The following is a 57,671-nucleotide window of genomic DNA, read 5'->3' on the forward strand; positions in this document are numbered from 1 at the left end:
CTTGGCCAAAAGGGTCAAAGTCGCGTGGCTTTTCCACCCCGTTTCAATCCGTTGCTTATTCTCTTGTAATGGATTCAGTGGCGGCACTCAGGATACCTTCATGCCTTTGCTTTTCTTCGGTTTTTCCTGCTGTTGTTTCTGGGCGTCGTCCTTCGGGGCGGTCTGTCCCTGCGTGAGCGGCTCCTTCAGGTGCTTGGTCGCCTCGTTGGTCTTGCCCTCGTTGTTCACGGCGAGTTGCGTGCGGCTCTCGTTCGACGGGGCAACGGTCTGTGCCAGGTCAGGGTTTTCCGAATAGGTCAGCGGTCTGCCTTTCTCACGGTCGAACTTCAGGTATTTTGTGCAGGGCTGTCCCTGGTCGTCCTTTGCGTTGGCAAGTACCACGACCTTGCCCGCCACATAGTCCGCCTTCTGCTGTTCCGTAAATTTGTCGTCCTTCCATTTGCCTATCGGACATATGCTTCCGTCCTCGTTCGTCCACGAGCGGTTACGCCTTTGTCCGTTCTCCTGATTACCGTCTTCCTTCTGCTGCTGTCCGGTAGCATCCGGGGCTTCCGGGCTCTTCTGTTTCTTCTCCTGTCCGTTTCCGCTTCGCTGCGACTGTCCCTGCCACAGATGCTCCGGCACAAACTCCACATCACGCTTCTCCGCACTCACTTGCAACACGGCTTCAAACTTGCGCCCGTTCTTCAGTGTCACCTCCTTGGGCAGTGCCAGTCCTGCACGCAGGATTTCCTGTTCCGCCTTCGACAGTTCCGTCAGTCCGATCCGGTTCGGGATGCGCACCTTGTTCGTCGGTACGTCCACTATCTCATTCGTCAGTCGGTCGATGCTGACATACGCCAGGCGCATCTCTCCGGTCTTCGTATCGGCAACGTTCACCAGCTTGCCCAGGTTACCCGTCTGTTTCAGTGCCTGCTTGTCCTCATCCGTGAATGTATAGCCGTTGTATGGCACGTCGAGTCTCGGCTCATGGCGTACGAAGTGGGGGGTAAGTTTCAGCTTTCCGTCCTCCGCTTTCTGCAACGAGAGTCGGGCTTGCAGCTCGTAGCGTTCTCCGCCCAGCACCGGTTCCACCGTCACCAGCCTTGTCTTCCCGTAGTTCATCAGGGCTTTCATGTCCTTTTCAGACAGGTTTTCCCTTTTCACACCGAACTGTTCCAGTTCCTTCCAGTCCACATCGCTGTCCGCAATCAGGTTCGGTTTCTCCGGTTTTGCCTGCGCTTGTCCCTCCTGTGCGGGCTGCTGTCCCTGTGCCGTCTGCGTTTCCGCCGCCTGCGGCTGCTGTTCCTGATTTTTCTGTTTCATTTCTTCCATTTTCTCGTCTGTTTTCTGTTCCACATTGTTTTCTTCCGTATTTTCTCTTTTCGCCTCCTCCGCAGCCTGCTGTTCCTCAGCCTCCGTTTCGGCATTTTCTCTTTTCACCTCCTCCGCAGCCTGCTGTTCCTCAGTCTCCGTTTCGGCATTTTCTCTTTTCACCTCTTCCGCGACCTGCTGTTCCTCAGTCTCCGTTTCGGCATTTTCTCTTTTCACCTCTTCCGTAGTCTGCTGTTCCTCAGTCTCCGTTTCGGCATTTTCTTTTTTCGCCTCCTCCGTAGTCTGCTGTTCCTCAGTCTCCGTTTCAGTATTTTCTTTTTTCACCTCTTCCGTAGTCTGCTGTTCCTCAGTCTCCGTTTCGGCATTTTCTTTTTTCACCTCTTCCGTAGTCTGCTGTTCCTCAGTCTGCTGGTACGCCGATGTATCCACTTTGTGCGGTGCGAGCAGGTCAGCGTTCGCCACAGGGTCTTTCAGCAGGTCCTTGATAACCGGAAGCAGAGCTTCCACCGTGTCCGCTGCCACCCTGTAGAAACCGAATCGTGTCGGCTCCTTACACTGGCGGTAGAAATTTCTCATGAAATTGTCTATCGCATCCCCGTGGCGGTCAAAGCGCAAAAACTCCTGCGAGTGTTCCGCCTTTGCCTGTGCCCTCTTGGGATAGCCCCTGGCATCCAGTCCGGCAACCACACTGATTTCGCCCGTCTTCTCGTCGCGGACGACCAGTACATCCTCTTGCTTTTTCTTTTTCTGTTCCATTGATTGATTTTTTTATTGTTTGATGATAGTCCCGCCGGTATTCCCGTGCAGGTCTGTTTATCTTTTCGTTCCGGTTTCCCGTTCACCTTTCAGTCCCGGTTTGCATCAGGCTCGCCCTCAGCTTTCCGTTTACATCCGGTCACCATTCATTACTGATTTTTCTTTTCGCCTACGTTTCACGTGCGTTTGTCAGTCCCGGTATTCCTTCTGCCTCCTTTTTTCCCTTTCGCCGTTTTGCCCGGAGCTTTCTTTCCCGTTCCTTCCTTCACTTTCAGCACCTTTTTGCCGTCCAGCGTCACCTCTTCCATGTTCCGGCTGATAAACTCCAGTACGTCCGATTCCTTGTAGTAGGTCTTGCGGCTGATTTTCTGGTAGCGCAGTCCGTATTCGCTGCGGAACCGCTGTAGCGACCGTTTGCTCGTTCTCAGCATCTCGCACAGGTCCTGATTGTCATACAGCCGTTCTCCGTCCATGTACTTCACGCCCGCCGCTTCCTTGTTTATCAGTACCGATATGATGCTGTCCAGCCGGTCAATCCGTTCCATGAGGCGCTGCATCCATTCCTCGAACATTTCCTTACCAATCCCTTCCATCATCCGCCTCCTTTCTTGTCATCAGGTAGTTATGCTTGAACTCCTCCAGCGTCTTGGGATTGCAGTGTACGATTTTCCGTCTCACGCATTCCTCCAGATCCGTCAGTCTGTACCGGCACTTGCTTCTCACCATCATGTAGGGAATAGTCTTGTCCTTTCGCATCCGTTGCAGTGTCCTCGTGCTGATTTTCAGCAGGTCCGCCGCCTCCTCGCTCGTCAGCAGGATTTCCGCTTCCTCCTTCGGCACGTTGTCTTTCTTGAAAACATAGTCCGCTATGCGGTCTATCTTCTCCATCATCGTCTTCACGACCTCATTGTCCATCGTTATTATTTCCATATCCTTCCGTATTGGTTACGCTGCAAAGGTGCGCAACTCCACGCAGGCACAATCCATAGTATTTCCATAGTAGGGAATGATTTTCCTTATTTTTCTTCCATAATCCCCGTTTTCCCCGCATACGGGCACAAAAAAAGCGGCTCCATCCGGCACTAAAGCACGGATGAAGCCGCCTTATCATTATGGCGTATTTTAGAATATACTCATAATGCGAAATAAATTATACACTAATTATTATAGGACTGATCTTATGAGGTTAGACAAATTATAAACTACTTTTTAAGTTCATAGACACGAGGAAACAGATTGCTTTCTTGAACAATAAATACACGTGAATAATTTGTCTGAAAATCACGAGGTAATTCTAAACCGGCAATTGAAAACAGATGTTCTTCCTCTTGAATATATATGCACAGCCAACATTCATCAAAAACAGGAGACATATTATTTATATATTTATTATATTTTTCTTCCTTCATTTCAATAGCCTCTGTCACATAATTAATCGGTACAGGAATACGCATACCTCCTAATGTAAAATAGATTATCGGTGAGTATCTCCCTGTATTTGGATCAATCATTTTTTTATCATTTTTCCAATTGGCATTCTTATAATAAGTAATATCAATTGTATTAAACAGTTCACCATTATATTCTATTGATTTTATACCAGAATATGTCAGGTCATTTGTCTTAGCTAAATAAACAGGGTCTTTAAGGACTAGATTTATCGCTTCATTAATTTCATAAATCAATTTAGGTCTAATCTTTTTAATATTTTGAGGACAAAAGTACATGTCATAATTTAATATTATTCTGAATGCCACATCATACAAATCATTCTCAACCAACAAATCATAAATCAGCTTCCTTATTTCTTTTTCAATTACAGATTTTGCTGTCCCGGATATATTCTTATAAGGACGAATACTGACAAATTCAACACCTATATTCTTCCCGTTAAAACAAAACTCACAATCCGGTTCTTCTCGTTCTACATTGAACTGTTCAAATGGTATAGACAAATATTCGCTTAACATATATGCAATATTAGTCTCTTCCTTTTTTTGAGTTTCATTGTGTCCCATTATATAATCATATTAATATAGTATATACAAATATATATTCCGTATTGCATTTGAAAATGCCACATATAGAAATATTTGCCGATAGATAGTAAATTTCATACCGTCTTCCCCAGAAACACCCCGATAACCGACAATGCCCCCAGTTGTTTCATCTTTCGTTGCAGTTGCCTGAAGCTCTCCCCAGTCGTGAGTACATCATCCAGCAGGACAACATTCTTTCCTCTGATATACCGCCGTGTGAATTGCAGGTTCCGCAGTATGTCCTTATCTTTTCCCTTTCCTTTCAGTTGCTCGCGGTCTTCCTCTATCCAGATGGCCTTGAAACCGTCCGCAATGCCTAACCATTCCGACAGGTAGTAGCATACCACCGGAAAGCGTTTCCGCTGTCTTTCCCTTGTCGATGCAGGTATAGGTATCAGTACCGTATCTTCCTTCGTTCCGTTGAATCCCGCATGTTTCAGACACAGTGCCAGTATCCGTGCGACCAGTTCGCCGCAGTGTCCTCCTTCCTTAAAACGGAATATCAGGTTGCTTACCCGTTTTTGGTGTGTATCCGTCTTTTCAATCTTCGTTGGGTAATAGTCATGCAGGTAGTGACACCTGCATCCGTCTATAAGAACTTCTCCCTTGAACATCGTTTCGTACGGGTAGAAGTCCATTTTCTTCTCCCTTTCAAACGTAAAGTTCAGCACATCCCTCATCATGGCATTCCATTCCTTCGACCTGCCCAGCGAATACCATCCCGCATGTTTCCCGGCTTCCATCAGGCACATGCCGATTTCCATCGCCTCGCTGAACCGCTGGTGCGAGACGATGTACCACCCGTGTTTCCGGCACAGGCCGGCAAACTCCTTTATGTCCGCAGTCAGGAAGTACATCATGCCTTCCTCTCTGATGACTACCGTCAGTTCCGACTTCGGTTTCTCCCTGCAGAACAGGCTCTCGCTGTATTTCACTCCGTGCCATACCGACTCCGTGCATTCCTCATCGCAGAACTGCACTTCCACCTCTTCAAGCAGGTCAAATTCTTCCACCATACCGTTTCTGTCTTTAATTACAGGATTAAGAGGGACTTAAGTTACACATTATTATCGGTTTACGGATAATTACGTTTGCGGTTTTGTATTTTTTAACGTATGTAAAACACGTGTCGGGACAGCCTCCCGAACAGGGGAGACTATCCCGACACGTATATCCGCCATATCCTGCGGCTTTCAGTTCCAGTTGTTTCTCTTTTCGCCGCTCATGCAGAGAATCACCGTACTTTTCTTCTTTTCAAATGATTCTGCCAGCCGTCTTGCAGCCCACTTCCTGAATGCCTCGCATTTCAGTCCCTTCATGCGGAATCCCAGTGCGACGATAGTCTTCAACCCGTAAAGGTCGGTGCTGCAATTCTTTCCGTTATAGACAAAATGTTCCACCCGTACATCCGTGTATTCGTCAAAATCCCCGGTTTTTGCAAGGGATTTCAGTCCTGCGTTTACCGACTGTACAAACACGCCATACGCCCGTGCGATGTCGCATTTCGGCAACCATACCTCGCCCTTGTCGTCCGTTTCTATCCTTACGCTCACCTTATCAGGTGCATTGCGGTTATATTCCACTTCAAAATTGCCAAATTTCACCATAATAGTTGCTTTTATACATTATTATATATGGAATTTCAGTATGGAGGTCATAACATGGCATCCAGTTTTCCCGCAAGGACCTCCATATCCTTTCTTATCTTCTCATTGGTTATGCGGGCATAGATTTGCGTCGTTTCAATGTTCGTATGCCCCAGCATTTTCGACACCGTTTCAATCGGCACGCCTTTAGCCAGAGTGGTGGTCGTAGCAAACGTGTGACGTGCCAGGTGGAAGGTAATATTTTTATTTATACCGCACAAATCCGCAATCTCTTTTAAGTAAGAATTAAGTTTTTGATTGCTCAGCACAGGCAGCAACTGACCTTTGGGGAGCTGACCTTCATATTTCTGGAGTATCGCCTGCGGTATCTTCAGCAGCGGTACGTTTACCGGAGTATCTGTCTTATGACGGTGCGTCATGATCCACGGCTTCCCATCAAACGAGATTCTGATGTCGCTTGCCTTCAGTTCCTTCACGTCCACATATGACAATCCCGTGTAACAGGAGAACAGGAACACGTCCCGTACCTGTTCCAGTCTTTTAGTCGGAAACTTCTTCTTCATTATCTTTTGCAGTTCCGCATCCGTCAGATAACCTCTGTCCACACGTTTCAGTCTGATTTTATAATTTGAAAACGGGTCAGTATAAATCCAACCGTTGTTTTTGGCGATGATTACAATCATCTTGAACGTCTGCATGAATTTTGCCGTAGTATTCTCATTGCATTTGCTTTCCGTTCTCAGATAGTTCTCGAAGTCCGTAATGAACATGTGGCCGATTTCCTTCAGTGATATATCCGAAATATTGTATTTCACTTTCATAAATTCCTCCAGCCTTCGGTAGCAGCGGTCATACTTCGCGAGGGTGACAGGCGTCTTGCTGATGCCGACCAGTTTTCTTGCATCCTCATTGTGTTTCTTGAAAAGTTCCAGCAGTGTTCTTTGTTTCGCCGTTATTCCCAAAAACGCATTGCGTATTTTTTCTACCGTTACGAATGACTCATGCACTTCAATATCCCGGTAGTGGTTTTTCAGCGAAGCACGGATGTCCTCCAATGTTTCATTCAACTGGCGGGCTTTCTGTGTATTTCCTTTCGCCTTGCCCAAAACTGTATCCCAGGCATCCGGCTTCACGCTCAGTTTAGAACTGAACTGTGAGATTTCACCATTAAGTGACAGACGAATCATAATACAAACTGTTCCGTCCTTGTTTACCTGATTTTTTCTTAGATAGAACAAAATCTTAAATGTACTCTTACTCATATCCTTTTTTAATTTATCTCCGTTACAGTGGGTGTAATGACTTCCCTCTGCAAAGGAATAATTAATAATTGGGTTACAAGCAGACATTTGAACGTCAATGAGCTACAAATCAATAACTTACATCGAAAATCGTTACTATTTTTATAGGCTATTTTTTAGTAACGATTTAGTAACGGAACTTTGTCTGAAGTGGGCATTTGAATGTCTTTCGGTTGTCCACCGGATAAATAGAAAAAGTCCCGTAAAACGTTGATTTTACGGGACTTGTCTTAATTTGACTACCTAATGTCTTAGGTTTCAGCGGAGAGAGAGGCTCTCGAACTTATACTTTCACAGAATATCATAAAACCGCAAACAACTGATAATCAAGTGTAAATTACAACATAGAGTAAAACTAAATGTTTCTAAATGTCTTTTGCTATCTCAATAATTGGGTGTATATTTGGGTGTAGAATTTCAAACGCACCCAATTATGAATATCAAGCGCAACATCATTTTTGCATTGGAGAGCCGGAAAAAGAACGGTGTGCCAATCGTAGAGAACGTACCCATCCGTATGCGTGTCATCTTTGCCAGCCAACGCATCGAGTTTACAACGGGCTACCGGATTGACGTAGCCAAATGGGATGCAGGCAAGCAGCGGGTAAAGAACGGATGTACCAACAAGCTAAAGCAGAGTGCAGCCGAAATCAATACGGACTTGCTGAAATACTATGCAGAAATCCAGAATATTTTCAAGGAATTTGAGGTGCAGGAGGTCATGCCAACGACCCAACAGTTGAAGGAAGCTTTCAACATGAGAATGAAAGACACCAGCGAAGAACAGCCGGAAGAAGCCCCTGTCAGCTTTTGGGAGATATTCGATGAGTTTGTAAAAGAGTGCGGTAACCAGAATAACTGGACGGCATCCACCTATGAGAAATTTGCAGCAGTGAGGAACCACCTCAAAGAGTTCAAGGAGGATGCAACGTTCAACTATTTCGACGAGTTTGGATTGAACGAATACGTCAACTTCCTGCGTGATACCAAGGATATGAGAAACAGCACCATCGGCAAGCAAATGGGATTCCTCAAATGGTTCCTGCGCTGGAGTTTCAAGAAAGGACATCATCAGAACATTGCATACGATACATTCAAACCGAAACTGAAAACCACCTCGAAAAAAGTAATCTTCCTGACTTGGGATGAACTGAACAAGCTGAAAGACTACCAGATACCCAAGGATAAGCAATACCTGGAACGTGTGCGTGATGTTTTCCTGTTCTGCTGCTTTACGAGTTTGCGGTATTCGGATGTTCGCAATCTGAAAAGAAGCGATGTGAAGTCTGACCACATCGAAATAACCACAGTCAAGACTGCCGACAGTCTAACGATTGAACTGAACAAATACAGCAAAGCCATACTGGACAAATACAAGGACATCCATTTCGAGAATTACATGGCTCTGCCCGTCATCAGCAACCAGAAGATGAACGATTACCTGAAAGAGCTGGGCGAACTGGCAGAAATCAACGAGCCTGTACGGGAAACCTACTACAAGGGAAATGAACGTATTGATGAAGTCACACCCAAGTACGCATTATTAAGCACCCATGCCGGAAGAAGGACTTTCATCTGCAATGCGCTGGCTCTCGGAATCCCTGCACAGGTGGTTATGAAATGGACGGGACACAGCGACTACAAGGCTATGAAACCCTACATTGACATAGCGGATGATATTAAGGCAAACGCCATGAACAAATTTAATCAACTATAAAAGTATCAAACAGTTTCATAGATAGTTGCCAATGACTATATTTGTAGAAATTATCATCACAATATGAGCAACAAGGAATCCAACATAGAAAAAACGAATTTTGATGCATTCATTCAAGCGGTCGGTTCAGAAATAGAACAGGCACAAGTAAGGCTGATTGTTGCAGCCAATGCACAAATGCTGTTCCATTACTGGAAGGTAGGCAATTACATCCTTTATCACCAGCAGCTGCACGGATGGGGAAGCAAAATCATCAAGCAGTTGGCAAAGGCTATCCGACTGCATTACCCTGAAAAGAAAGGCTATTCGGAACGTAACCTTACCTATATGTGTCAGTTTGCAAAAGCATATCCTTTAAGAGCGTTGCAAAGTTTCATAGAAACGGATGCAAGACTGTCTGTCCCGACCATACAGAGTGTGACCAATGAAGTATTGAAACTGAATGACAAGCAATTTACGCAGGAACTTACTGCGCAAATACAATCTATTGATTGTCAGATATTAACAATTACACAGGAGGTTCCTGCGCAAATTGAAGATGTGGGAAAAACCGTTTCTGCCATTTACAGGATGGGAATCAGGGAAATAGAAGAAGTTTTCTTGACCTCTCCTATAGCCAAAATAAACTGGACAAGCCAAATGACTATACTTGATAGTTCGCTACCTTTAGGTCTAAGCTACTGGTACATGAAGCAGTCCATAGAAATGGGATGGAGCAGCAATGTATTGAAATTACAGATTGACAGTGATTTGTATAGCCGACAAATCAGCAACAACAAGGTTAACAATTTCACGACCACACTTCCGGCTCCACAAAGCGACCTTGCCAATTATCTACTCAAAGACCCGTACATCTTTGATTTGGCAGGAGCCAAAGAAAAAGCAGACGAAAGGGATATTGAAGAACAGCTGGTGAAACACGTTACCCGCTACCTGTTGGAAATGGGCAACGGTTTTGCCTTCGTTGCCCGGCAGAAGCACTTCCAAGTAGGAAACAGCGATTTCTTTGCCGACTTGATTCTATATTCCATTCCGTTGCACGCATATATTGTCATAGAATTGAAAGCCACTCCTTTCAAGCCGGAATATGCCGGACAACTCAACTTTTACATCAACGTGGTGGATGATAAGTTGAGAGGGGAACACGACAACAAGACCATCGGTCTTTTGTTGTGCAGAGGGAAGGACGAAGTGGTTGCCCAGTATGCTCTTTCCGGCTATGACCAGCCCATCGGCATCAGCGATTACCAATTGAGCAAGGCGATTCCCGAGAAATTGAAATCAGCGTTGCCCAGCGTGGAAGAAGTGGAAGAAGAACTGGCTTCTTTCCTTGACAAAGCCCCCCAATAATAAGAGTATGCCATGCAGAAAACGATAACAACCCTCATTCCTCAATACGGGGAGCTGAACAGAATCTGCAAAGACTGGATTGTAAGCCATACTTTCTCTTTTGAAAAGCAGAAATTCACCGTTGATTTCTACTCGGAATGGAACGACATAACAGCTTTTGAACAAGCTATCCTTGAACTGGTACTTCATACACCGCCAGAGCCATGTACCCTACTGCTGAAAAGCCTGAAAAAGGAAGTCAGAGAATACACACGGCTTTATGAAGCTTACAGCCTTCCCCATGATGAGGTGATTATGCGTGTATGCAACCAATACGCAGACAGCTACAAGGAAGCCATCAGGGAAAAGATGGAAGTGGTGAACAGGCTGCGCAAACCGATGAACGAAGCCAACAACCGCTATGATTCCATCGGCTACCGAGAGCATACACCCGAAGAGGAAAAGCTGGCGGAAAGAGAATATGAGCGTTGCAAGGCTGAATATGAAAAGGAGAAAGCCCAGCTGGACCATCTTTATGAGCAGCAAACCCTTCTCCGGAAAGAAGCCCGGCAATACATGAAAAACCATTGCGATGACATCTACCTGCTTAGCGTACACTTCATGGGCATCCTGACCAAATATGTACCGGATGAAGAAAGCAAGCCGAACGAAGCAGACGAGCAGAACCGTACAGACAGCCAGCCGGAAACTGATACGGCAACCGCATCGGCTACGGCTACGACTGCCAGATTGCCTGAATATTTCAGCATGAAATTACTTTCGCTCATTCATGAAGTATGTGTGGGAGAACAGTTCGAAGAAATTTCCGCACCGGATTTCTATGCCAACATGAACCTGCAACCCTGCAACTGCAAACTGAAAACCAAACCGAGAGAAAAGATACGTGTATGTTATCTGATATTCCTCATGAGCGAAAAGCTCCCCAAACAGGACAGGGACAAATGGAAAGCCGGAATACTGGAATTGCTGGATATTGATGACAGCTACTACAAGTCAAAGTACAAGGAGCCAGTTTCTGGTTTCCCCAGTGACAGCAACCAGAATTTCGCCAAGGAAATGGAACATATATTCAGATAATCCGTGATATATCCTGATTCTTTACGAAAGTTCCACTTTTACCACTCAAATTAATTTTTGAGTGGTATTTTTATTTTCTGATATTCAATAAGATACAACGAAATTCGGATTATATCATCCCCATCCTTACCACCCGTATCCATATCTAATTTTGCATTGTTCGAGAACAGAAATAACAGCCAGTGCGCAGGGCTGATTGTTTAACGACTAATTAGATTGGACAATGACAAATATCCAAGAATTATTATCCAAACCCGTCTGGCAGATGACAGGCGAAGAGTTCATCATGTTAAGCAAGCACGCATCCGGTCAGCCGGAAGCGCAGCCGCAGCCCGTAACGGACACAAGCAGGAAGTATGTGTACGGAATACTCGGTATCGCCAAGCTGTTCGGGTGCAGCCTGCCTACCGCCAACCGTATAAAGAAAAGCGGGAAGATAGACAAGGCCATCACCCAGATAGGGCGCAAGATTATCGTGGACGCGGAACTTGCCCTTGAACTGGCAGGGAAGAAAACAGGCGGACGCAAGTAAGGGGAGGAATCGCTATGGACTATATGAAAGACATCCGGGAAATATCGGACGAACAGGCGGTAATCCTCTGGCAAGCCTCACGGCTGAGCCTGTCGGGAAAATACGAGAAAGCCCCCGAAATCCTCAGTGTGAAAGGTTCCGTAATAGGTACATTGGGAAATTTCAGCGCATCCATCGGCAAGGCCAAAAGCAAGAAGACATTCAATGTGTCGGCTATCGTGGCGGCGGCATTGAAAAACGGTACGGTGCTCAGGTATGCGGCTGAACTTCCCGAAGCCAAACGGAAAGTACTTTATGTCGATACGGAGCAAAGTCCCCACCACTGCCTGAATGTGATGGAACGCATCATGCGCATGGCAGGGCTGCCCGATGACAGGGACAACGAAAACCTTGAATTCCTTGCCCTGCGGAAGTACACGCCGGAGCAGCGTATCAGGATTGTCGAACAGGCAATCTACCATACGCCAAACCTTGGTCTGGTGATAATAGACGGCATCCGTGACATGGTATATGACATCAACAGCCCCGGCGAATCGGCACGCATCATATCGAAGCTGATGCAGTGGACGGATGAAAGGCAGATACATATCCACACGATACTCCACCAGAACAAGGGCGATGAGAACGCGAGGGGATACATCGGCACGGAACTGAACAACAAGGCTGAGACCGTCCTTCTTGTGGAAAAGGACAAGAGCAACGGGGATATAAGCAAGGTTTCCGCCATGCATATCCGTGCGATGGACTTCGAGCCGTTTGCCTTCCGCATCAATGACAGGGCATTGCCTGAACTGATGGAGAACTACCAGACAGAAACCAAAGCACCCGGCAGACCCCAAGGTGAAAGGTTTGATGCCTGCAAGAACATTTCCGAGCAACAGCACCGGATAGCATTGGAAGCCGCATTCTCGTTACAGGACGAATACGGATATAAGGAACTGGGCAAAGCACTGAAAGAGTCGTATGCCTTGGTGGGCATTCCGTTAAGTGACAACAAGCTGGTCAAACTCATCACAGTGTTAAAGAACAAGCGGATGATAGTGCAGGAAAACGGCAGAAAGTACAGGTACGAACCGGATTTCCACTATTAGCCCAATCCTCGCAATCACTTCACTTTATTCTCCGGGTCTATATATTAGGATAAAGCGAAGTGGTTGCAGGAGTGCATCAAACCGCTTCACTTTAAGCCGTATCCTATATATACGACAATAAAGTGAAGTGGTTATACAGCCAGTAACCTATATGAAAAGGTACTGGCGAAAAGAAAAACAAGCAATAAGCGATAAAGACAATCATTTATGGATATACAGACAGCAAAACAAATCAGGCTGGAAGAGTATCTTCACAGCTTGGGATATAGCCCGGTGAAGCGGCAGGGCATCAATCTTTGGTACAAATCGCCGTTCAGGGAAGAAACCGAAGCATCGTTCAAGGTGAATACCGAGCGGAACCAATGGTATGATTTTGCACTTGGCAAGGGCGGCAACATCATCGCACTGGCTTCGCACCTCTATGCAACGGACAGTGTGCCGTACCTTTTGAAACGCATAGAGGAACAGACACCGCATGTACACCCGGTATCTTTCTCTTTTGGCAAGCAGGACTCTTTCGGTCCGAGCTTCCAACAGCTGGAGATAGTACCGCTATCGTCTCCTGCCCTGCTTTTCTACTTACAAGGTAGAGGAATAGATTTGGAGCTGGCAAAAAGAGAATGTAGTGAAGCCCGTTACACCCACAACGGCAAGCGTTACTTTGCCATTGCCTTCCCTAACGGTTCGGGTGGGTTTGAGGTTCGTAACTCCTATTTCAAGGGCTGCATCGCCCCCAAGGAAATCTCCCACATCAGACAGGCGGGAAAAGCGAGGAATACCTGCTATGTGTTCGAGGGGTTCATGGACTACCTCTCCTTTTTGACATTGAGACAAGAGAGCTGCCCGAATTATCCGGAATTGGACGGGCAGGACTACATCGTATTGAACTCCGTATCGAATGTAAACAAGGCTCTCTATCCGTTGGGCAATTACGAGCGCATTCATTGCTTTTTTGACAATGACCGTGCAGGAATGGAAGCCTTGCGGCAAATCCGCAAGGAATACGACAGCACCCGGCATATACGGGACGCTTCCCAAATCTACTGCGGATGCAAAGACCTGAACGAGTATTTGCAGAAGCGCATGGCTGATGGAAAAGAGCAAATGCAATCCGTCAGAAAGAGGAATGGGGCATTATCCAAGAAACCGAAAGGCTTCCGGTTATAGCCCACTATAACTACACGCTTCGCTTACGTAGTTGTGGGCTCTCCCGAGAGGATTAGGGCTTTGCCCTAATGACCCACTCAGGGCGTTTCATCCCTGAGACCCCCGACCAAAGAGTGACCCTCTCTTTGGAAACTCCGCTTATGGGTTGCACCCCTAAGAACCCCTTGCGGTTATGAGCGGAAAGCAGCAAACAAAATTAGTCAAAAACCGAATCAAAAATTGAAAAGATGGCAACAAAATCAAGCATACATATCAAGCCTTGCAGAATCGCATCGAGCGAGGCGCACAACCGAAGGACTGCCGAGTATATGCGTAATATCGGGGAGTCCAGAATCTATGTCGTTCCCGAACTTTCCACCGATAACGAACAGTGGATAAATCCCGACTTCGGCACTCCCGAACTGCGAACTCATTATGACAATATCAAGCAAATGGTCAAGAACAAAACCGGACGTGCCATGCAGGAAAAGGAAAGGGAACACAAGGGAAAGAATGGAAGGATTATCAAAGTGGCGGGATGTTCACCCATCCGTGAAGGAGTATTGCTTATCAGACCGGACACCACACTGGCTGATGTATGCAAATTCGGTGAAGAGTGCCAAAGACGCTGGGGTATCACTCCACTACAAATTTTCCTGCACAAAGACGAAGGACATTGGCTAAACGGTCAGCCGGAAGCAGAAGACAAAGAGAGTTTTCAAATAGGAAGCAGATGGTTCAAGCCGAACTATCATGCCCATATCGTATTCGACTGGATGAACCACGAAACCGGAAAGAGCCGAAAACTCAATGACGAAGATATGGCAATCATGCAGACCTTGGCTTCCGATATTCTCCTGATGGAACGTGGGCAGGCAAAAGCTGTCACAGGTAAAGAGCATCTGGAACGAAATGATTTCATCATTGAGAAGCAGAAAGCCGAACTGCAACGTATAGAGGAAACCAAGCGACACAAGGAACAACAAGTAAGCCTTGCCGAACAGGAACTCAAACAGGTAAAAGCAGAGATACGCACGGACAAACTAAAGAAAACAGCCACCAATGCTGCTACCGCCATAGCAAGCGGTGTAGGTTCTCTTTTCGGAAGCGGTAAGCTGAAAGAACTGGAACATCACATCGAGCAGCTACATCAGGAAATTACCAAACGGGACAAAGCTACTGATGAATTAAAAATTCAGATACAACAAATACAGGAACAGCATAGCAGACAAATTCGTAATCTTCAAAGAATACATAATCAAGAACTTGAAGCCAAAGACAAGGAAATATCACGATTGAGCACCTTGCTTGAAAAAGCCCACAAATGGTTTCCCATGTTCAAAGAGATGTTGAGAATGGAAAAATTATGCGCTGTTATCGGGTTTACCAAAGACATGATAGAAAACCTCTTGACAAAGAAAGAATCCATACAATGTAGTGGCAAAATTTATTCCGAAGAACACAGGTGGAAATTTGACATCAAGAATGATATTTTTAGGGTTGAGAAACATCCGATGGATAGTGGTAAGCTTATGCTGACCATAAACCGGACAACCCATAGTACAATGGTTTAAGGAACAATGGGAAAAGTTACAGCAGAATCTACGTAACTCGGTGCAGAGAGAGCAAAAATCCAGAGGATTTAGAATATAGAATAGCCTATTATTAATAAAATCAAGTATCTATGCATCCAAACAGATTGTTTTTATTACAGAATCAAAATCCTAAGAATTTATAAAAAATGAAGCCTAAAGAAGTTTTGGAAAAATGGATAGATTGCTTTAACAAAGCAGATGCTTATCATATAGCAGAGCTGTATGCTACTAATGCAGTAAATCATCAAGTCGCAAACGAACCAATAATAGGTAAAGAATCAATCTACAAAATGTTTGTGAATGAATTTGCCACTGCTAAAATGGTTTGTATGGTGGAAAATATTTTTGAAGATGGCGAATGGGCTATCATGGAATGGAAAGACTCTCTTGGACTTCGTGGATGCGGATTTTTTCATGTAAAAGATAACAAAATCGTCTTTCAAAGAGGGTATTGGGATAAACTTTCATTCTTGAAGCAACACAATCTTCCAATTGAATAAGTACTATCAGAATACGGACTGGGAAATTGAAATACCCAGTCCGAGTTATATAATGAATTTTACTTGTTAAACTATTTAAAGTCAGTTGGATAACAAACCATACCTTTCACATTCTCAGTAGCTCCAGGTATTAATTCAGCCACCATGCAATATTCATGAGAGACTTCGAAAGGAAATTCAATTCCTAAATCGATAGCCTTGCGATAGCCAAATCGAGGATAATACTCTTTATGCCCCAATACGACTGCTGTGCCGTAACCCAAAAGTGCTGCCCTCTGATGGGCTTACTGAATCAACATCCCCCCCAATTCCCTTACGCTGGAATTCCGGCAAGACTGCCAATGGAGCTACACTCAGGGATGTGACAGACTGGGTGTCACTGTCTATCTTTACTTCTGTAAGTAAGATATACCAGACAATTTGTTTTTCTGTCATTTTCTTGTTCTTATCTAATTGTTAGGCTCATTGTTGTTATACATTGTTTAATTATAGATAAATCGTGAATATCCTTCTCTCTTAAATCGTAGCCCGAATGGAATACTTGTTGCCCTTTTGCAGAAATGCAAGGGATGCTTCTGCCTTCAAAGACTGCTGTTCCAAAATAGTCCGGTTGAAATTCATACCAGCCTCCATCCAAGTCGGCTTGTTTGGAAGTGCCGTCCGCATTCAAGACAAAAGGATGGATATCAATATAGCCTAATTCTTTGCTATACAGTTCCATACGGGTGGGCAACCAATTTGTTTCAATTTGATATCCTCTCTCCTGCAAAAGATCAAGGAGTTGGTCTGTATAATTGGCATCAAAATCAATGTCAATATCTCTATGCAAGCGGGTTTGCTGTCCGTACAAGACATCCACTCCCCAGCCTCCATCCAACCAAAACTGCATGTCCAGGCTTTCCAACAAGTCCAAAACTTGAAATAACTCTGTAATCGTAGTGTGTTCTTTCTTTGTCATATAATAATTCTTTAATAAATAATACTATGCGTAATTATCCAACTGCTTGATTGAAGAAATAAAATTTGCACCCACTCCAATCAGAAAGATAACCCATCCGCTGATCATAAAGACGGATGTGATACCCCATGCTTCCACCCAATATCCTGAAGCTACGATACCCAGCATTGATGGAAAGGTACTCAAACTAAAGATGAGAGAAAAAGTCCGTCCAAGCATGTCCGAAGCCAAGTTCTGCTGAATAATAGCGATGAAAAGCGCATGGTAAATGGAATAGGCTATGCCTCCTGTAAATGTTAGGCAAACAAAACCTATAAATGCGCTTGATGGTAAATAACTGGCGCTAATCAGATACAATCCCAATATCACATAAGCCGTATGCATCACTAATGTTTGCTTGCTTTTCAAAGCCTTACAGGCAAGTACTAAACCGCCCAACAATGCCCCTGAGCCCCAACCCATTTCCACAACTCCCATTTGCAAAATGTTTCCGTTGAAATGCAGAAGCGTCATAAAAGGAAATAACGTAAAAACAGGCATAAGGACAAAAGTCACCAGCGTAAAGCATACGAATAAAGGCAAAATGCCCATTGTACGCCGCAAGGTATGCCAACATTCCGTCAGTTCTTTTTTGAAATCTGGAAGAACTTTCGTTTTTTGAAGAGAAGGAATCTGGACACAAAGTAAGGTCAGACAAGCAGCAACAGCTCCGATCACATCTATGAGCAGAATATACTGTATGGGAAGCCAAACAACGAGGCTTGCCCCTACAACGGGAGCTATCACCTCACTGAAGGATTGAATGGAATGGTACAAACCTGATACCCTGACAAGATGGTGCTTGGGAACCAGTAGAGGGATGCTTGCCTGTAAAGCAGGTGCATGAAACGTACTGCCTATTGAACGACAAGCAGTCAATAGATAAAAAAAAGAAAGGTCTTTATAACCCTTGGTTATCACAATAAAAAGACATAGGGTACAGAACGCGATGAACAAGTCCGAATAAAACATCGTTTTCTTTCGATTCCATCTGTCAACATAGACCCCGGCAAACAAGCCTAATACAAATTGTGGTAAAAATCCAGCTAAAATAGCCAGAGATAAAGCTGTCGGGGATTTAAATTCGTTGCTAATCCAAAAAATAATGGAGAAGCCAACAATCGTACTTGTTAAAATAGATATGAGTTGGCCTATTCCTATCACGGCCAAAGTTGATTTCCAATGATTCATTGTGCTAATATTTCATGCGTTTATAGATAAGTACTTTCGTACATTAAGCAAAACGAAATTCTATCCACACAAAAAACTTGTATTATAATCCACTCCTGACGTTGGAATACAATAACAAATACTTTCAGGACGATGTAAAGTCCTGAAAAATCAAACTGAATGGATAGATAAATATTAGTCTTTTCTCATCGGATTCTTTTAATATCGCTACTCTTTTATTATGTAGTGGTTGTATTATCTTAAATAAAACAAAAACACCCGACTTTACATTCTTGGGTGTAAAACTGGGTGTTTGTTTTGCAATTTGCTGATTTTCAGCGTTTGTTGCGGAGAGAGAGGGATTCGAACCCCCGGTGCCTCTCAGCACGGCGGTTTTCAAGACCGCTGTAATCGACCACTCTACCATCTCTCCATCGTTATTATAGAACGTGCCTTCTATTTTCTAAAAGCGCTGCAAAGGTACAACTTATTTTTAATTCTGCAAATAAAATATCTATTTTTCCTGAATTAGTCGTATTTTTGCAGCATGATATACCCACAGAATTTCGAACAAAAAATAGGCTTTGACCAAATTAAACTATTAGTGAAAGGAAAATGCCTGAGTTCACTCGGTGAAGAACGAGTGGAAAATATGGCCTTCTCTAACAATTACAAAGAAATAGAAGTATGGTTAGAACAAGTGAATGAATTTGTACACATTTTGCAAGAAAATGATAATTTCCCTTCTCAATACTTTTTCGATTTACGTTCATCACTAAAGCGGATAAAAATAGAAGGAATGTATTTAGATGAACAAGAGTTATTTGATCTACAACGTTCACTTGAAACAATACGCAATATTGTTTATTTCATATTAAAGGAAAACGAAGATGATGAAACAACAGCCTCCCACTATCCTTTTCTCAGGCGTTTAGCTTGCGACATAAATGTATTTCCCAATATTATTGCTCAAATCAATAATATCCTTTCTCCTTATGGTAAAATAAAAGACAATGCATCACCCCAATTGGCACAAATCCGTCGAGAATTAAGTAATATAGTAGGAAATATTTCAAAAACATTGAATTATATCTTGCGAAGTGCACAGTCTGATGGTATAATAGACAAAGATGTAGCTCCGACCATGCGTGATGGCCGTTTGGTCATACCCGTAGCACCAGCATTAAAACGAAAAATAAAGGGCATCGTACATGACGAATCTGCCAGCGGAAAAACCGTATTCATAGAACCTGCAGAAGTAGTAGAAGCCAATAATCGCATACGTGAACTAGAAAATGATGAACGACGCGAAATTATACGCATTCTAACGGATTTCTCAAATCAAATACGCCCTTTTATTTCAGAATTATTGTTGTCATACACTTTTTTAGCTGAAATAGATTTCATAAGGGCAAAAGCTCTGTTTGCTGAAAGTATACAAGCTATAAAACCATCCATCGAAAACAAGCAAATAATGGATTGGTCAACGGCCATACACCCATTATTACAATTATCATTAAATAAACACGGGAGAAAAGTAGTTCCGTTGGACATCGAACTGAACGAAAGACAACGTATCTTAATCATATCAGGCCCCAATGCTGGAGGGAAATCTGTTTGTTTAAAAACCGTCGGACTACTCCAATATATGCTGCAATGTGGAATGCTTATCCCTATACATGAGAGTAGTCATGCTGGAATCTTCGAAAACATATTTATTGATATTGGAGATGAACAATCCATAGAAGACGACCTAAGCACCTATTCTTCACACTTAACCAACATGAAAATAATGATAAAGCATTGCAACGGGCAAAGCCTTATCTTAATTGATGAATTTGGTGGAGGAACGGAGCCCCAAATAGGTGGAGCCATTGCAGAAGCGATTTTAAAACGTTTCAACCAGAAAAAAGCATTTGGAGTTATCACTACTCACTACCAAAACCTAAAGCATTTTGCAGAAAATAATGAAGGAGTAGTTAATGGCGCCATGCTTTACGACCGCCATCTGATGCAAGCGTTGTTTCAATTGCAAATAGGAAATCCCGGTAGTTCTTTTGCAGTAGAAATTGCCAGAAAAATTGGTTTGCCTGAAGATGTAATAGCTGATGCAGCCGAGATTGTGGGTCAAGATTATATCAATGCAGATAAATATTTGCAAGACATTGTTCGAGATAAGCGTTATTGGGAAAATAAGAGACAAGCCATCCGGCAACGGGAGAAACTAATGAACGAAACAATAGAGCATTATCAACGGACAATAGAAGACATGCAAAAATCGCGCAAAGAGATTTTGGGACAAGCTAAAGAAAAAGCAGAACAATTAATACAAGAAAGTAATGCCCGCATAGAAAACACCATACGAACCATTAAAGAATCACAAGCCGAAAAAGAGAAAACAAAGCAAGCCCGCCAAGAATTGAAAGATTTCCGGCAATCTCTTGAAGAACTTGAGCATAAAGAAGAGGAAGAAAAGATTATCCGTAAAATGGAACGCTTGCGCGAACGACAAAGCCGCAAGCAAAGAAAGGAAAGGACGGCTCTTCCGAACACTAACCAAACACCTTCTAATGAGAATACAAAAAACAACCAAGCTGCCAATATTATGCCTGGCAGTTATGTAAAACTAAAGGGACAGGACATTATAGGACAAGTATTGGAGATAAAAGGGAAAAACGCGATAACCGTTTTCGGAAACATAAAAACCACCGTTTCAATAGAACGACTCGTGTTTTCTCCTACACAGCCCAAAGCAGCAGCTCTCTCAACCCCAACGACCTTCATCAGTACACAAACGCAAGACAGTATGCATGAAAAAAGGCTACATTTTAAGCAAGACATTGACGTACGAGGCATGCGTGGTGATGAAGCTCTTCAAGCAGTAACCTATTTTATAGACGATGCCATCCTTGTAGGCATACCCCGTGTACGTATTTTGCACGGAACAGGAACAGGCATTTTACGTACCCTCATACGACAATACCTTCAAACCGTCCCAGAGGTACGAAATTTTGCAGACGAGCATGTACAATTTGGAGGAGCTGGCATTACAGTAGTCGACCTATAAGAAAATCGTACCCACTAGCCAAACATAAAACACATATTCAATGTTTAATCAAAAGAATCAATATACAACCATCACTTTAAACAAAATGTCATGAAATCAATCAAAGAACTCTATCGTATTGGTACCGGGCCCTCTAGCAGCCATACAATGGGTCCGCGCAAGGCTGCACAAATTTTTCTAGGGCGCCACCCCGAGGCAACATCGTTTCGTGTCACTCTCTATGGAAGTTTAGCTGCTACGGGTAAAGGGCACATGACTAATACAGCCATTATTGAAACGTTACAGCCTACAGCTCCCGTAGAAATCATCTGGGAACCTAAGATTTTCCTCTCTTTTCATCCTAACGGAATGAAATTCGAATCACTAAACGCAGATGGTCAATCCACTGACTCATGGACCGTATTCAGCATTGGAGGGGGGGCTTTAGCAGAAGAGAATGATGGCGATTCTTCCATCAATACACCTGAAATATATGAGATGAGCCACATGACAGAAATCTTACAGTGGTGTGAACGTACAGGAAAAAGCTATTGGGAATATGTGAAAGAGTGTGAAGACAGCGATATTTGGGACTATCTGAACGAAGTATGGAAAACAATGCAGAAATCTGTGGAAAGAGGATTGGAAGCAGAAGGAGTTTTACCGGGTCCACTCAATCTTCGACGTAAAGCTTCTATGTATTACATCAAAGCCTGCGGATACAAACAATCATTACAATCAAGAGGACTGGTATTTTCTTACGCATTGGCCGTTAGCGAAGAAAATGCTTCAGGAGGAGTCATCGTTACAGCTCCAACCTGCGGTTCATGCGGTGTAATGCCAGCCGTACTTTATCACCTGGCCAAGAGTCGTGGTTTCAGCGACATACGTATTCTGCGTGCCCTTGCGACTTCCGGTCTCATAGGAAACGTTGTCAAGACCAATGCCTCTATCTCCGGTGCCGAAGCCGGATGTCAAGCAGAAGTTGGTGTAGCCTGTTCAATGGCATCTGCTGCAGCCAACCAGTTATTTGGAGGGACACCTGCACAAATAGAATATGCTGCCGAAATGGGATTGGAACACCATTTAGGAATGACATGTGATCCGGTCTGTGGTTTAGTGCAAATTCCCTGTATTGAACGCAACGCATATGCTGCAGCACGAGCATTAGATGCTAACTTGTATGCCTCATTTACAGACGGGATGCACCGCGTTTCATTCGACCGCGTTATAGAAGTCATGAAGGAAACCGGTAATGACCTTCCTTCACTTTATAAAGAAACCAGCGAAGGAGGATTGGCCAAAGATTATCATCCCATGTAAATATAAATGTCAATTATCTACTTCTATCACTTCTCCTGCAGCGCTAAAAGTTATAGACCAATCATTGTTCAAATCAACCTCCATTTCCCGGTGCTTTCGTTCTATCTTCACAACATAAGCATCGGGAAATGTATTTTTCAAATAACGGGACACATAATCTGGTATCAATTCAACAGGGACCGGTGTATCATTGCAATCCACTTCCAACCAATAGCCTTCATGATCGAAATCTATTTCTGTTCTATCGGTCAACAATACTTCATACTTTACAGTCCGAAACAGTTCGCTTTCTATCTTGATATGCGACACGTGGGTATTGGGAAAATAAGAGCTGATGAACTTTCGTGCTGCTGCCGGCAGTTTTTTGGCATCGTGTGTAATGACATCACCCGCACAAGCCGACTGAGAAACAGCAATCACTAATATGAAAAGGTATAGAAGCTTTCTCATATGTATATATAATTAGGAACAACTATCATTCGACGGCAAAATACGGAATAGAAATTGGAAGAAAACTGGAAATCATTCCTCGGCCGCATTTATTTTATATCCTTTAACCAAACGGAATACGTGCATCCCATTTTGCCATTCATAGCTCAAATCCAATAAAACAGATTGGGCTATGGTGCGGGCAATGGCCAATCCTAGTCCGTTAGAGTCCTTCTTTCCCTTGACTGAATGATAAAACCTGCGGAATAGTTTCTCTCTGTCCAACGGAGTATCCCCTGAGTTCTTTATCAATAAAGAATCTTCCGCCGTGATGATGCACAAATCACCCCCATCCACATTATGCAAAAGAGCATTCTTTACTAAATTGGATAGCATGATTTGGGCCAAAGATGGGTTGCATTGGATGATAAATGGAGAATCGGACTGCTGTCGTAGCAAATGGACGTGTTTATGTTCATAGATGTCCATCAGGTCTGGCAGAATATGGTCGATGATTTCATCCACCGATATGTCTTCCACATCGGAGAACTGTCCATTCTCAATGCGAGAAAGCAAAAGAAGGGATTTGTTCAGCTTCACAGCACGGTTTAAGGTCGTATAAATAGCATCCAGTTCTTTCATCTGTTGCTCTGTCAAGGCTTCGCTCTCGGCCAGCAGTTCTACCTTGCCACGCACAATGGCCAGGGGGGTCTGCAATTCGTGCGAGGCATTTTCGATGAATTGTTTCTGTTCTTCATAGGCTTTATAACTGCGGTTGGCCATGTCCACGGCAGCATCACTCAGTTGGCGGAACTCACGTATATGGGTGGGATTGTCTAGAGGGGGGACCGGTTTCCCGGGTTGAAGTTGGTGTAACCAGTCGAGCAAACGTTGAAGCGGACGGAACACGCCTTTCAAGACCAGCCGGATGCCGATAGAGGTGCATACCAGCAGGAGGAAGAAGAGGATGCTGAGATACCAGAGCATGGCTTCGCGCAGGTCATCGCGTTCCATGGTAGATATCATCAAGGTAAGTTCGTAGAACTGGCCGTCGGCCATACGGAAGGCTGTCTTCATGGCTCGCACGGGTTCGTATTCTCCTTCCAGTTCGATGTAATTGAGGGAATCGTAGAAGACTTCGCGGTAGTTCAGTCCTTCGTCTTCGGTGATGGGGCGGAAGCGGTAGACGGACATGAGGTTGCCTTGTGTCTGGAGGATGGAGGGGTCGTGCAGCACTTCTTTGATGAGCAAGTAGGCGTAGTTTTCGAGCGTGTCGTCGGTTTCATCCACCACTTCGTCGATGACGGCGTAGTAGAAGAGTATGCCCCACCCTGCCATGAGCAGCACGAAGAGCAAGGATAGTTTGCGGTAGGTATAGTGCAGGAGTTTCATACTTCGGAGAGTTTGTAGCCGAAGCCATAGACGGCTTTCAGTTCGACGGTAGCTCCTGCTTGTTTCAGTTTCTTGCGCAGGTTTTTCACTTGCGAATAGATGAAGTCCAGCGAATCGGCTTGGTCGATGTTGTCTCCCCAGACGGATTCGGCCAGGCTCATCTTGTTGATGACTCGGTTGGGATTGACGACGAAATAGTACAGCAGGTCGTATTCCTTGCGGTTCAGCGTCAAGGGCTGGTGATCTACGGTGACGGTATGCTTGTCGGGGTCGAGGGTGAGGTTGCCCAATGAGACGGTCAGGTCGCCTTGTGCCACGCGGCGGCGGATGAGTGACTTGACGCGGGCGTTCAGCTCGGCCAGGTGGAAGGGTTTGGTCAGGTAGTCGTCGGCGCCGAGTTCGAGTCCGTCGACCTTGTCATCCAGGGAGTCTTTGGCCGAGATGATTATCACGCTGTCGTTGCGCCGCAGGTGTTTCAGCTCGCGCAGCAGGTCCAATCCGCTTCCTCCGGGCAGCATGATGTCCAGCAGGATGCAGTCGTAATCGTAGTCGTTGATTTTGTCCAGGGCCGAGAAGTAATCGGAGGCTGTTTCGACCACGAATTGTTCTTTCTGGAGCGATGCACGGATGGTCTCGCGCAAGTCTCGCTCATCTTCTACTATCAGTATCTTCATGGTGCAAAAGAAGGGGGTGATTCTGGAAAATGGCTGGAATCGGGGTGGTTCCGGTGTCGACTGTCAGGGTTCGGCGGGCAGGCTGCTGTCGTCTTCCAGTTGGTCGATTCGTTGCATCGAGACTTTCCCGTCGAAGGTCACGACCAGGCGGATGGGGACATAGAGGTCGGACTGTGGGTAGCTGACGCTGGCTGCGAAGACGAGTCCGCCCGTTGAGACGGTGTCATAGACCAGGCCTTCGAGGAGGCTGTGTTTGAGGAGGCGGTCTTCGACCAGCGAGGCGAAATCGTCTTTGGTAAAGGAGCGGTTCAGGATGATGCGGTTGCCGGTGGAGACGCGCAGGCGGACGCAGTTGTCGATGAACTCCTGCCCTTCTTGGTTCTTCACCACGGGCAGGGTCTCGTCGGCCGTGCGGAACACGCGGGCTTCATACTCCCGTCCGCCGAAGCGGATACGGTGGGTCACGTCCGACATGGGCATCCGTTCGGGGGCCAGCCGGGGCTCATCGGTCTTCATCACCACATGCAGTCCGCCGCCGGCCGTTTCGGTCTTGGGCTTGGAAGAACAGGCTGTGAGCATGCACACAGCCGACAGGCTTAGAAACAGGCTACTGAATATCTTCATTGTATTCTTTTTAGTTTACGAAGACAAAGGAACAAAATAGGAAGGACATATACAAGTATCCGCCCGGAAAACGACATCGAGGCCGTCGGGTAATATACCCTTCCCTGCTCGTGCGCATACCCTTCCCAGAACGGTATGTTGCCGTATAGGGAATCATTGCCGATGATTCCCAGAATCATTGCCGATGATTCCCAGAATCATTGCCGATGATTCCTAGAATCATTGCCGACGATTCCTAGAATAGTAAGTTCAAGTTCCCTATACACTATGCTACTGAACTGAGAACGGTATATTACTGAATAGAGAATGATATACTATTGAATGAGGAACGATAAGCTACCGAACCAGGAACAGAAAGCCTGAAAAGACCGCCAAGCCCGCCGCCCGACGGGATAGCAGACGCGCAGCCATCGCAGAAGCCAACAGAGAAATGACACATTGACACGATTTCAACCCATCAAGCAACTTTTTGGAAAGAATCTTTTTTGTAATTCGAAATTAATGACTACATTTGCCCGAAAACCATTAAACATCTAAAAGAATTATGAGCAACAAGCAGAAAAGATTCATGCTGCCGGAGGACGAAATCCCCCGCTATTGGTATAACATACAGGCCGACATGCGCCACAAACCCATGCCACCCCTCAACCCGGCCACCCACCAACCACTCCGTGCCGAAGACCTCTACCCCATCTTTGCCGAAGAACTCTGCCGCCAGGAACTGAACCAGACGGACGCATGGATAGAAATCCCCGAACCCGTGCGCGAGATGTACAAATACTACCGCAGCACCCCCCTGGTCCGCGCCTACGGACTGGAAAAAGCGCTGGGCACCCCGGCACACATCTATTTCAAGAACGAAAGCGTCAGCCCCATGGGCTCGCACAAACTCAACTCAGCCCTGGCACAAGCCTACTACTGCAAACAAGAAGGCGTGACCAACGTCACCACCGAAACCGGAGCCGGACAATGGGGAGCCGCACTGGCCTACGCCGCCCGCCTGTTCGGCCTCGAAGCCGCCGTCTATCAGGTGAAAATCAGCTACGAACAGAAGCCCTACCGCCGCAGCATCATGCAGACCTACGGAGCACAGGTCACCCCTTCACCCTCCATGTCCACCCGCGCCGGCAAAGACATCCTCACCGCCCACCCCAACCACCAAGGCTCGCTGGGCACCGCCATCTCCGAAGCCATCGAACTGGCCCGCACCACCCCCAACTGCAAATACACCCTCGGCTCCGTCCTGAGCCACGTCACCCTGCACCAGACCGTCATCGGCCTCGAAGCCGAAAAGCAAATGGCACTGGCCGGTGAATACCCCGACATGGTCATCGCCTGCTTCGGCGGAGGCTCCAATTTCGGCGGCATCGCCTTCCCCTTCATGCGCCACACCATCCTCGACGGCCGACAGACACGCTACATCGCCGCCGAACCCGCCTCCTGCCCCAAGCTGACACGCGGCCAGTTCCGCTACGACTATGGCGACGAAGCAGGCTACACCCCCCTGCTCCCCATGTTCACCCTCGGACACAACTTCGCACCCGCCAACATCCATGCCGGCGGACTGCGCTACCACGGGGCAGGCGTCATCGTATCGCAACTGCTGAAAGACAAGCTGATGGAAGCCGTAGACATACAACAACTGGAGTCGTTCGAAGCAGGCTGCCTCTTCGCACAAGCAGAAGGCATCATCCCCGCCCCCGAATCATGCCACGCCATCGCCGCCACCATCCGCGAAGCCAACCGCTGCAAAGAGACAGGCGAAGAGAAAGTCATCCTCTTCAACCTCTCCGGCCACGGCCTCATCGACATGGCCTCGTACGACAAATACCTGGCCGGCGACCTGGTGAACTACGAACTGAAAGACGAAGAGATACAAAAGAACCTGGACGAAATAGACGGACTGTAACGAAAACGCAAGCCACAAGCAATGGGCTGCAAGCAAAGATGGGATTGGATTCCCCTTAACCCTTTGCTTGCAGCCCATATATATATATATATATATATGATTACCCGTAGCTCGCAGCTCGTCACTCACCGTAACTCACAACCTACGGCTCACCCTTTACATCAGATTGCTGGCCAATTCACTCAGCTCGCTGCGCTCTCCCTTGACCAGATTAACGTGAGCAAAAAGATTCTGGTCCTTCATGCGGTCAATCATATAAACCAGACCATTAGACTGAGTATCCAGATACGGCTGGTCTATCTGCTGAATATCCCCCGTGAATACCATCTTAGTACCCTCTCCGGCACGCGTGATAATAGTCTTGATTTCATGCGGAGTCAGGTTCTGCGCCTCATCGATAATGCAATACGTCTCGCTCAAACTTCTTCCGCGGATAAATGCCAATGCCTCTATAACCAGTTGCCCACTCTTCTGCATCTCATCCAAGCGTTTCAACTCCGTAGACGTAGGCGAGAACTGATGCTTGATAACATTCAAATTATCAAAGAGAGGCTGCATGTAAGGTGCAACCTTCTCCTGAGCATCGCCAGGCAAGAAACCGATATCTTTGTTAGACAAAGCCACAATAGGACGCGCCAGCAAAATCTGCTTATAATCATTCATCTGCCGCAAAGCCGCTGCCAAAGCCAACAACGTCTTTCCCGTACCAGCCTTGCCAGTCAACGCCACCAATTTAACATTCGGGTCGTCCAAAATCTCAAAAGCAAAACTTTGCTCAGCATTACGTGGCTCGATACCATAGTTCTTCGTTTTAGTGACTCTGCAAACAGTGTGAGTAAAAGGATTATAACGTGCCAGCACACTATTCCTCTCGCTTTTCAAGATAAAACATTCGTTAGGATGAATCACCTCGCGACACTCCAGCTCACTGATATCAATACCATCGTGTGAAGAATAAATACGGTCAATAAGCGCAGGGTCGATGCCATCAAAAGTTTCGTTTGATTTCTCGAAAATATCCACGTTCACCACCTTATCGTTAATATAATCCTCACACAAAAGCCCAATGGAACGAGCCTTCATGCGCAGGTTCACATCCTTCGTCACCAGAATCGTTTTCATGTCCGGATGTTTATGTCCCAACCAATCAGTCACCGCCAGAATACGATGATCAGGAATAGACTCAGGAAAAGACTCATAAACATGAGGTGCCTCTACCCGACCGGTAACTACAAAAAGACGTCCCATACCCTCACCCAACGAAGCTCCTCGCGTAAACAGATTATCATCAGTAATAAGATCCAACTGACGCACAAACTCACGTGCATTATAGTTAATCTGCTCATTACCTTTTTTAAACTTATCCAGTTCCTCAAGCACTACAATAGGCAAATAAATGTCATTTTCCTGAAAATTCCGTAGACAGTTGTAATCATGCAAAATGACATTAGTGTCAATTACAAAGTTTTTCTTGGCTCCCATATACGCTAGATTTAAATGTTAATACTAATTTTGCGTCGTAAATAGTAAACAATCAAAGGGAGCAAACGGTTTGCTCTTCCTATTAAATATTTCATAAAATGAACTATCAAGACACTTTAGAATATCTCTACAACAGTGCTCCCATGTTCCAACAGATAGGTGCAGGAGCTTATAAAGAGGGGCTAGAAAATACACTAGCATTGGATGCACACTTCGGACACCCACACCGCCAATACCGAACCATCCACGTAGCAGGTACCAACGGGAAGGGTTCGTGTTCACATACCTTGGCTGCCATTTTGCAAGCAGCAGGATATCAGGTAGGACTTTACACATCACCCCATCTGGTCGACTTCCGAGAACGCATCCGCATCAACGGTCAGCCTATTCCGAAAGAGGACGTCGTCCACTTCGTTGAAGAAGAGCGCTCTTTCTTCGAGCCGCTGCATCCTTCTTTCTTCGAACTAACCACGGCTTTGGCCTTCAAATATTTCGCCGACAAACAAGTAGACGTAGCAATCATCGAAGTAGGACTGGGCGGGCGCTTGGATTGCACAAACATTATCACCCCAGACCTTTGCATCATAACCAATATTAGCTTGGATCACACTCAATTCCTGGGTAATACACTGGCACAAATTGCAGGCGAAAAAGCTGGTATCATAAAAAGTAACATTCCTGTGATTATCGGCGAAACGACACCAGAAACACGTCCCGTATTTCTACAAAAAGCACAAGAGGTTAAAACTGCCATTCATTTTGCAGAAGATGAGAACCATGAACAAGATTATCCTAAATTGGATTTCGAACTGAAGGGACTTTATCAAAAGAAAAATCAACGCACTATATTAACAGCATTGCCATTACTGAAAGAAGTCGGATACAGTTTCACGGACAAAGATGTCTATCAGGGGTTTGCACATGTGGTAGAGCTGACAGGATTAATGGGACGTTGGCAACAATTACAAGAAAACCCTACCCTTATCTGCGATACAGGACACAATACTGGAGGCATTGCTTACGTAGCACAACAATTACGCCAACAGCATTACAGACGCTTACACATCGTTTTAGGCATGGTCAGTGATAAAGATGTACGTAGTGTTTTAGCTTTATTACCTCAAGATGCAAACTATTACTTCACTCAAGCTAATGTAAAACGTGCTCTTCCCGCAGCAGAGTTGGCAAGGTTAGGGACAATTGCTGGTCTACACGGAGAAGTATACCCCAATGTCCCTTCAGCCGTAAAAGCAGCTCAAAAAAGAAGCCTCCCAGAAGACTTTATCTTTGTGGGAGGCAGTACTTTTATCGTGGCCGACCTATTATCGAACCGCGATGCACTCAATCTCTACTAAAGCGCCCTTAGGCAATGCTTTAACTGCTACTGCAGAACGGGCTGGGAAAGGAGCTTTAAAATAAACCGAATAAATTTCATTCATTTCGGCAAATAGTGACATATCCGCCAGGAATACAGTCGTTTTTACTACATCATTCATGGTAAGATCCACTTCCTCAAGGATATGTTTCACATTCTCCAACGATTGACGAGTTTGTTCCTTTGCGCCTTGAGGCATTACGCCTGTTTCAGCATCAATAGGCAATTGCCCTGAAACAAATACCATTCCCATCGTCTCAATGGCCTGACTATAAGGGCCAATTGCCCCCGGTGCCTTTTGACAATTAATTGCTTTCTTCATAATATATTTCTTCTTTGAAATTAAACAAGTTTCTTACAACTCCTCATTTGCAATTCTTTTCAATCAAATCATCCACATTTTCATTGCCCAATTCCTTTGCTTTCGCTAAAGCTTCACAAGCTTCATTTTTTTTCTTCAAGTAAATATAAGCCAAACCCATAAGACGATAAGCTTCCGAATAAGAAGGATCTATCTGTAAAGCTTCCTGCAAAACTTTCACAGCTTCTTCACTACGGCCTACGCGAATATTTACGACTGCCAATTCTGCACGATAAAGTAACTCTTTAGGATTTAGCCCTATGGCTTTTGCCAAATCATCCAAAGCTCGTTGATATTGATGCGCTTGCAACGAAGCTTGTTCACGATAATAATAAAAAGAATCATTTACTTTTCCATCTACCGCTTTAAAATACGCATCATAATCCAACATAGATCTACGTGCTTGTCCAGCATTTAATAAAGCCTGTGCCCGAGCCAATAAATATGGGGCGGTTGCATCTGTATAAGGCATTGGACAACGAGAAACGCAACTATCTAATAAAGCCACAATTTCTTCAACAGGTGCTTGCATCATTTCTTTTATCTGTGCAGTCCGAAAAAAAGAGGCTGGAGAAGCCAGCGAGGAACGGTTAACCTGCTCATAACAGCTCAAAGCTGAAGCATAATCTTGTTTACTGAAAAGGATGTCACCTTCCAATTGTATATAGACAGGAAGAGGCTGCAAAACAACGGCTTCACGAATTTCTTCCAATGCCTTATCTAGCGTCCAATTATCATAAGTTTTCTCTGAATTGTTCAACACATAATTATATATCAGTTTAGCCCGTTCAAAACGGATTCCAGCTTTATCTTGAGCAAGTTCTAAAGCTCGATCCATATCAGCCTCAACCAATTGCATTGATACTGCATCAGACATTGACGCTCTATTCACTGCACGCCGCATATATCCATCAGCGCTATTGGGATACTGCTCTACAAAGTCATTTAAAACTTCCGCATATTTATCCGAAGGCAATTGAGCAGAAGCCATGTAAAGAAAAACCAATGCCTGCTCTTCTGTATCCGGCAAAGCTTTCTTTATACCAATATCTTTTAGAGCAAAATCCGTATAAGATAACGCTGATATTTTCTGATCCATTGCATACCGGACATCAGCTGCATAACATACAGTAGTAGTATCTTGCCCAGATGATTTTTGGGCTAAACCAAACACAGTACCTTCAGCCGTAACCAAAGGACAACTAACCATCTTTTCCTTTAAACGCAATTGCAAAGTATAATAAAAATAGTTACCTACCATCTTATCTATAGATTTTACATGCCCAAATGTGCACGAACGATCTTTCTGGGTAGAATAAGGCAAAAGATAAATCTCTGATCCGGCAGCAGGAGGAGCAGTAGCTAAAGTTAAACTATTAACTTTCTTACCAGTAATGTCTACACGAAATTTAACTACATCATACATATCATCTGCTCCCATAATATTCAAGACTGGCATTTGCCGTCCTTCAGTATCTATGATAACCGCTCGTTGAGCCCCTTTAAACAATGCATAATCGGAAACTGCGATTCCATCTTCACTGACAAAAAAGCCATTACCAGTATTTAATATTTTATCATCTTTATCGTATGTCACTACCGAAAAAACGGCACGTTTGGCTTTCTCCACCCATTTAGGCGTCTGAGCCATGCCCCACTGAATCCAAAAACAGAGAGACAAAAACAAATAAAATCCTTTTCTCATCATAATTTATCACTCATTCGTTGTTTTACAGCCTCATATATCAATATTCCAGCAGCCACAGAAACATTAAGCGATTCTATTGAGCCTAACATGGGAATTTTTACCCATTCATCGCACAAAGCTAAATTCTCATAAGACACGCCCTTATCTTCTGCTCCCATAATAATACATAAAGGTCCTTTGTAATCAGCCATACCATAATCGTAATCTCCTTTCTCAGTAGCAGCAATAAGACGGAATCCACTTTCTTTCAAAAAGCGTAAAGTATCTGTCAAACTTCGCTCACGACAGACCGGAAGTTTATGTAACGCTCCTGCTGAAGTTTTCACGGCATCTGCATTGACTGAAACACTATTGGTTGCAGGAATAATAATAGAATCTACTGCGGCACATTCGCACGTACGGGCTATAGCTCCAAAATTACGCACATCGGTAATACCATCCAATGCAACAACAAATGGATTTTTTCCTTGCTCAAAAAGAAATGGTACAAGATCTTCTGCCTTTTGATAAGAAACTGCTGGAATGAAGGCAACCACTCCTTGATGATTCTTCCTTGTAATACGATTCAACCTTTCTATAGGAACCCTTTGCACAGGAATATCTCGACCTTTAAGAGCAGCAAACAGATCTCGGGCGAGTTCTCCTTGCAAATCTTTCTTCACCAGAATCTTATCTATCTCTTTCCCGGCCTGCATTGCTTCCAATACAGCACGAATACCGAATATCATTTCATTCTTATCTTCCATACTATATATCTATCCAAAAAAACTAATTCACTTTTTGTTCAAGCAACGCACGAGCATTGTCTAATGCAGCCTCTGTTAAAGTAGCTCCACTCAGCATATGAGCAATCTCTTCTATCCTTTCATTCTCTGTCAATCGGCGAATATGGCTATTTGTTTCCATCTCATTATCTTTCTTATAAACTTTATAGTGTATACGACCACGAGCTGCAATCTGTGGTAAATGGGTAATACTGATGACCTGGCGTCCATTATCGGCCATTTCTTGCATAATATCAGCCATTCTATCTGCAATCTCTCCCGAAACTCCAGTATCAATCTCATCGAAAACAATAGTAGGCAACTTTACCGCTCCAGCGATCATGGCTTTTACAGAGAGCATGACTCGGGCAATTTCGCCACCCGATGCTACTGATGAAATATTCTGTAATGCTCCATTTTTATTAGCAGAAAAAAGAAAAGAAACTGTGTCCATGCCATGCATCCCTGGTTCCTTACGCGCCCCCATCTCCACGACGAAACGGACATTAGGCATCCCCAATGGAATCAACCTTGAGGACATTTGTGTCTCTATCTCACGTGCTGCCATACTCCGAGCTTCAGTTAACTCGGCTGCCCGACGCTGAACCATTACATAAAGATCCTCACAACGCTTCTTTAAAATTTCTATATCTTCATCAAATGAAGTAATGGCAGAAAGTCGACTTGCATATTCATTACACAAAGTTATCAATTCTTCCACCGTATCTACATGGTGTTTCTGCTGCAAAGAATATATCAAATTAAGACGTTCATTTACTTCATTCAAACGAGAAGGGTTGAACTCCACTTGTTCCTCATTGCTTACCACCTCTTGAGCAATATCCTTCAATTCAATGTATGAGCTTTCCAAGCGTGCTAGCAATGCCTCCGCCGCAGGATAGACATCATGGAGTCCCGAAAGAGCGTTGCAACATTCTTTCAAGACATCTAACAGTCCTCCCTCATCATTATTCAGCATCTGGTCTACTCGATACAGACCAGCTTTGATTTCTTCAGCATGACTTAAGATTTCTGATTCTTGTTCCAGTTCTTTCTGCTCATCAACAGATAAATGAGCTTCTTCCAATTGTTCCAACTGAAAACGGATATAATCTTCATCAGACTTATCATGGGCAACACGCTCTAACAGCTTCTCTAACTCGGTTTGCGTTTCCTTCCATTGCGTATAAACAGCTTGATAACTTGCCAAAAGGGATTCATCATGAGCCAATAAATCTAACACATTCAGTTGAAAGCCTTCCTTATTCAATAACAAATTCTGATGTTGAGAATGAATATCTATCAATTGTTCACCCAATTCTTTCATCTGCACCAACTGGACAGGAATATCATTAATAAAAGCACGACTTTTACCAGAGGCATACAACTCACGACGTAAGATACATTCATTCTCATAATCCAATTCGTTTTCATCAAAGAATGCCTGCATCTGATAATTAGACACGTCAAAGCAAGCTTCTATGACACATTTTGATGCGCCTACACGAATGGCTTTTACATCAGCACGTTGCCCCAACAACAAGCCTATTGCTCCAAGGATAATAGATTTACCAGCTCCAGTCTCGCCTGTTATAACCGAGAATCCTCGTTCAAAACTTATATTAAGTTTATCTATTAAAGCGTAATTCTGTATATAAAGTGAACGTAACATTGCCTCTCGTTTTTTATCTTTACAAAAGTTCCAGCAAACGATCCACGATATCCACTGCCACTTCTGCTTTTGATTTTAACGGATAATCAACCTTTCCTTCAGAATCTATAATACTGATTTTATTCGTATCATAACGGAAGCCAGCGCCAGCATCATTCAATGAATTTAGTACTATGAAATCCAAATTTTTACGAAGCAATTTGTTTTCAGCATTCAACAGTTCATCCGTTGTTTCTAGAGCAAATCCTACCAACACTTTTCTTTCAGAAGACAATTTCTTTAACTCCCCTAAACGAGCTGCAATATCACGTGTTGGTTTCAGAGATAACATCAAATCAGCCTCTCGCTTCATTTTCTTTGATTCTACATGTTCAGAAGTATAATCTGCTACAGCCGCAGCTAAAATAGCTACATCGGCTTCTGCAAAAGCAGTTGCAGCCACATCATACATCTCAGCAGCAGATTCTACATCATAACGTTTATACATCGGAAAATGAGGATTTACTTGCATGGGTCCACTCACTAGAATAACTTTAGCACCACGAGCCGCACATTCATCAGCAAGTGCTACTCCCATTTTTCCTGTAGAATAATTGCCAATAAAACGAACAGGATCAATTTTCTCATATGTGGGCCCTGTTGTAATTAACACCGTATGCCCTCTCAAGTCTCCTTCTCGAGAAGCGAAATATTTTTCGAGGCAAAGAATTATCTTTTCCGGTTCCTCCATACGTCCTTTCCCAACAAGATGACTAGCCAACTCGCCTGTTCCTGGTTCAATAATGTAATTTCCAAATGAACGAAGTTTTGTCAAATTAGCTTGTGTAGCAGGATGAGCATACATATCCAAATCCATTGCGGGAGCAATGAATACCGGAGCTTTCATCGACAAATAAGTAGTAATAAGCATATTATCAGCCACTCCAGAAGCCATTTTCCCAATAGTCGAAGCTGTAGCCGGCGCGATCAACATAACATCTGCCCATTGACCTAAATCAACGTGACTATTCCAAGTTCCATCACGTTGAGAAAAGAAATCACTGATAACAGGCTTGCTAGTCAGCGCAGACAAAGAAATAGGAGTGATAAATTCTTTTCCTGCTGGAGTAATAACAACCTGCACTTCCGCCCCACATTTTATTAAACTACGGATAAGATAACATGCTTTATAAGCAGCAATGCTACCAGTTATACCCAATACAACTTTTTTCCCCTTCAGTACATTAGTCATAATTATGAATTATCTCTGTGTCAACTCACGCAAACGTATTTTTGTAAGCATTGCTTTAGTATTCAATGTAAAATCACTGCTCAATATCCAACTATAATAACCTGGATCTTTCTTCAACACCTCTGCCACTGACATTCCTCGATATTTACCAAAGTTAAATACCTCTACGCCAGAATCATTATAGACCATACGCCCTGCAAAATCTACATTACGATTAAAGCTGGAATATTCAGACAAAAAAGTAATATCGTTTTTCAAATCCGGATAACGGTCCAACTGAGCCATCAGCACTTCATATGTTGCGCGGGTATCAGCTTCTGCCGTATGAGCATCTTCCAATTTTTTTCCACAATAAAACTTATAAGCTGCAGAAAGTGTACGCTGTTCCATTTTATGAAAAATAACCTGAACATCTATAAACTTACGACGGCTTAAATCGACATCTACTCCTGCACGCAAAAACTCTTCAGCCAGAACGGGAATATCAAAACGATTGGAATTGAAACCTGCCAAATCGCAGCCTTCAAGTTCATGAGCAATGCTGCGAGCTACTTCTTTAAAGGTTGGACAATCACGTACATCTTCATCATGGATACCATGTACATCAGTAGCTTCTTGGGGAATATGCATCTCTGGATTAATACGCATCGTACGTGATTCTTCATTTCCATTGGGATAAACTTTCAAATAACAAATTTCAACTATACGATCCACATTAATATTAGTACCAGTTGTTTCCAAATCGAAAAAGACAAGAGGATTTTTTAGATTGAGTTTCATATTATTACAGACAGAGGACATAAAGGCAGTGTATAATCCCTTATGTCCCCCATTTTAATATATTATTAGATTAATCATTCAACATCATTGGCATAAGAAGCATTAAGAGTTCTTCATTTTCTTCTTGTACAGATGGTATAATAACGCCTGCACGTGAAGGATCTGCCAACTCTACCACAACCTCATCTGCTGAAATATTATTCAATATATCAATAAGAAAAGTAGATTTAAAACCGATACTCATAGGATTACCAGCATACTGACAAATTAATGTTTCTTCTGCAGACGTAGAAAAATCTATATCTTGCGCAGAAATAATCATCGAATTATTTTCCATACGCAATTTTATAAGGCTGCTAGCTTGAGAAGAAAAGATAGCAACACGACGCAAAGCTCCAATAAGTTGTAAACGGTCTGCAGTTATTTTATTCGGGTTATTTTTAGGAATAACCGAGTTATAATTAGGATAGCGACCTTCTATCAACCGACATACCATGCGATAATTAGCTAAAGTAAAAGCTGCATTACGTTCATCAAACTCAATAGCAATATTACCCTGCTCACGCGAAAGAAGATTTTTTAGCAAATTAGCTGGTTTTTTAGGTAATATGAAAGCTGCTCGTTCATTCCCATGAGCAGTATAAGTCTTACAACGCACCAACTTATGTCCATCTGAAGCTACCATAGTGATATCTTCAGTAGTTATATCAAAATAAACGCCGTTCATGACAGGACGAAGTTCATCATCCGCCGTAGCAAAAAGGGCACGATTAATGCCAGCTAATAAAACTTGTGTATCCATATCAACACGAACAGCGCTTTCACTTAAATGAGCAGGTGTAGGAAATTCATCGGCACTTTGACCAACAAGACAATATTTTCCATTTTGATATTGTACGATCAACTCCAATGTCACAAGATTGATTTCAAACGTTAGTGGCTGTTCTGGTATTTCCTTCAGGGCATCTAACAAGGTACGAGCCATAATAGCAAAACGTCCGTCTACATCGCTTTCCACTACTTCAAGACTCGTAACCATAGTTGTTTCACTGTCGGACACGGTGACCGACAAGGTCCCATCTTTTAATTCAAATAAGAAGCAGTCCAAAATGGGCAACGCGTTCTTCGAATTAATCACGCGGCTAATAGCCTGCAAATGACTAGAAAGTGCCGTACTCGAAACAATAAATTTCATATCTTCTACCTAATTATTTTGTTGTTTTTTGATCGTTTTTATGCCGGACAAAGTTAGGAAAAGAATTGCCTATAGCAAAAAAAACTCTAGAAAAAAAGAAGAATCATTCGCGAAATATACCTAAAAAATTGTACCTTCGCCGCATCAATAAATTTGAAAACGATGGAGTTTATAGGAAAAATCATCGCTGTACTACCCGCTAAAAGCGGGACCAGCAAAACCACAGGCAATGAGTGGAAAGTGCAAGAGTATGTCATCGAAGACAGTGCTAGTGGACAGTATCCACGACGGATGTGTTTTGAAGTATTTGGAACAGACCGTATTGCACAGTTTAACATTCAACAAGGGCAGGAATTGAAAGTCTACTTTGACATCGATGCCAACCAATGGCAAGATAGGTGGTTCAATCGCATACGCGCTTGGAAAGTAGAACCTGCAGGCATAGCACCCACCGTTCAGCAACCTGCTATGCCAACATCAGCACCTGCGCCAGCACCTGATTTCTTAGCAGGAGATATAAAAGACGACTTGCCTTTTTAAGTACCTTTGGGGGTTACACACACACTACACAGTACGTATCTAAATCATGCCAGATACGTACTGTTTTTTAAAGAGCTTTCTTCTCAAGATAACGGCAGATCTGATGTAGGCCGGTAGAGCAATGTAATATGAGGTATGAGAAGTCCATCTTGATGCATAAACTGCATGGCTAACCAGAAATGCTGAAAAAAGTCTGTATGGTTCAGGAAAAAAGTAGGTAATTTACGCACATATGACAAAGGTAGTTGAGACAAAGCATTCATATCAGCTATTAACAGATACTGCCCCGAAGGAGCAAGAGTATTGATTAAAGCATTATAATAAACAGAATTTTCTAACGTATCCCCACATTCCATTGCTTCAATATAAGCAGAAAGACTTTGAGCATCAGCGGCCAAAAGTAACGCACCACGATAGAAACATGCGTAGGTATAGAACGATATTCCATCACAACCTGTTAATTGGAAAAACAAAGTAGAAGGTGGAAGCAGATATTTACGAAACGGAAGAGAATGAGGATAGCGCTCATACATCGGTTCAAACCGGGGGACGGGCATCACTTTTTCATAATGCGAGACAGACTGTAACCATTTGAAAAACAAAGTTTTCGCTCGCCTTTCATCCGACAGAAAGATAATAGAGATTGCGCAAGCTGATTGTGCTGCCCGTTCATCGGGACTGAAGATGCACGACACAATATTATTTACTCCACACTCGTTCAACAAGTTCGTCAATGTACTGTCGCGGCATGTTGCATAATCAGGCATTGCCACAAAAAAGGATGATGAAAACATTGGGATTGATGTTGTCCCATGCCCCGATGCAGCCCTGACTGTATAAAACGATGTCGACGCAGGCAATACATCAGCCGCCCAGCCGGAAAAAGGTTTTTGCAAATACAACGGGGGGCTGCCAACTAACGTATCGGCCTCATGACAAACGCCCGTGGCATAGATGGCTTCATTGTCCATTTTCAGCTCTAACTCCATCCAATCTCCCCATTTCGTAACGCCCCGTAACGAGTCTGCTCGTTGTCCTAACGGGACAGCCTGAGCACGCAGATAAAGCATGGCGAATGCGTTACGTAGCTTCCCCTTATGTAATGCTTCAAATGAAGGATTATGCAATAGCCCCCTCCGTCCATCATAAGCATCTATAACCTCTTGAAGTAGTTTTTTCTGAAAACTAACAACTAAAAAATCATCTGTCAACCATAAAGCCAGGAAACGCCCATCTTTTAAAGGACATATTTTGACTTCTTCACCTGAGCAATTTATATGTTTTATCGGGAAAGGGATATCGCTGTATCGATCTAAATAGTTTTCTATTACTTCACGACCTCCAGACTCTAACGCGGCATACATTACTTGATTTAAAGATATATCAGGCTCATGAAAACTAACGAGCACTTTATTCATCTGTTTACTTAATACATGTGGTACTTCAACCAATAATGTATCAAAAAAATCGTTTGAGCGATTAAACAATTCAGAAACAGATAAGTAATGCCCATCTCTACTAGAATGCATGCGCTCGACCGAGTCATAGAAATCTAAAATCCGGTCTGTCTCAAACACAGCTACCGCATTTTGAGGAACGAGAGTATACAAATCAAAATCATAACGTTTTCCCACAGAATGAAGACGCCCGAAAGAATATAAGGCTGCCCCTGCACAAAGCAACACAACCGTCAAAGTAATGACTATTTTTATAGAAAGTGAAGACTGCATATAATGTCCCTTTTGGTTGAGGACAAAAATAACATTTATTCCTAACAAAATCAAATAAATGCGCTACTAAGTAACAGTCTCTAATTCCAAACCATCGTAAGCAAAATGAATATTGGATGGCAACATATGTCCTATTTCAGCATGCAAACCCACATGATGGCTCATGTGTATCAAATAAGTCTCTCGCGCTCCGATGCGTTCTGCAGTTCTGATAGCTTCGGATATGCATTGATGTGTAGGATGTGGTTGAATCCGCAAAGCATTCATAATCAACACATCTATTCCTTGTAAACAATTATATGATTCATCCGGCATTGTCAACATATCTGTTATATAACCTAGCTTTCCACCAATACGATAGCCCAAAATAGGCAGCCGACCATGCATGACACGAAAAGGAAACACCTCGACCTTTCCGATAAAAAAAGGACATCCTGGTTTTATCTCTTTTAAATAAATGCGTGGCACTCCCGGATAAACATGCTCCACCAAACAATAAGGCAAACGTTTACGCAAATCTTCAGCCGTATATGCTTCTGCATAAAGCGGTATTTCCCCAAAACGACAAAAAGGACGGAGATCATCCAAGCCACCCACATGGTCATAATGCTCATGCGTAATCAGCACTCCATTAATACGATGAAAATCATGCAGGCGCAACATTTGCTGCCTAAAATCAGGGCCACAGTCAAGCAATATCCTGGTGTCATCCTCACAGATCCAAGCAGATGTACGTAAACGACTATCCCTCACATCCTTCGATGTACAAACAGGACAAGTACACCCTACCTCAGGAACACCGGTTGAAGTACCGCTACCCAGTATTTTTATCTTCATATATACATTACCTCCGGTTGTATGTCTATGCCGAATTTCTCTTTCACACTTTTCTGAACCGCCTGCCCCAACCTTACAATATCAGCCCCCACAGCTCCTCCTTGATTGACCAGCACAAGAGGCTGGTTCTCATACACAGCAGCATGCCCCAGGCTTTTCCCTTTCCATCCGCATTGTTCGATGAGCCATGCTGCCGGTATTTTCACATGACCAGCATCTATGTCATAATAAGGGATAGCAGGATAAACACGTTGCAAATCCTCAAAATACGAACGAGAAACAATCGGATTCATAAAGAAACTACCGGCATTTCCCAACACCTTGGGATCTGGTAATTTACTTTGCCGAATACGAATTACAGCCTCGCGAATATCACACAATGTAATATTACAATGAGAAGCCAATGCTTTAGCCAATGCTGCATAATCTAAAACATAATGCGAACTCTTCTTTAAACGGAAATTTACATATGTCACGAAAACAGAGTTCATTCCTGCTGTTTTAAACAAACTATGCCGATAAGAATAATCACACTCTTCCACAGCATATGTTTTCCGCCTGCCACTTATATCAACAGTCTCTACCGAAATGATAGAATCTTTTACTTCCATTCCATAAGCACCTATGTTTTGCACAGCAGCAGCCCCCACTTCACCCGGTATTAACGACAAGTTCTCTACCCCTTGCCATCCATGCTCTACACAATAGCAGACAAATTCATCCCAAACGTTCCCTGCTCCTACTCGCAAACACACCGAATCTCCATCCTCCGATAGTAAAGTAATGTCTTTAATACGAGAGTGTAATATCGTCCCTTCATAATCTTTGGTAAAAAGTAAATTGCTTCCTCTTCCAATATGCAGATAAGGAGAGATTATTTCCCCCTCTTCTATTAATCTCAGCAACTCTGCTTCCGAATCATATTCAATAAAACGATCCGCAAAGACATTCAATCCAAATGTATTGTGATTTCGCAAGGAGTATTTCTTCATATACTCGTATCCTCATATTTATATAATTCCCATTTTCCGTATGTTTTCCGGAAATAGAGCACATTTGAATAGCCATTCCCTATGCCATTCACTTTGATAATTTTTGTGGTAGAACCTGCATCATTCTTCTGACCATAACAGATATTCGACAACCTGTCAGCAGGCATCTGTGGACGAAAAGCAAACCATTGCTCTACATCTAACGTCGTTTCAAGGATAGAAAAATCATCATCCGGATCAATGGTGATAAAACTTAACGGGGAACAAACATGTTTCCGTTGATAAATGCTATCGGAAACGAAACGCGCATAGAAAGGCAGGAAATCGCTTTCCGCATTATGCATCTTATGCAAAGTAATGGAATCAAGCATCCAGATACCTTTTGTCCGGCTAAAATAATAACGTTTCAATTCTTGTGTTTTCAAGAATATCCACTCCACCTGCACCGAACTCAAAGCCGTATCACCCACAATATCCATGTCTTTCTCTCTGTCAAAAAGCAATGTATAAAGGTTTCCACCTGCAAACAAGCTATCATGCTTCCAAGTGTTTTCTGCTATTTGCGTCACATGGCCGTCTTTATTATACGGCAATGGAAAAGCGGTACGTTGCTTCTGCAATGTCTTATCGAAGGCGTAATTGAAAACAAAGTCATCAAACAGTTCATCAGCCTCCATACGTTCGAGTGGAAGAACGATATCGTGTTGCTTCGGTTCTTTTCTGTCATGCTTGGCAGAATCTACCAATTGAGTAAGCGCTGCAAACGAATCTTGCTTTTTGTATGTATGACTACAAGCAACACAAAAGGCAAGCAACAGACATCCCATCACCAGACTTTTCATGCCTACATTGTCTCGTCTCACTTGCCCAATTTTATACGAAGTTTTTCAAGCATGTCTTCGGTCATCGTTTTCAAATCATATTGAGGATTCCAGTCCCATTCTTCGCGAGCACATGTATCGTCCAGACAGTCTGGCCAACTATCGGCAATGGCTTGTTTCAAGGGGTCTACGTCATATACCATCTCAAAATCGGGCACATACGTCTTTATCATCCGATAAATTTCTTCCGGATCAAAGCTCATGGAAGCGATGTTGAAGGCATTACGGTGTTTCAAACGGGCAGGCGCAGCCTCCATCAGAGAAATAGCGGCATTCAATGCGTCAGGCATATACATCATGTCCATATAAGTACCTGGCTTTAGGGGACAAACGAACTTCTCTCCTTTCACCGCAGCATAATAGATGTCGACAGCATAATCGGTAGTGCCGCCACCGGGAAGAGTAACATTGGAAATGATACCGGGGAAACGGACAGCACGTGTATCTACCCCATACTTAATAAAGTAATAATCGCTCAAGAGCTCTGTCGTCACTTTGGTGATGCCATACATGGTACGAGGACGTTGTATGGTATCCTGGGGAGTCTTAACATGCGGAGTGTCAGGACCGAACGAACCGATAGAACTTGGTGTAAAGACCGAGCAGTTGTGTTCGCGGGCCACTTCCAAAACATTCCACAGACCGTCAATACCGATTTTCCATGCCATCGCGGGACGACGTTCAGCCACCACAGATAGGAGAGCAGCCAAGTTATAAATAGTATCTATTTTATACTTGCGTATTACGATTTCCATTGACTGACGGTCTGTCACATCGGCAATGGCCGTCGGGCCCGCTTCTTTAAGCTGCCCTTTAGGCTCTGCACCAGGTATATAACCGGCTACAACGTGAGAATCGCCGTAGCGTTTACGCAGTTCGACAGTCAATTCGGATCCTATTTGTCCTGTGGACCCTATCACCAAGATGTTCTTCATAAAATTCAATAGTTGTTTATATAGAGTGCGAAGGTACACACTTTTTCCAATCCTACATAGCTTTCTTCGCATAAAAACTTGTTTATTCCAAGAAAAATGATGTTCTTTGTCCGAGACAAGTATATCAATACCTTTATAAAACGAAAAGCTATGTACGGTAAAATGAAAGATTATCTGGCCAACACTTTGGCCGAGATAAAGGAAGCCGGCCTCTATAAAGAGGAGAGGTTGATAGAGAGCCCTCAACAGGCTTCTATTTTAGTAAAAGGAAAAGAAGTGTTGAACTTCTGTGCTAACAACTACCTGGGTTTGTCCAACAACCAGCGCCTCATTAAAGCAGCGCAGGAAATGATGGACCGCCGCGGCTACGGCATGTCATCCGTCCGCTTCATCTGCGGCACGCAAGACATCCACAAAGAACTGGAAGCGGCCATTTCCGATTACTTCAAGACGGAAGACACTATTCTGTACGCCGCCTGCTTCGATGCTAACGGTGGGGTGTTCGAACCGCTCTTCACGGATGAAGACGCCATCATCTCCGATTCTCTGAACCATGCTTCCATCATCGACGGCGTACGCCTGTGCAAAGCTAAACGCTACCGTTATGCCAATGCCGATATGGCCGACCTGGAAAGATGCCTGCAAGAAGCTCAGGCACAGCGTTTCCGTATCGTAGTAACCGACGGTGTATTTTCAATGGATGGCAATGTTGCCCCGATGGACAAAATCTGCGACCTGGCCGAAAAGTATGACGCCCTGGTAATGGTAGACGAATCGCACTCGGCCGGTGTGGTAGGTGCTACGGGACACGGTGTGAGTGAACTGTATAACACGTATGGCCGTGTAGACATCTACACCGGCACACTGGGCAAAGCCTTCGGAGGAGCCATGGGAGGGTTCACCACCGGCCGCAAAGAAATTATCGACCTGTTGCGCCAGCGCAGCCGTCCCTACCTGTTCTCCAACTCGGTAGCGCCTGCCGTTATCGGTGCCAGCTTGGAAGTATTCAAGATGCTAAAAGAAAGCAACGCTCTGCATGACAAACTGGTAGAAAACGTCAACTACTTCCGCGACAAGATGACTGCCGCCGGTTTCGACATCAAACCCACACAAAGCGCCATCTGTGCCGTTATGCTCTACGATGCCAAACTGTCTCAGATTTATGCCGCACGCTTGCAGGAAGAAGGCATCTATGTAACAGGATTCTATTATCCGGTTGTTCCAAAGGGTCAGGCCCGCATCCGCGTACAGATTTCGGCCGGACATGAGAAAGCCCACCTTGACAAATGTATCGAAGCTTTCATAAAAGTAGGCAAAGAGCTGGGCGTATTGAAATAACTCTAACGTTTTTTCTGCCCGACAATATAATCGTTTAAGACGCGGATTATACCAAAGTACGGATGATTTCAATCTGCACAACCGGGTGTAATCCGCGTTTGTTTTCTCCTTTCCTGTCCTCCTGACGGAAGATGGCTGTCTGCCTTAGGAAGTGGCGTTCTCATACTAAAGAAGCATCGCAGTCAAGTTATATACAAAACAATAGAATCTTACCCCCATCAAGATATGCCCATTATCGAAATCACTTCATTGAACCACCCCGGAGTGGAAATATTCAGTTCACTGACCGAAGCTCAGTTACGCAACCGGCTCGAACCGGAAAGAGGGATTTTCATTGCCGAAAGTCCCAAAGTAATCCGTGTAGCTCTGAGTGCCGGATACGAACCCCTGGCCCTGCTCTGCGAGCCCAAACACATGGAGGGTGATGCGGCAGACATCGTCGCGGGCCGCCCCAACCTGCCCATCTATACGGGTGAACGGGAACTTCTTTCTCTGCTGACAGGATACGCCTTGACACGGGGGGTGCTCTGTGCCTTCCGGCGCCCGATGCCGAAAAGCATAGAGGATGTGTGCCGCAACGCCCGGCGCATCGTAGTCATACAAGGTGTAACAGACACGACCAACATCGGGGCCATCTTCCGTTCGGCCGCAGCCCTAGGCATGGACGCCGTAGTGCTTACCACCGACTCGTGCGACCCGCTGAACCGGCGGGCTGTGCGCGTGTCCATGGGGTCGGTGTTCCTCATTCCGTGGACATGGACGGATGCTTCGCTGAAAGAAATACGCCGGCTGGGGTTCCGTACCGCGGCCATGGCTCTGGCTGAAGATTCCATCTCCCTCGATGCCCCTTCACTGAAAAACGAGCCTAAGCTGGCCATCATCATGGGCACCGAAGGAGACGGGCTGCCGCACGACGCCATTGCCGGTGCCGACTATGTGGTGCGGATACCCATGGCACACGGGGTAGACTCGCTCAACGTGGCTGCCGCTTCGGCCGTTGCGTTCTGGGAATTGGGCAATAAAGTTCAGTGAACTTTTCGTACCAGACGACGTATCCATAAATAGTAGCCGGTGAGCGGCAAAGTGGCACCCAATAAAGCAGCCAGAAAATAAAATATGCGCATCAACATTCCACCCCACGTACCGACATGCAGAGAATATATCCAGCCACGTATCTTACCGGAAGCAGGCTGGTCATGGTAAATCGTAAAGCCAGTAATCTTCCCGGTAGTATCAAAATCGTAACGGTTCGTGCCTCGCGTATTGCCAAAGGCTGAAGCAGGCATGGTAGCCGTTTGGTTGGCATTGACTGTAATTTGTCGATAACCTGGATTTTCGGCTGCCAATTGTTCGTACACGTATTGCCAATGGGTGAAATCGGCCGAAGTCTTTCGTGCTTTTCCGGTTTCCTTTGCCTGCTTCTCTTCTTGTGCCTTAGCTCCAGCATATCCGCTTCTCGCCTGCATTTCTACACCAAAAAGGGCATAAAATCCAGTGCGATACCAACCGAAAGACCAGGTAAGTCCGGTAAGCGCCATCACCAATAAAAGCAAAAGAGCATACATACCGCCCGCCACGTGCAACCCATGCCAGAAACGGGGCCAGCCATGACGGAAGACTATCTTCAGACTGTTTCGCAACGTCTTTTTCGTACGAGGCCACCAGAGAACGATACCCGTCAACAGCACAACGACAAAGAGCAAGGTGCTGACACCTACTATGATTTTCCCCCAGAAGATGCCCCCGTCTGACGGACGGCTGCCTAACAGCCAACGGTGCAGACTGAACATCGTGCGGAAGAATGGAAGGCGTTCAGCCGGTCCTTTTATCTCGCCGGTATAAGGGTCGACATAGACAGAAGCCCGACGTGGTTTGGAGAGGCTGACTTGCCAAGTACGATTTGCTTCTTGGAAAACAGTAACCCCCGTTACCTCTACACCGACAGGCAATGTGGCAGCCACCCGAGCAGCCACTTCCCCCACGGGAAGCGGTTGTCCGGACGGGTGTTCCACACGGTAGAGGCCGGGATTGACACACTCAGTGATTTCCTTCTCGAACACCAGCATGGCACCCGAAAAACAAATCAGCGTCATGACAATACCAAAAGGTACAGAGAGCCAGAGGTGTATCTTACGGAATACTCTTTTCATAGACAATGCTTATTCGGCTGTATAAGAAAGGATGCCCAGAGCTGACACAGCATCTACCGAAGTGATGCGAAGCCCTGATGTGGCCACTCCCGTTGCGGGGTCGATGCGATAAATGGTACAAGGGGAGCCATCTGTCGTCACTACCGGAATGTAGACGTATCCGTTGTCGCTGCATGGAGTGCCGAAACTGGAAAGCACATCCACTTCGGGCAATCCGGTCACCACAGTGAGTGTACGGTCTTCACCACAGAACACGGCCAGTTCGTTTCGAGGAGCGTTGGTACCAGACATATTCTCTGCACCTTCGCTATACATTTGCAGCAGGAAATAGTCGTCAGCAATGTGCCAGCAACGGAACATGGGATTACCGTTACCCAACTGCTCGATGTTCACGTAATAATCAGGGTCGAAATCGGTCTCACCTGCCTTGATGCGCACCACTCCCGACTCTAACTGCCCCTGCACACGGTTGAAGCTGGTGCCATCGCTATTCACTACCGGAGTGGTAGTGGTGCGTCCGTAACCCGGAGAAAACACATAGAGGTCGCCGTTGTCGGCCGCCCAGATGGTCTGGTAGTACTGAGAGCGCATACGGCCGCTGGCAAAACCTATCTTCCCAGTACGTGCGATGAGCGGTGTCTCGTCGAAATCGTCGCCACTATAAATGGCTATGAAAGCGCTGTCCGGATATTGTGTAGAGGGAATCATGCCAGCCGTATATTGTCCGGAACCGCTCCCGCCGCTGGCATTGGCCACGTAACTGGGATCGACGATATATTCGGGATAAGTATTTACACCGTAGTGGCTCATGCCCATCGGCACCACAGAAGTGTAGAGTTTGCCGTTGGCTTCCTCGAAACCTGCAAAGCTGACGCGCTCGCCATTGTCCAGGAAATTCTCGGCGATATGAGAGCCCGAATGTGATGAGCCGTCCAGCACACTGAGGTAGTTGAATTGCAGGTAGTAGGCATAATTGCCTTCGGCGTCCTGCTCGGCGGTACCGGCATTGGTGGAGGCAGTGATGACGTTGTCGCCCCAAGTGCCGTAGGTAGTGGTGCGGTTGTATGTGTACTGACGATCTTCCACCACCGTACCGTCAGCCCCCAGACGATAGGAGAAACCGGTGCCTTGCGAGCCGTCGTTATACTGGAAGTTGAACAGGTAGTTTTCGCGATAGAATATCCAGTTAGAGCCGCTCTCTGTCTCCAGGCCGTTGCCGCGTCCGGTCACTTCTCCTTCGTCCAATGACTCGGAAGCAATCAGATAAGTGGCGTTGTCTGCTTCGGCAGCAATGACATAACGCCGCAGGTCTGTGCCTGCATTGCCTCCTCCGCCCGAATTATCGGTGCCCGGTTCGTCATCGCTGCAAGCGGTAAACAGGCTGCTTGATAAAAGGGCCGCAGCCAGTGCCCATGTGATTCGGTTCTTTTTCATCTGTCTTGAGTTTTTATATGTTAATGGAATCGTATTGTCTCCTGGTTTCAGTTGCCGAAGTAGACGCGGAACTTGCCATAGAAGGCACGCCCGGCTTTCTGCAAGCTGAAGTTGTCGTAAAGCTTCTCGTCGGTGAGGTTGCGACATTCCAGCGAAATGTTGTAACGTCCGTTTTGCAGGGAATAGCCGATGGTGAGGTTGTGCGACAACTGCTCGGGCACACGGCTTTTGGTCGTGGGGTCTCCCAGTGCTTCCCAATAGAGGGGAAATTCGTGTTGGTAGAAACCATCGTAGGCCACGGTCAGGACATTGCCCTCGCCGAAGAGGTCGTGCCAGGTGAAGGCGGCATCGAAGTTGGCAAAGGTATAGGGTTGGTTGGGGATGCGCTGCCCGTAGCTGACGCTTTCCTGCAAGGTGTTTTCGGCGCGGTAGCGCTCGCGGTCGCGGGCATTGATGTTGGTGAAGGTACCTCCTGCGTTGAACCAACGTCCGAAGCTGTAGCGGGCGGAGAGATTGAAGCCTTTGGTGCGCACGTGGCCGTGGTTCTCGTAGATGCCGTAGGCCATGGAGCCGATGGTGCTAAGCCCGCGCTTGATGTAGTCTTTGGTGTCGCGGTAAATCAGGCCGCCCTCCAGGTAGAGGCCATGCTTGCCGAACTGGCGGGTATAGCTGAGGTTCAGGTTGATATTGTCGCTTTTCTCGGGTTTCAGATTGGTCTGCCCGGCTTCCATGTCCTCGTCGCCGAACAGCTCGTCGGTAGTGGGCAGGCGGTAGGCTTTCTCGTAGGAGAGTTTGGCTTGCAGTCCCTCGAGGATGAAGTAGGTGCCCGCCGCGCCGTAGCCCAGGGAGGCGGTGTGGCGCGAGAAGTTGACGTAGTTGCCCACGCCGTCGTCGCTGGTGGAGACGGGACCGCGGTTGTACTGGTTGTAGTATTTGGCAAAGGCGGACAGGTTCCACTTCTCGGAAGGCATGAGGCGGTAGGACAGGCCGGTGATGTTCTTGCGGGTGAGCTTGGGGATGTCGAAGTCGGAGATTTTCGAACTGCCGCCCACGTGGGAACGGGTGGTGCGCCGGAAGGTGCTGAGCACGTGGTTCAGCGTGAAGTGATGTGCCTGGCCGATGCGGTAGGTCAGTGTGGCGGCGGCGTTCCAGTTGGTGTTCTTCGACTCGTTGTCCTGGTAGGACTGTTCGCCGGGGGTGCCGGTATATTTGCGTTCGCCGCGCCAGTTGTATTTCCAGGCGGCGGTATCGACATTCTGTGTCAGGTTGTGGTTGTAGTTGGCGGTGAGCAGGAGGTCGAGTCCGCGGGTGAAGAGGTCGCGCTTGGTGTATTCCATCGAGGGTACGAAGGAGTGGCCTTTGCGGTGTTTCTGCCCGAAGACGATGTATTGGTAGACGCCGGTCTGTATTTCTTTGTAGAAGTTGCTGTATGTGAAGTTCAGCATCAGGCGGTCGGCCCAGGGTTTGTCCACCAGGCCTATTTTGGCGATGATGGCTTCGTTGTGGAAGCGGTCGTTGAAGCGGCGCAGGCGGTAGATGCGGCTGCGGTCGGTGGTCTCGAAGCCGTCGGAGGTAAATTCGGTGACGTAGTTGTCGATGTGGTAGTCGTTGTCCGACAGGTTCTGGAAGGCGTTGAGTTCGTAGGTGAAGCCGTTGCGGAGGGTCTGCCCGAAGTGTAGGTATGACTTGTGGGTGTTGAACGAGCCGTAGGAGTAGGAGGCGTCGAGGGACCAGCGCCGGCGGTGGTGTTTGTTGGTGACGATGTTGATGACTCCGCCCAGGGCATCGGTGCCGAAGCCTACGGGGACGACTCCTTTGTAGACTTCGATGCGTTCGGCGTAGTTGACGGGCAGGTTGTTGAGGTCCAGGGCTTGTCCGGTTCCTTCTTGGGGTAGTCCGTCGATGAAGACTTTAACGTGGCTGCCGCTGAATCCGTCGAGCATGAGTTGCATGTCCGAGCCTACGCCGCCGCTTTCGCGGAGTTTCACGCCGGGTGCCTTGGACAGTGCGTCGCCCAGGGTGCGGGTGGTGTTTTGCAGGGTGGTGGCGTCGATGGCGACGGCGTTGTAGGCGGAGCGGCGGACGCGGCTGATGCCGGTGGCGGTGACGACGAGTTCGTCCAGTTGCTGGTTGTCGGGGTGGAGCTCGAAGTCGAAGGTGCGGTGCTCGCCGCGTGCGAGGGTGACGGTCTGCCGGACTTCGCGGTAGCCGATGGCGGAGACGACGAGGGTGTAGGTGCCGGGCTTGGGGGCGCGGAAGTGGTAGTGGCCTTGGGCGTCGGTGTAGGCGCCGCTGGAGGTGCCGTCGAGGTAGATGGCGGCGAAGTCGAGGGGCTGGCCGCCGTCGGAGTCGGTGATGCGGCCGCTGAGTGCGGGGGTGGTGGCGGCGGCTCCGTGGCGGTGGTTGTGGTGACGGTGGTGCTGGGCGTGAAGGGGGATGGCTGTCCACAGCAACAGGAGGAGGGTAAGGAGGGGGTTCGTATTCATCTTCATCATCTTCTTCAGAGTTTTTTGTTCAAAATGGTTTTGAGGTTGTCGTTTAAAAATCGTTCTCTCTGTCATGTTGAGCATTGTTCTCCCCCGACAAACGGGGGAGGTAAGAGGGGGTGCGAAGCGGAGTCGAAACATCTCCCTAATACTTCTCAGCGCATAGTGGGATCCCTCGACTGCGCTCGGGATGACAGGGAAAATGATTTTTAAACAGGCCCTTCTTGCTAATGCAGTGCAAAGTTGGGGTTTTGCGGGGAGTGGTGCAATCGCTTTTTGTAGGTAAAATGCGGGGGCGGGGGGTGTCGGCCGGAGGGCACGGTGCAATACCTAAAAGGGAGGATAATCCTTAAAAAAGATTAATAAACGAGGGGGATGGGCGGGGATTAGGGGAAGTTGCTTATCTTCGCCAACGGCGGCGGAACCCGAAAAGCCGGTAAAGAGAGTAGGGGCTGAACTTTAATATACATATTTATATTATGGCAAACGATATCAAGTACAACCTGAATGCGATTGTGAAGGATAATACGGTGACGGCGAACCCGGACGACCAGGTGCTGGAAATCGTGTCGCAGGGCACGGCGGACCAGGAGCGCATCATCCAGGAGATGATGAAGGTGAACCCGGGGCTGGAGCTGGAGACGCTGCGCCTGGTGTTCGAGCTGGAGAAGCGCGTGGTCAAGGAGCTGCTGCTGACGGGGATGCGCGTGAACACGGGGCTGTATACGGCCGAGGTGCGGGCGCGCGGAGTCATCATGGGCGGGGCGTGGGATGCGTCGCGCAACTCGCTCTACGTCAGCATGACGCAGGGCGCGGACTTGCGCGAGGCCATCGCGGTGACGCATGTCAACATCTTGGATGCGGACAAGAACGTGCGCTACATACGCGACGGTTATGCCGACGGGGCGGACGTGGATGCGGACACGCGCGTGCCGCAGGACGGCATCGTGGCCACCGCCGGACGGGCTTTCACCATCCGGGGCAACAAGCTGAAGCTGGCGGGCGACGACCCGGCGGTGGGCATCACGCTGACCGATGCCGACGGCACGGAGACGAAGGTGCCGCTGAGCACCGTCTACGTCAACGAGCCGAAGCGCCTGACGTTCCTCATCCCCGCCGGGCTGGAGGACGGGCGGTACACGCTGACGGTGACGACGCAGTATTCGACGTCAGACTATTTATTGAAAGAACCGACCAGCATCAGCAAGGAAATCAGTATCGGTGACGTGCCGCAAGGTAGCGGCGGCAGTGATTCGGACGACGACAGCGGTCAGGGCACGTTCGGTTGACCCGCCCTCTCCTCTTTTCCCCTGTCATGTTGAGCGAAGGCGAAGCCGGAGTCGAAACATCTCCCTTATACCATCCGTACTCGTAGGGAGATCCTTCGACTTCGGCTTCGCCTTCGCTCAGGATGACAGATTGTTGGTGTACCCCCTCCAAAGCTCGTTGGTGTACCCCCTCCAAAGCTCGTTGGGGCACCCCCTCCAAAGCTCGTTGGGGCACCCCCTCCAAAGCTCATTGGGGCACCCCCTCCAAAGCATTATGGTGTACCCCCACCAAAAAAATCACTCCCGCCCGAACAGCCGTTGTTCCGCCAGGCGCTCATACTTCGTCCCCGGGCGCCCGTAGTTGGCGTAGGGATGGATGGAGATGCCGCCGCGTGGCGTGAACAGGCCCGTCACCTCGATATACTTCGGGTCCATCAGCCGGATTAAGTCGTTGAGGATGATGTTCACGCAATCCTCGTGGAAAGCCCCGTGGCTGCGGAAGCTGAAGAGATAAAGCTTCAGACTCTTGCTCTCCACCATCCGCACGTCGGGGATGTAGCAGATACGAATCTCCGCAAAGTCCGGCTGCCCCGTGATGGGGCACAGGCTGGTGAACTCCGGACAGTTGAACCGCACCCAGTAGTCACGCTCCGGATGCTTATTCTCAAACGCCTCCAACACCTCGGGGGCGTAATCCTGACGGTACTCCGTCTTCTGGCCCAGCGCATGGAGCTGGGCACGCAAATCTTCATTCATATGGTTTGAGTTTTTAAGCCTTTAAGTTTTTGAGTTTTTGAGTTTATGAGTTTTTGAGGTTATGAGTTTTTGAGGTTATGAGTTTTTGAGGTTATGAGTTTTTAAGTTTATGAGTTTTTGAGGTTTTGAGGTTATGAGTTTTTGAGGTTATGAGGCTTCAGGCTACGAGGACGTTCCTTGTAGCTCGTAGCTAACAAGCCCCTTGTTGCCTCGTTAACTCGTCAACTTAAAAACTCATAAACTTAAAAACTCATAAACTCAAAAGATACTTCTCCAGTCCCTCGCGGCGGAGCTTGCACGCCGGGCAATGCCCGCAGCCGTCGCCGGGGATACCGTTGTAGCACGTCAGCGTGTCGCGCCGCACCAGGTCGAGCACCCCCAGCTCGTCCGCCAGCGCCCACGTCTGCGCCTTGTCCAGCCACATCAGCGGCGTGTGCAGCACAAACTGCGCATCCATCGCCAGGTCCAGCGTCACGTTCAGCGACTTGATGAACGCATCCCGACAGTCCGGATACCCGCTGAAGTCCGTCTGCGACACCCCGGTGACGATGTGCCGTATGCCCCTCTCCCGGGCCCACACAGCCGCCACGCTGAGGAAGAACAAGTTCCGCCCCGGCACAAACGTGTTCGGACACACCTGGCCCTCGGGCACCCGCTCGTCCATCACCATCGACGCATCCGTCAGCGCATTATGCCCCAACGTCCCCACCAGAGGCAAGTCCAACGCCTCCCACTCCACGCCGGCACGCCGGGCGATGTCCCCCGCCAGCTCCACTTCCCGCTCATGCTTCTGCCCATAGCGGAAGCTCAAAGCACACACATCCTTAAATTCACGTTTCGCCCAAAACAGGCACGTGGTCGAGTCCTGCCCACCGCTGAACACGACCAAAGCAGTTTCATTTATCATAAGCAATTACAAAAAATATAAATGAAGAATGAAGAACGAAGAATGAAGAACGAAGAATTTCCCGTGCATCATTCTCTCATGCCAATGTATCCTGTCATTCTGAGCGAAGCCCGCAGGGCGTAGTCGAAGAATCTCACAAAGCATCTGCGATTTTCCCACATCCGCAGTCGAAACATCTCCTTCTTGCCTTTCATTAGGGAGATTCTTCACTTCGTTCAGAATGACAGGGCAAACGGCTCTAATTCATCATTCGTTTTTAATTCTTCATTCTCAATTTTCAATTCTCAATTCTTAATTCTTCATTCTTCATTCCCCATTCTTCATTCCTCTTGATGAAGCGCACCACCCGCACCGTGACAGGCAGAATCACCACCTCATACATCGACTTCAACACAATCTGCAGCACCATCATCCCCGCCAGCTCACGCCACGCGATGACCCCTCCGAAAGCTATCGGAAAGAACAGCAACGAATCCGCCGTCTCGCCCGCCACCGTCGAAACAATGGCCCGCACCGAAAAATGCCGCTCCCCGCTGCGCAACTTCATCCGGCTCATCACATACGCATTGAGGAACGACCCCACGAGAAACGCCGCCAGGCTGGCCACCACAATCCTCGGCGCCATGCCGAAGACAAAGTTGAAGTGCTCCTCCCCCTCCCAAAACGGCGCGGGCGGCAGCGCCACGGCCACCAGCCCCAGCGTGACGACGAAACTATTCATCGCAAAGCCCGTCCAGATGATGAGCCCCGCCTTGCGGAAGCCCCACACCTCGGTAATGCAGTCGTTGATGATATAAGAAATCGGGAAGACCAGCAGGCCCGCCGTAACGGTCAGCCCGCAGACAGAGATGACTTTCGTCTCAAGAAGATTGGCAGTGATGAGACATACGTTGAACAATATGCCCAGCAACATGAAAGGTACGGATACAGTCTGTTTCATCGGTTCCTGTTTTTTACGTGGTTAATCTGGAATACACGGCTGCCCCATCCGGGCAGCTCCCATAAAATCGGCCGCAAAGATACGGCAAGCATTTGAATTAGGCAACAGGCAGGCGGACAAAAAACACCCCGGCAGTCCACCCAATAATGGACGTACGGGGCGCTTGACAATTTATAGAGAAATATTGACTTGTCGGGGATTACTCGTAGAAGGAGAAAGTATAGTCCACGCGACCATTCGGCTCGCTATCGCTATACTTGGTCACGTCGTGGTCTGTCCAGACATAACGAATCACGAAATCATGGGAAATGCTGGTCTCGGTCTCGATAAGATGCTTGGTGGAGACACCCATCAGTCCGGCGTAATAGAACTCCTCCACCACATCGAGGTCGATGTTGTAGTCCTTGTAGAAGCGCATGATGCCGTTGGACGGCTGGTCGGAGTAGGTATATAGATAGGTACTCTTCTCTATCGGGTACTCATCGTAGTGCCAGCGAGTCACTTGTACCAGGTCGCCATTCTCCCAAGTCAGTTCATATTCGCGCTCCTCACGACCCTCCACAATGTGCGTGATGTGGCCTTCGGCATCATATTCGAAAGTGGTGGTGCAGTCATACATCTCGTGTTGGACGCTGGCCACGAAGCCGTTCTCGCCAAGCGTGGCAGTCTGCTCCAACTCAGAGTCGTCCATCGTATAGACATCAGGGCCTTCGGCACCGGTCACGTAGTTGTAGTGGAAGAAGGTGCCTTCGCTTTCCGGGTCATCATCTTCGGCAATCCGCACCAGAAAGCCGTTCTCATAGAAATAGTTGTCATCGCCCACCGACTTAATCAGCTTGTCACCAAAGACCCGGGCCACGGGCGATTCGTCGGAAGGCAAGGGCTGTTCGGGCTCCTGAGGCTCTTCGGGACTCTCGGCGATGACATCCGTGCTCAGATAGTACCAAGTCTCTGCGCGGTAGCCATCCTCTTCATAGACCTCGTAGACAACGGCGGTGTTGCCGGAGAAGGTGATGGTGGCGTAGTCTTCATCGCGCCAAGTCTCCTCCCAGGTGTAGTAGAAAGTGCCGGCCGCCTCGTCGCGCCAGCGCCAACGGGCCATTTCGAGGGAACCATCGTTATAAGCCACGAGATAGGTACCCGATTTGGAGAAGAGTACCTCCTCAGCCGATTCTGGGCCTTCGTTGGGAAGTTCGGTCTCTTCTTCCGATTCGCCGGTCTCCAAGTCGGTGGAGACATAGTGAGCCCGTTCGAAACGCCAGGTGCGGCAGAGGGCATTGGTCATGCCGCTGTCGGTCATCGTCTCTTCTTTCTGCACGGTGACCGTGGCCGAACCGTAGCGGTCAGAATCGACGGTGATGCCGCTCACCTGTCCGTCCGTGCCGGTAGTGAGGGTGATGGTACCGAAGTCCTCCAACTGGTAGCGCCCATTGCCCAGGCTGGTGAAGGTGCCGTAGACGAAGTAACCGTCCTGCGTGGCGCGGGTCTGTGCCGTGCGATTGGTCAAGAGACGGTTGCCCGAGCGTCCGGACTCCAAGGCTGTCTGTGCGGAAAGGGCATAACTGCCGCCGCTAAGGGTGACGATGTAGTTGCCGCTGGCGCCCAGCTCGATGCTTTCGTAGGGCGAGCCGGAAGTGGTTACATTATACTTGCCACTGACGGCCTCATAGGGAGGCGTGCCCAAGTTAGGGACGGTGGAGTTGTCGTCGTCGTCGCTGCATGCAACGAAGCCGATGGCCATCGTGCACAGGCACAGTAAGGCCATCACAAAGAAATTCATTTTCTTCATGTTACAATAATGATTTAGTGAAACAATAAATGAATGATATGTACAAATGTGCATTTACATACGTCTGGCTGTCTTGTATTCTAAAAAGTTCTGCCAGACGGGACGCAGAGTATGTCCTATGGGTCAATGGAGAGAAGAGCCGTCCCATTACTTTCAGCCACACAGGGTCGAATTGCCAAGGTAATGTAATCTCTCCGCCGGAAAGGTGCTTCCGGATTGCGGGCGCAAAGATAGGGCATTTGTCGGAGATGGGCAAGGTCAAGGAGACAGAATCTTGTCCTTTTCGGCCCGAAAAGTAGGCGCGATGCCATAATATGCGTACCTTTGCCGGGCAAAAACGTGACATTTTTACATTTGAACTGACTTATGAACACATCCAAACTAAAAGGCTTTCTCTACGGCCTGGCCACGTCGGTGACCTTCGGCCTCATCCCTTTGTTCACCCTGCCGCTGATGCAGCGGGGGTTAGACTCGGACAGTATCCTGTTCTACCGCTTCGTGACGGCCACCCTGGCCTTGGGCACGATGATG

The 57,671-nt window shown here is 46.5% G+C and carries 48 protein-coding genes, 1 tRNA gene and 2 pseudogenes (1 of these 51 running past the window's edge); 17 read left to right on the forward strand and 34 right to left on the reverse strand.

Annotated elements, in window-relative coordinates:
* Positions 1 to 87 precede the first annotated feature (87 nt).
* From M3090_RS10810 to M3090_RS10840, 7 genes are all read right to left on the reverse strand, one after another.
* On the reverse strand, positions 88 to 2,070 hold the full coding sequence (locus M3090_RS10810) for a DUF4099 domain-containing protein (protein ID WP_249056134.1): 1,983 nt from the start codon (positions 2,068 to 2,070) through the stop codon (positions 88 to 90).
* A 176-nt stretch (positions 2,071 to 2,246) separates the two neighbouring features.
* Complete coding sequence (locus M3090_RS10815) at positions 2,247 to 2,663, reverse strand: helix-turn-helix domain-containing protein (RefSeq protein ID WP_317239243.1); 417 nt, start codon at positions 2,661 to 2,663, stop codon at positions 2,247 to 2,249.
* Positions 2,647 to 3,000, reverse strand: coding sequence for a helix-turn-helix domain-containing protein (locus tag M3090_RS10820; RefSeq protein WP_018709308.1), 354 nt, complete (start codon positions 2,998 to 3,000; stop codon positions 2,647 to 2,649). The genes M3090_RS10815 and M3090_RS10820 overlap by 17 nt, the downstream gene beginning before the upstream one ends.
* Positions 3,001 to 3,272: 272 nt before the next feature.
* Positions 3,273 to 4,088 carry a hypothetical protein gene (locus tag M3090_RS10825; protein ID WP_249056138.1) on the reverse strand — a complete coding sequence of 272 codons (816 nt, stop codon included), beginning with the start codon at positions 4,086 to 4,088 and terminating at the stop codon, positions 3,273 to 3,275.
* 95 nt (positions 4,089 to 4,183) lie between these two features.
* Positions 4,184 to 5,125 carry a ComF family protein gene (locus M3090_RS10830; RefSeq protein ID WP_249056141.1) on the reverse strand — a complete coding sequence of 314 codons (942 nt, stop codon included), beginning with the start codon at positions 5,123 to 5,125 and terminating at the stop codon, positions 4,184 to 4,186.
* Positions 5,126 to 5,302: 177 nt separating this feature from the next.
* Positions 5,303 to 5,716 (reverse strand): hypothetical protein, encoded by a 414-nt coding sequence (locus M3090_RS10835; RefSeq protein WP_235340786.1) that lies wholly within the window; start codon positions 5,714 to 5,716, stop codon positions 5,303 to 5,305.
* 47 nt (positions 5,717 to 5,763) lie between these two features.
* Positions 5,764 to 6,978: a site-specific integrase gene (locus M3090_RS10840; RefSeq protein ID WP_249056152.1), complete on the reverse strand. Its 1,215-nt coding sequence runs from the start codon at positions 6,976 to 6,978 to the stop codon at positions 5,764 to 5,766.
* Positions 6,979 to 7,450: 472 nt separating this feature from the next.
* Between M3090_RS10840 and M3090_RS10845 the strand changes: the two genes are divergently transcribed.
* The 8 genes and pseudogenes from M3090_RS10845 to M3090_RS10880 all read left to right on the forward strand — a co-directional run bounded on the left by M3090_RS10845 (position 7,451) and on the right by M3090_RS10880 (position 16,025).
* Positions 7,451 to 8,734 carry a site-specific integrase gene (locus tag M3090_RS10845; protein ID WP_119215724.1) on the forward strand — a complete coding sequence of 428 codons (1,284 nt, stop codon included), beginning with the start codon at positions 7,451 to 7,453 and terminating at the stop codon, positions 8,732 to 8,734.
* A gap of 63 nt (positions 8,735 to 8,797) precedes the next feature.
* A complete protein-coding gene (locus M3090_RS10850; protein WP_117971869.1) occupies positions 8,798 to 10,084 on the forward strand; it encodes a YhcG family protein in 1,287 nt (428 codons plus the stop codon).
* A gap of 12 nt (positions 10,085 to 10,096) precedes the next feature.
* Complete coding sequence (locus M3090_RS10855) at positions 10,097 to 11,161, forward strand: hypothetical protein (protein WP_249056155.1); 1,065 nt, start codon at positions 10,097 to 10,099, stop codon at positions 11,159 to 11,161.
* A gap of 223 nt (positions 11,162 to 11,384) precedes the next feature.
* The gene (locus M3090_RS10860; RefSeq protein ID WP_249056157.1) at positions 11,385 to 11,693 is read left to right on the forward strand and encodes a DUF3853 family protein; all 309 of its coding nucleotides are present in this window, start codon (positions 11,385 to 11,387) and stop codon (positions 11,691 to 11,693) included.
* A gap of 14 nt (positions 11,694 to 11,707) precedes the next feature.
* The gene (locus M3090_RS10865; protein ID WP_249056159.1) at positions 11,708 to 12,784 is read left to right on the forward strand and encodes an AAA family ATPase; all 1,077 of its coding nucleotides are present in this window, start codon (positions 11,708 to 11,710) and stop codon (positions 12,782 to 12,784) included.
* Positions 12,785 to 12,991: 207 nt separating this feature from the next.
* A complete protein-coding gene (locus tag M3090_RS10870) occupies positions 12,992 to 13,951 on the forward strand; it encodes a toprim domain-containing protein (RefSeq protein WP_249056160.1) in 960 nt (319 codons plus the stop codon).
* A 227-nt stretch (positions 13,952 to 14,178) separates the two neighbouring features.
* A pseudogene (locus tag M3090_RS10875) lies at positions 14,179 to 15,583 on the forward strand (mobilization protein).
* An 88-nt stretch (positions 15,584 to 15,671) separates the two neighbouring features.
* Complete coding sequence (locus M3090_RS10880; RefSeq protein WP_004308780.1) at positions 15,672 to 16,025, forward strand: nuclear transport factor 2 family protein; 354 nt, start codon at positions 15,672 to 15,674, stop codon at positions 16,023 to 16,025.
* A 445-nt stretch (positions 16,026 to 16,470) separates the two neighbouring features.
* Here the strand turns inward: M3090_RS10880 and lnu(AN2) are convergent, their stop codons facing one another.
* The 3 genes from lnu(AN2) to M3090_RS10895 all read right to left on the reverse strand — a co-directional run bounded on the left by lnu(AN2) (position 16,471) and on the right by M3090_RS10895 (position 18,625).
* Positions 16,471 to 16,983: a lincosamide nucleotidyltransferase Lnu(AN2) gene (gene lnu(AN2) / locus M3090_RS10885; RefSeq protein ID WP_009038171.1), complete on the reverse strand. Its 513-nt coding sequence runs from the start codon at positions 16,981 to 16,983 to the stop codon at positions 16,471 to 16,473.
* A gap of 24 nt (positions 16,984 to 17,007) precedes the next feature.
* The gene (gene mef(En2), locus M3090_RS10890; RefSeq protein WP_005786079.1) at positions 17,008 to 18,213 is read right to left on the reverse strand and encodes a macrolide efflux MFS transporter Mef(En2); all 1,206 of its coding nucleotides are present in this window, start codon (positions 18,211 to 18,213) and stop codon (positions 17,008 to 17,010) included.
* A gap of 327 nt (positions 18,214 to 18,540) precedes the next feature.
* Positions 18,541 to 18,625, reverse strand: a tRNA-Ser gene (locus M3090_RS10895).
* 114 nt (positions 18,626 to 18,739) lie between these two features.
* Here M3090_RS10895 and M3090_RS10900 point away from each other — a divergent pair.
* On the forward strand, positions 18,740 to 21,259 hold the full coding sequence (locus tag M3090_RS10900) for an endonuclease MutS2 (RefSeq protein ID WP_249056162.1): 2,520 nt from the start codon (positions 18,740 to 18,742) through the stop codon (positions 21,257 to 21,259).
* A 90-nt stretch (positions 21,260 to 21,349) separates the two neighbouring features.
* Complete coding sequence (locus tag M3090_RS10905) at positions 21,350 to 22,561, forward strand: L-serine ammonia-lyase (RefSeq protein ID WP_249056165.1); 1,212 nt, start codon at positions 21,350 to 21,352, stop codon at positions 22,559 to 22,561.
* A gap of 9 nt (positions 22,562 to 22,570) precedes the next feature.
* On the opposite strand, the gene M3090_RS10910 is transcribed toward M3090_RS10905, so the two are convergent.
* The 4 genes from M3090_RS10910 to M3090_RS10925 all read right to left on the reverse strand — a co-directional run bounded on the left by M3090_RS10910 (position 22,571) and on the right by M3090_RS10925 (position 25,680).
* A complete protein-coding gene (locus M3090_RS10910) occupies positions 22,571 to 23,011 on the reverse strand; it encodes a PepSY-like domain-containing protein (RefSeq protein ID WP_249056167.1) in 441 nt (146 codons plus the stop codon).
* A gap of 72 nt (positions 23,012 to 23,083) precedes the next feature.
* Positions 23,084 to 24,382, reverse strand: coding sequence for a sensor histidine kinase (locus M3090_RS10915; protein WP_249056170.1), 1,299 nt, complete (start codon positions 24,380 to 24,382; stop codon positions 23,084 to 23,086).
* Positions 24,379 to 25,056 (reverse strand): response regulator transcription factor, encoded by a 678-nt coding sequence (locus M3090_RS10920; RefSeq protein WP_249056172.1) that lies wholly within the window; start codon positions 25,054 to 25,056, stop codon positions 24,379 to 24,381. The genes M3090_RS10915 and M3090_RS10920 overlap by 4 nt, the downstream gene beginning before the upstream one ends.
* 63 nt (positions 25,057 to 25,119) lie before the next feature.
* Positions 25,120 to 25,680: a DUF4738 domain-containing protein gene (locus M3090_RS10925; RefSeq protein WP_249056174.1), complete on the reverse strand. Its 561-nt coding sequence runs from the start codon at positions 25,678 to 25,680 to the stop codon at positions 25,120 to 25,122.
* Between the two features lie 544 nt (positions 25,681 to 26,224).
* On the opposite strand from M3090_RS10925, the gene M3090_RS10930 reads away from it, so the two are divergent.
* Positions 26,225 to 27,589 carry a TrpB-like pyridoxal phosphate-dependent enzyme gene (locus tag M3090_RS10930; RefSeq protein WP_249056177.1) on the forward strand — a complete coding sequence of 455 codons (1,365 nt, stop codon included), beginning with the start codon at positions 26,225 to 26,227 and terminating at the stop codon, positions 27,587 to 27,589.
* Positions 27,590 to 27,745: 156 nt separating this feature from the next.
* Here the strand turns inward: M3090_RS10930 and M3090_RS10935 are convergent, their stop codons facing one another.
* A complete protein-coding gene (locus M3090_RS10935) occupies positions 27,746 to 29,071 on the reverse strand; it encodes a PhoH family protein (protein WP_249056179.1) in 1,326 nt (441 codons plus the stop codon).
* A 98-nt stretch (positions 29,072 to 29,169) separates the two neighbouring features.
* On the opposite strand from M3090_RS10935, the gene M3090_RS10940 reads away from it, so the two are divergent.
* The gene (locus tag M3090_RS10940; protein ID WP_249056180.1) at positions 29,170 to 30,426 is read left to right on the forward strand and encodes a bifunctional folylpolyglutamate synthase/dihydrofolate synthase; all 1,257 of its coding nucleotides are present in this window, start codon (positions 29,170 to 29,172) and stop codon (positions 30,424 to 30,426) included.
* Here the strand turns inward: M3090_RS10940 and M3090_RS10945 are convergent.
* From M3090_RS10945 to dnaN, 7 genes are all read right to left on the reverse strand, one after another.
* Positions 30,394 to 30,768, reverse strand: a complete 375-nt coding sequence (locus M3090_RS10945) for a RidA family protein (RefSeq protein WP_249056182.1) — start codon at positions 30,766 to 30,768, stop codon at positions 30,394 to 30,396. The two genes, M3090_RS10940 and M3090_RS10945, sit on opposite strands and share 33 nt — an antisense overlap.
* A gap of 43 nt (positions 30,769 to 30,811) precedes the next feature.
* Positions 30,812 to 32,512, reverse strand: coding sequence for a serine protease (locus M3090_RS10950; RefSeq protein ID WP_249056230.1), 1,701 nt, complete (start codon positions 32,510 to 32,512; stop codon positions 30,812 to 30,814).
* Entirely contained in the window at positions 32,512 to 33,261 is a 750-nt protein-coding gene (gene rlmB / locus M3090_RS10955; RefSeq protein WP_249056184.1) for a 23S rRNA (guanosine(2251)-2'-O)-methyltransferase RlmB, read from the reverse strand. Before rlmB ends, M3090_RS10950 begins: the two co-directional genes overlap by 1 nt.
* Positions 33,262 to 33,283: 22 nt before the next feature.
* Positions 33,284 to 34,951, reverse strand: coding sequence for a DNA repair protein RecN (gene recN / locus M3090_RS10960; RefSeq protein WP_249056185.1), 1,668 nt, complete (start codon positions 34,949 to 34,951; stop codon positions 33,284 to 33,286).
* Between the two features lie 19 nt (positions 34,952 to 34,970).
* On the reverse strand, positions 34,971 to 36,182 hold the full coding sequence (gene coaBC, locus M3090_RS10965) for a bifunctional phosphopantothenoylcysteine decarboxylase/phosphopantothenate--cysteine ligase CoaBC (protein ID WP_249056187.1): 1,212 nt from the start codon (positions 36,180 to 36,182) through the stop codon (positions 34,971 to 34,973).
* A gap of 9 nt (positions 36,183 to 36,191) precedes the next feature.
* Positions 36,192 to 36,962, reverse strand: coding sequence for a 3'-5' exonuclease (locus M3090_RS10970; protein ID WP_249056190.1), 771 nt, complete (start codon positions 36,960 to 36,962; stop codon positions 36,192 to 36,194).
* Positions 36,963 to 37,032: 70 nt separating this feature from the next.
* On the reverse strand, positions 37,033 to 38,157 hold the full coding sequence (gene dnaN, locus M3090_RS10975; RefSeq protein ID WP_249056191.1) for a DNA polymerase III subunit beta: 1,125 nt from the start codon (positions 38,155 to 38,157) through the stop codon (positions 37,033 to 37,035).
* Positions 38,158 to 38,319: 162 nt separating this feature from the next.
* Between dnaN and M3090_RS10980 the strand changes: the two genes are divergently transcribed.
* Positions 38,320 to 38,697 (forward strand): DUF3127 domain-containing protein, encoded by a 378-nt coding sequence (locus M3090_RS10980; protein WP_249056232.1) that lies wholly within the window; start codon positions 38,320 to 38,322, stop codon positions 38,695 to 38,697.
* Between the two features lie 83 nt (positions 38,698 to 38,780).
* On the opposite strand, the gene M3090_RS10985 is transcribed toward M3090_RS10980, so the two are convergent.
* The 5 genes from M3090_RS10985 to M3090_RS11005 form a co-directional block, all read right to left on the reverse strand.
* The gene (locus M3090_RS10985; protein WP_249056193.1) at positions 38,781 to 40,427 is read right to left on the reverse strand and encodes a DUF3352 domain-containing protein; all 1,647 of its coding nucleotides are present in this window, start codon (positions 40,425 to 40,427) and stop codon (positions 38,781 to 38,783) included.
* A gap of 66 nt (positions 40,428 to 40,493) precedes the next feature.
* Positions 40,494 to 41,264: an MBL fold metallo-hydrolase gene (locus M3090_RS10990; protein WP_249056195.1), complete on the reverse strand. Its 771-nt coding sequence runs from the start codon at positions 41,262 to 41,264 to the stop codon at positions 40,494 to 40,496.
* Positions 41,261 to 42,256 (reverse strand): UDP-N-acetylmuramate dehydrogenase, encoded by a 996-nt coding sequence (gene murB / locus M3090_RS10995; protein WP_249056197.1) that lies wholly within the window; start codon positions 42,254 to 42,256, stop codon positions 41,261 to 41,263. The genes M3090_RS10990 and murB overlap by 4 nt, the downstream gene beginning before the upstream one ends.
* Complete coding sequence (locus tag M3090_RS11000) at positions 42,253 to 43,098, reverse strand: DUF4348 domain-containing protein (protein ID WP_249056199.1); 846 nt, start codon at positions 43,096 to 43,098, stop codon at positions 42,253 to 42,255. Before M3090_RS11000 ends, murB begins: the two co-directional genes overlap by 4 nt.
* Before the next feature lie 17 nt (positions 43,099 to 43,115).
* Positions 43,116 to 44,072 carry an NAD-dependent epimerase/dehydratase family protein gene (locus M3090_RS11005; protein ID WP_249056201.1) on the reverse strand — a complete coding sequence of 319 codons (957 nt, stop codon included), beginning with the start codon at positions 44,070 to 44,072 and terminating at the stop codon, positions 43,116 to 43,118.
* Positions 44,073 to 44,222: 150 nt separating this feature from the next.
* Between M3090_RS11005 and kbl the strand changes: the two genes are divergently transcribed.
* On the forward strand, positions 44,223 to 45,410 hold the full coding sequence (gene kbl / locus M3090_RS11010; protein WP_249056203.1) for a glycine C-acetyltransferase: 1,188 nt from the start codon (positions 44,223 to 44,225) through the stop codon (positions 45,408 to 45,410).
* Between the two features lie 225 nt (positions 45,411 to 45,635).
* Positions 45,636 to 46,442 (forward strand): TrmH family RNA methyltransferase, encoded by an 807-nt coding sequence (locus tag M3090_RS11015; RefSeq protein ID WP_249056205.1) that lies wholly within the window; start codon positions 45,636 to 45,638, stop codon positions 46,440 to 46,442.
* On the opposite strand, the gene M3090_RS11020 is transcribed toward M3090_RS11015, so the two are convergent.
* From M3090_RS11020 to M3090_RS11030, 3 genes are read right to left on the reverse strand one after another with little or no spacing between them, the layout of a single operon-like run.
* Positions 46,436 to 47,560, reverse strand: coding sequence for a PepSY-associated TM helix domain-containing protein (locus tag M3090_RS11020; protein ID WP_249056207.1), 1,125 nt, complete (start codon positions 47,558 to 47,560; stop codon positions 46,436 to 46,438). The two genes, M3090_RS11015 and M3090_RS11020, sit on opposite strands and share 7 nt — an antisense overlap.
* A 9-nt stretch (positions 47,561 to 47,569) precedes the next feature.
* A complete protein-coding gene (locus tag M3090_RS11025) occupies positions 47,570 to 48,994 on the reverse strand; it encodes a DUF4374 domain-containing protein (RefSeq protein WP_249056210.1) in 1,425 nt (474 codons plus the stop codon).
* A 47-nt stretch (positions 48,995 to 49,041) separates the two neighbouring features.
* Entirely contained in the window at positions 49,042 to 51,489 is a 2,448-nt protein-coding gene (locus M3090_RS11030) for a TonB-dependent receptor (RefSeq protein WP_410553239.1), read from the reverse strand.
* Positions 51,490 to 51,959: 470 nt separating this feature from the next.
* Between M3090_RS11030 and M3090_RS11035 the strand changes: the two genes are divergently transcribed.
* Positions 51,960 to 52,769, forward strand: coding sequence for a DUF4469 domain-containing protein (locus M3090_RS11035; RefSeq protein WP_249056211.1), 810 nt, complete (start codon positions 51,960 to 51,962; stop codon positions 52,767 to 52,769).
* A gap of 276 nt (positions 52,770 to 53,045) precedes the next feature.
* Here M3090_RS11035 and queF read toward each other — a convergent pair whose 3' ends face one another.
* The 4 genes and pseudogenes from queF to M3090_RS11055 all read right to left on the reverse strand — a co-directional run bounded on the left by queF (position 53,046) and on the right by M3090_RS11055 (position 57,140).
* Positions 53,046 to 53,504: a preQ(1) synthase gene (queF, locus tag M3090_RS11040; RefSeq protein ID WP_249056212.1), complete on the reverse strand. Its 459-nt coding sequence runs from the start codon at positions 53,502 to 53,504 to the stop codon at positions 53,046 to 53,048.
* 250 nt (positions 53,505 to 53,754) lie between these two features.
* On the reverse strand, positions 53,755 to 54,411 hold the full coding sequence (queC, locus tag M3090_RS11045; RefSeq protein ID WP_249056216.1) for a 7-cyano-7-deazaguanine synthase QueC: 657 nt from the start codon (positions 54,409 to 54,411) through the stop codon (positions 53,755 to 53,757).
* A 325-nt stretch (positions 54,412 to 54,736) separates the two neighbouring features.
* Positions 54,737 to 55,351, reverse strand: a pseudogene (locus M3090_RS11050) (queuosine precursor transporter); the annotation flags it as partial.
* Positions 55,352 to 55,550: 199 nt separating this feature from the next.
* Positions 55,551 to 57,140, reverse strand: coding sequence for a DUF4595 domain-containing protein (locus M3090_RS11055; RefSeq protein WP_249056220.1), 1,590 nt, complete (start codon positions 57,138 to 57,140; stop codon positions 55,551 to 55,553).
* Between the two features lie 366 nt (positions 57,141 to 57,506).
* Between M3090_RS11055 and M3090_RS11060 the strand changes: the two genes are divergently transcribed.
* Positions 57,507 to 57,671, forward strand: the start of a protein-coding gene (locus tag M3090_RS11060) for a DMT family transporter (protein WP_249056221.1). 759 nt of this gene lie beyond the right edge of the window; 165 of the gene's 924 nt are visible here — the first part of the coding sequence; its start codon is at positions 57,507 to 57,509; its stop codon lies beyond the right edge, outside the window.

The sequence above is a fragment of the Bacteroides sp. ET71 genome (assembly GCF_023336905.1).
Taxonomy (GTDB): domain Bacteria; phylum Bacteroidota; class Bacteroidia; order Bacteroidales; family Bacteroidaceae; genus Bacteroides.

Excerpts from the sequence above, each read along its gene's own strand:
- M3090_RS10970 (WP_249056190.1), bottom strand. The coding sequence starts at position 36,962 with ATGAAACTCAATCTAAAAAATCCTCTTGTCTTTTTCGATTTGGAAACA.
- queF (WP_249056212.1), bottom strand. The coding sequence starts at position 53,504 with ATGAATGAAGATTTGCGTGCCCAGCTCCATGCGCTGGGCCAGAAGACG.
- M3090_RS10860 (WP_249056157.1), top strand. The coding sequence starts at position 11,385 with ATGACAAATATCCAAGAATTATTATCCAAACCCGTCTGGCAGATGACA.
- kbl (WP_249056203.1), top strand. The coding sequence starts at position 44,223 with ATGTACGGTAAAATGAAAGATTATCTGGCCAACACTTTGGCCGAGATA.
- M3090_RS11055 (WP_249056220.1), bottom strand. The coding sequence starts at position 57,140 with ATGAAGAAAATGAATTTCTTTGTGATGGCCTTACTGTGCCTGTGCACG.
- M3090_RS10915 (WP_249056170.1), bottom strand. The coding sequence starts at position 24,382 with ATGAAACTCCTGCACTATACCTACCGCAAACTATCCTTGCTCTTCGTG.
- M3090_RS10905 (WP_249056165.1), top strand. The coding sequence starts at position 21,350 with ATGAAATCAATCAAAGAACTCTATCGTATTGGTACCGGGCCCTCTAGC.
- M3090_RS11020 (WP_249056207.1), bottom strand. The coding sequence starts at position 47,560 with ATGAAAAGAGTATTCCGTAAGATACACCTCTGGCTCTCTGTACCTTTT.
- M3090_RS10935 (WP_249056179.1), bottom strand. The coding sequence starts at position 29,071 with ATGGGAGCCAAGAAAAACTTTGTAATTGACACTAATGTCATTTTGCAT.
- M3090_RS11035 (WP_249056211.1), top strand. The coding sequence starts at position 51,960 with ATGGCAAACGATATCAAGTACAACCTGAATGCGATTGTGAAGGATAAT.
- M3090_RS10985 (WP_249056193.1), bottom strand. The coding sequence starts at position 40,427 with ATGCAGTCTTCACTTTCTATAAAAATAGTCATTACTTTGACGGTTGTG.
- M3090_RS10810 (WP_249056134.1), bottom strand. The coding sequence starts at position 2,070 with ATGGAACAGAAAAAGAAAAAGCAAGAGGATGTACTGGTCGTCCGCGAC.
- M3090_RS10930 (WP_249056177.1), top strand. The coding sequence starts at position 26,225 with ATGAGCAACAAGCAGAAAAGATTCATGCTGCCGGAGGACGAAATCCCC.
- queC (WP_249056216.1), bottom strand. The coding sequence starts at position 54,411 with ATGATAAATGAAACTGCTTTGGTCGTGTTCAGCGGTGGGCAGGACTCG.
- M3090_RS10835 (WP_235340786.1), bottom strand. The coding sequence starts at position 5,716 with ATGGTGAAATTTGGCAATTTTGAAGTGGAATATAACCGCAATGCACCT.
- rlmB (WP_249056184.1), bottom strand. The coding sequence starts at position 33,261 with ATGGAAGATAAGAATGAAATGATATTCGGTATTCGTGCTGTATTGGAA.
- M3090_RS11030 (WP_410553239.1), bottom strand. The coding sequence starts at position 51,489 with ATGATGAAGATGAATACGAACCCCCTCCTTACCCTCCTCCTGTTGCTG.
- M3090_RS10920 (WP_249056172.1), bottom strand. The coding sequence starts at position 25,056 with ATGAAGATACTGATAGTAGAAGATGAGCGAGACTTGCGCGAGACCATC.
- M3090_RS10940 (WP_249056180.1), top strand. The coding sequence starts at position 29,170 with ATGAACTATCAAGACACTTTAGAATATCTCTACAACAGTGCTCCCATG.
- M3090_RS10840 (WP_249056152.1), bottom strand. The coding sequence starts at position 6,978 with ATGAGTAAGAGTACATTTAAGATTTTGTTCTATCTAAGAAAAAATCAG.
- M3090_RS10820 (WP_018709308.1), bottom strand. The coding sequence starts at position 3,000 with ATGGAAATAATAACGATGGACAATGAGGTCGTGAAGACGATGATGGAG.
- M3090_RS10945 (WP_249056182.1), bottom strand. The coding sequence starts at position 30,768 with ATGAAGAAAGCAATTAATTGTCAAAAGGCACCGGGGGCAATTGGCCCT.
- M3090_RS10925 (WP_249056174.1), bottom strand. The coding sequence starts at position 25,680 with ATGAAGATATTCAGTAGCCTGTTTCTAAGCCTGTCGGCTGTGTGCATG.
- M3090_RS10900 (WP_249056162.1), top strand. The coding sequence starts at position 18,740 with ATGATATACCCACAGAATTTCGAACAAAAAATAGGCTTTGACCAAATT.
- recN (WP_249056185.1), bottom strand. The coding sequence starts at position 34,951 with ATGTTACGTTCACTTTATATACAGAATTACGCTTTAATAGATAAACTT.
- M3090_RS10855 (WP_249056155.1), top strand. The coding sequence starts at position 10,097 with ATGCAGAAAACGATAACAACCCTCATTCCTCAATACGGGGAGCTGAAC.
- M3090_RS10980 (WP_249056232.1), top strand. The coding sequence starts at position 38,320 with ATGGAGTTTATAGGAAAAATCATCGCTGTACTACCCGCTAAAAGCGGG.
- dnaN (WP_249056191.1), bottom strand. The coding sequence starts at position 38,157 with ATGAAATTTATTGTTTCGAGTACGGCACTTTCTAGTCATTTGCAGGCT.
- M3090_RS11015 (WP_249056205.1), top strand. The coding sequence starts at position 45,636 with ATGCCCATTATCGAAATCACTTCATTGAACCACCCCGGAGTGGAAATA.
- M3090_RS10950 (WP_249056230.1), bottom strand. The coding sequence starts at position 32,512 with ATGAGAAAAGGATTTTATTTGTTTTTGTCTCTCTGTTTTTGGATTCAG.
- M3090_RS10845 (WP_119215724.1), top strand. The coding sequence starts at position 7,451 with ATGAATATCAAGCGCAACATCATTTTTGCATTGGAGAGCCGGAAAAAG.
- M3090_RS10880 (WP_004308780.1), top strand. The coding sequence starts at position 15,672 with ATGAAGCCTAAAGAAGTTTTGGAAAAATGGATAGATTGCTTTAACAAA.
- M3090_RS11005 (WP_249056201.1), bottom strand. The coding sequence starts at position 44,072 with ATGAAGAACATCTTGGTGATAGGGTCCACAGGACAAATAGGATCCGAA.
- M3090_RS11025 (WP_249056210.1), bottom strand. The coding sequence starts at position 48,994 with ATGAAAAAGAACCGAATCACATGGGCACTGGCTGCGGCCCTTTTATCA.
- M3090_RS10825 (WP_249056138.1), bottom strand. The coding sequence starts at position 4,088 with ATGGGACACAATGAAACTCAAAAAAAGGAAGAGACTAATATTGCATAT.
- M3090_RS10990 (WP_249056195.1), bottom strand. The coding sequence starts at position 41,264 with ATGAAGATAAAAATACTGGGTAGCGGTACTTCAACCGGTGTTCCTGAG.
- M3090_RS11000 (WP_249056199.1), bottom strand. The coding sequence starts at position 43,098 with ATGAAAAGTCTGGTGATGGGATGTCTGTTGCTTGCCTTTTGTGTTGCT.
- M3090_RS10850 (WP_117971869.1), top strand. The coding sequence starts at position 8,798 with ATGAGCAACAAGGAATCCAACATAGAAAAAACGAATTTTGATGCATTC.
- M3090_RS10830 (WP_249056141.1), bottom strand. The coding sequence starts at position 5,125 with ATGGTGGAAGAATTTGACCTGCTTGAAGAGGTGGAAGTGCAGTTCTGC.
- M3090_RS10815 (WP_317239243.1), bottom strand. The coding sequence starts at position 2,663 with ATGGAAGGGATTGGTAAGGAAATGTTCGAGGAATGGATGCAGCGCCTC.
- M3090_RS10870 (WP_249056160.1), top strand. The coding sequence starts at position 12,992 with ATGGATATACAGACAGCAAAACAAATCAGGCTGGAAGAGTATCTTCAC.
- murB (WP_249056197.1), bottom strand. The coding sequence starts at position 42,256 with ATGAAGAAATACTCCTTGCGAAATCACAATACATTTGGATTGAATGTC.
- M3090_RS10910 (WP_249056167.1), bottom strand. The coding sequence starts at position 23,011 with ATGAGAAAGCTTCTATACCTTTTCATATTAGTGATTGCTGTTTCTCAG.
- M3090_RS10865 (WP_249056159.1), top strand. The coding sequence starts at position 11,708 with ATGGACTATATGAAAGACATCCGGGAAATATCGGACGAACAGGCGGTA.
- coaBC (WP_249056187.1), bottom strand. The coding sequence starts at position 36,182 with ATGACTAATGTACTGAAGGGGAAAAAAGTTGTATTGGGTATAACTGGT.